Raw genomic sequence first — 56,941 nt, forward strand, 5'->3', positions numbered from 1 at the left:
ACGAAGGGCACGGCCGGGGGCATGCCGGAAAAGTAGATATTCACCACGCCGCTGACCGTGTCGGTGACGGCCTGGCTGCCGCCCTTGTACGGGACGGCCATGATCTTGATGCCGGCGTCCTTGGCCAGCAGGGCGCCCGCGATATCGGCCGGGCTGCCGGTGCCGGCCGTCGCATAGGTGACGGTGCCGGGCTTGTCCTTGGCGAGCTTCACCAGGCCATCGATGTCCTTCACCGGAACGGACGGGTTGGACACCAGAAGCAAGGGCGTGGATCCGGCAAGCGCGATGGGCGAGAAATCGCGCGTGACGTTGTAGTTGACCCCTTTCTGGATCACGGGGTTGATCACCATTTCGGACGTATAGGCCAGGAGCAGCGTGTAGCCGTCGGCCGCGGCGTTCGCGACGTAATTGGCGCCTATGGATCCCGCCGCGCCGGCCTTGTTCTCGACGATGACGGCGTGCTTGAGATCCTGCGACAGCTGCTTGGCGACGAAACGCGCGATGACGTCGCCTGTGCCGCCTGGCCCGTAGGGGACGATGATGCGGATCGGCTGATCGGGATAGGCGTTGCTGGCCTGCGCGGGTACGGCGGTGCCGATACCGAGGGCAAGCACGGAGATGGTGGCGATCAAGGCGCGGCGGCGTTCTGTTCGGAAAGACGGCTGCATGGTGATTCCCCGGGTTCTGGTGTTATGAGAAGATGATTATCCTTTTATCCATCTGCCTACTGTCATAACGATTTGGTTATGAAACAGCCTGATTTTGCCAAGCTGCGCGTTCGTGATCTCGAATTGCTGCGTGAAATCGCCACGGTGCGGTCCCTGACGGCCATCGCGGATTCCCGTGGCCTGACGCAACCGGCGCTGAGCCGCGCCCTGCACGATATCGAGGCCGCACTGGGCACGCAGGTATTCTCCCGCGACCGCGCCGCGCGCCTGGAACCCACGCCCTTGGGCCACCTGATCCTGTCCCGAGTGGAATTGATGCTTGCCGAAGCGGACGGCCTGCGCGGCGAACTGCTCGCCTTCGAGGAAGGCAGGGGCACTCATCTACGCCTGGGTGTCATCCCCTTCGTATCCAACCAATTGATGCGCGAGATCCTCAGGGAATTGACGACGGGTCCCTATGCGATGTCCATCAGCACGTATGAGGCGTCCACCGATCAACTGGTGTCCGCGCTGCGTCGCCAGGAACTGGACGCCGTTCTGGGCCGCATCACGGTCGATGGCGCCACGAGCGAGTTGCATCAGGAAAAGCTGTTCACGCAAAGCGCCTCGGTGCTCGTCAACGCCAGCAGCGCACTGGCGCGGAGCAAGGCATTGAAGCTGGAGGACCTGCATCGATATGAATGGGTGCTGCCGCCGCAGGCCAGTCCCACGCGCCTGGCCTTCGCGCAGCTCTTCGTGGCAAGGGGGGCGACGCCGCCGTCCGCGCGGATCGAGACCACCTCGGCCCGGTTGATCCATACGGCGATCAGCGGCGACATAGCGGTCCTGGGCCTGCTGCCCCTGGATATCGCGATGGAGCTGGAAACCTGGGGTGGGGTCAAGGCAGTGGATCTGCCGGCGCCCTTCAAGATGCCGCCGGTCGGATTGATCACGCTGGCGAAGCGGCAGCGCCTGCCCGCCGGCCGTATCCTGCGCGACGTGGTGCGCGGGGTACTGGCGCGATCGGTGGCCTATCGTTGAGGCGTTCCTTGCATGGCGGAGTGGTCCGCTGACTCGTCGCCGATGCTGACGCTCTCCAGGAAAGCCTTTTCGAACAGCGCGAGCGACGGATCCCGGCTCGATGCCTTGCGCCGTATCAGGCATACCTGCATGGGGACGACGTCCAGCGGCACGTCCAGTATGCGTACCAGCCCCAGCTCCTGATGCATGGCGGCCGCGCGGCGCGGCGCGACGGTGAACAGATTCGATTGCGCGACGATGGCCAGGTTCTGGATGTAGGTCGATGTCTCGACGACCGGCTCGGGCGGTTGCACGCCGTGCCGCAAAAAGGCTTCCGCCAGGGCGCCGCGTACGGCGGAATCGGGCCGCTGCATGACCCATTCGCATCGCGCCAGGTCCTGGTAACTGATGCCGCGCCGGCTGGCCGCGGCGTTCTGCGGCCCGACCACGATGCAGATTTCCTCGCGGTAAAGGTTGACGAAGGACAACTGGCTGGAGGCCTGCGCCAGCGCGCTGCTGGCGTTGGGCAGCCGCCCGATCACGCAATCCAGTTCGCCAGCGATCAGCATGTCCAGCAACTGACGCGCGGTGCTTTCCTGCGTGCGGATGGCGCAGCCGCCCGCCTGGCGGAAGATGTCTATCGCCCTGGGCAGGTAGGCGATGAAGGCCTGTGGGACGACGCCTACGCGCAGCAGGGCGGACCGGCCCGCCGCCACGCGGCCGATGACGGCGGACAGTTCGTCGAATTCGTTCAGGATGGTGCGCACCCGGCCCAGCAAGGCCTGCGTCTGCCCGGTCGGCGTCACGCCCTGGCGGCTGCGAACGAAGAGCGGAACGCCGACCAGCGCTTCCAGGTCGTTGAGCATGGCTGTCGCGGCGGGCTGGCTGATGTTCAACTGCCTGGCCGCCTTGTGGATGGTGCCTTGCTCGATCAGTGATTCGATCAGCAGGAGGTGGCGGAACTTAAGGTGCGACAGCGCCATGGGCGAGTGCGGCATATACGGCCCCGTTAAGTGTTCTTGGTGCTTTTGGGGCCCTTGGTGCGTCGGCGTTCTTCGTGCCCTCGGTGATAAGCAAAACATATCACGAAATCGGATATTTCGATTATGTCCTTTCACCCCCGGCTGGCTAGACTGCCTTTCAGCATCAGAGGCGCCTGTCAGGCCCATTCAAGCAAGGGGATTAGCGTGAAGACACAGCGTTGGAAGTTTCGATCGGTGGTGATCGCGGGAGCGACGTCGGCCTGCATCTCCGCCATGGGGACCGCCCAGGCCGCCTGGCCGGCGGATCAACCTATCCGCATCATCGTTCCGCAAGCGGCGGGCGGCACCAACGACACCGCCGCGCGCCTGGTGGCCGTCGAACTGGGCAAGGCGCTGAATCAGAGCGTCGTGGTGGAAAACCGTCCCGGCGCATCGGGCGCGATAGGCATGCAGGCGGCCGTGCAGTCCAGGCCCGATGGCTACACGCTGGCCATCGCGTCCGACACCGCGACCATCCTGAACGCCGTGCGCAGCGACATGCCATGGCAGTTCAAGCGCGACCTGACCGGCGTATCGATGATCGCCGACCAGCCCATCGTCGTCGCGGCATCCGCGCGCAGTCCGTACAAATCGCTGGCCAACCTGCTGGAAGCCGCCAAGGAGAAACCCGGCTCCATCGCCTTTGGCACATCCGGCCTGGGCACCTCGCAACAGGTCGCCGGCGAGTGGCTGGCGCGCGAGGCCGGCGTGCAGATGACGCACGTGCCGTACAAGGGCGGCGGCCAGGCGATTACCGATCTGGTGGGCAACCAGGTGCCCGCCGCCGTGTTGGGGCTGGCGCCGGTCATCGGGCAATACCGGTCAGGCAATGTGCGCATCCTGGCGCTGACCTCCGAGAACCGCAATGCCGAATTGCCGGACGTGCCCACGTTGCGCGAGCTCGGCTACAAGGACATCGTCCTGACGCAATGGGTGGGCCTGGTCGCGCCCAAGCGCACGCCGCCCGAGATCGTGCAGCGCCTGTCCGGCGAAGTGGCCAGGATCCTGGCCCAGCCCGAGATCGTCCGCAAGTTGAAGGAAAGCGGCCTGGATGTGCGGCCCATGCCGGCGGCGCAGTTCGATGTTTTCCTGGCGCGCACCGTCGACCAGTGGCAGCACCTGATATCCACGCTGTCGCTGCGGCTGGAATGAGGCGGGCGGTGAAGCCAACACCGATCAGCAAACATCGACACAGCAAACATCGACGCGGCAAACATCAGCCAGGCAAGCAGCAGCCGGCACATCATCGAGGCAGCACACACGTGAAGCAGACACAGCAAGGCACGCAACGACCCAACATCATCCTGATCCTGGCCGACAACCTGGGCTGGGGCGAATTGGGCTGCTACGGCGGGGGTGCGCTGCGCGGGGCGCCCACGCCGCGTATCGATGAACTGGCGACGCAAGGCACCCGCTTCCTGAACTTCAACGTCGAGAGCGATTGCGTGCCGACGCGGTCCGCGCTGATGACGGGGCGCCATCCGATCCGCACGGGCGCGCTGCAGTCGGTGCCGGCCGGCCTGCCGCAGGGCATCATCCCCTGGGAACGCACGATGGCCGAAGTCATGTCCGACGCCGGTTATGCAACCGCGATGTACGGCAAGTGGCATCTGGGCGACAAGGAAGGCCGCTATCCCAAGGACAAGGGCTTCGACGAGTGGTACGGCATACCGCGCACCACGAACGAAAGCATGTTCATGGAGGCCGTCGGCTTCGATCCCGCCGTGGTCGAGCTTCCCTGCGTCATGGAAGGCCGCAAAGGGCAGCCCGCGGAAAAGCGCGAGGTCTACGACCTGGAAATGCGCCGGCGCATCGATGAGGAACTGACACGCCGCAGCTGCGAGTTCATCGCCCGCAACGCTGGCACGCAGCCGTATTTTCTGTACGTCCCGCTGACGCAGCTGCATTTCCCGACCATTCCGCATCGCGATTTCGAAGGACGCACGAAAAAGGGCGAGTTCGCCGATTCGCTGGTGGAAATGGATGCTCGCGTGGGGCAGATCATGGACCAGGTGAAGGCAACCGGGACCGAGGAAGACACCGTCTTCATCTTCGCCAGCGACAACGGCCCGGAGTACCGGCGGCCCTGGCGCGGCAGCGCCGGCATGTGGACCGGCACCTATCACACGGCGATGGAAGGCGCGCTGCGCGTGCCGCTGATCGTGCGTTGGCCCGGCAAGGTGCCGGAGGGTCGCGTGACCAATGAAATGGTGCACGTGGTCGACCTGTTCCCGACGCTGGCGCGCATCGCCGGCGCGGAAGTGCCGGCGGATCGCGTGCTGGACGGGGTGGACCAGCTGGATTTCCTGTTGGGCGAAAAGGAGCAGTCCAACCGCGAGGGTTTCGTCTACTACATCAAGACCGAAATGCGCGCCGCCAAGTGGCGCGATTGGAAAATGCACTTCGTCTGGGAAGTCGAGCCCAACGCCGGGCCCAACCACCTGGAGACGCCTTACGTCTTCAACATCGTGCAGGACCCCAAGGAAGAGAGCGACGTCAATACGACGCAGGGCTGGGTGCGCGGGCCCATACGCCGGATGATCCTGGCGTTCCAGCAATCGCTGTCCGCCAATCCGCCGATTCCGCCGGGCGCGCCCGACGATTTCGTGCCGCCGCCCCTGCGTGGCGAAGGCCTCGGCTGATCATGCCGCCGGCACCCGGGCGCATGTCGGCGTCGTTGCCGGTCGAGTCGCCTGCCGTGGCGCCCAGCATCGACCTGGCGGCGGAGCTACGCGCCGACGCGGATCTGCTGGACGCGATCTCCACGGGCTATGTCGCATGCGGCACGCAGCCCGGTGACGCGGACGCGGTGAGCCGGATCCTGCGCACGATGAACGAGAAGGGCATCGCGATCGGCGCCAATCCCTCCTATCCCGGCGGGCCCGGTGGCGGGCAGCGGCCCGCGGACCTGGATGATGTGGTGCTGCGAGACATCATCCTGGGGCAGATCGCGCATATCGCCGTCCTGGCCTTGCGGGCGGGGGCGCGATTGTCGACGGTAAGGTGCCAGGGCACGCTGGGCTGGGATATGGCGTACGACGAGCGCACCGCGCAAGTGGTGGCGAGGACGGTGCATCAGTTCGATCCGGCCCTGTCGCTGGTATGTACGGCCGCAAGCCCGGGGGCGAGGGTGGCGTGGGATTGCGGGGTGACGGTGGTGCAGGAAGTCTGCCTGGACCGTGCGTACGACAGCGAGGGCCGCCTGATCGAGCCCGAGACCACGGGTGCGGCCGTGAGGAGTCCGGCGGACGCCGTGGCGAGGTGGCTCGCGGGGATGCGGGATGGCCGTCTGGATACGATGGGCGGCGGCCATGTGCGCGTACGCGCCGACAGTTACTGCCTGAACGGCGATACGCCGAATGCGGTGGCGATTGCACGCGAACTGTGCCAGTCGATGCGGGCCCACGGCGTCGCCGTGCGCCCGCCGCGACGCGCCCTGCCTACGCGACCTGCCGCATCGCCAGCCGGCGCCGCGCGGCCAGGGCCATCATGGCGATGACCAGCGGCGGGAAGGCGATCCAGCACACCATGTCCCAGCCGTAGTTGGCCAGCACGCCACCCGACGAGAACGAGCCCAGGACCATGGTGCCGAACACCAGGAAATCGTTGAAGGCCTGGACCTTGTTGCGCTCTTCCGGCCGATGGCACTCCAGCACCAGCGCGGAAGCGCCCACGAAACCGAAGTTCCAGCCCAGCCCGAGCAGGATCAGCGACGTCCAGAAATGGCCCACCGTCAGTCCCGCCAGCCCGGCCACGGCGGCTGCCCCCGTCAGGATCAGGCCGGCCATCACCACGCGGCCGGCGCCGAAGCGGCCGATCAGCCGGCCGGTGAAGAAGCTGGGGCCGTACATGGCGATCACGTGCCATTGCAGGCCCAGGTTGGAGGCCTCCTGCGGCAGGCCGCATAGCCGCATGGCCAGCGGCGCGGAGGTCATCAGGAAATTCATCAGGGTGTAGCTGATGACGCCGCAGACGACCGCGACGATGAAAGCCGGCTGGCGGACGATCTGCCCCAGGGGCCGGCCGGCGGCGTTTTCCGCGGCGGTGGGAATCGGCAGCTTGACGCCCATCAGGATGGCCGCGCTCAGCAGTGCGACCGCGGCCTGGGCGAGATAGGTGGCCGCGAACATGTGCGGCGGCCAGATGTACATGGTGTAGGTGACCAGCTGCGGTCCCAGCACGCCGGCCAGGACCCCGGCCGCCATGACGGTGGACAGCGCTCGCGCGCGCTGCGGCGCGGGCACGCAATCAGCGGCGGCAAAGCGGAAAGTCAGCACCACCGCCGCGTACGCGCCACCGAACAGCATGGCGAAGCAGAAGAGCCAGAAACTGCCCAGCGTAATGGCCAGGGAGCTGAGCAAGCCCACCAGCACGCCGCAGCCCGTGCCGGCCTGGAACGCGGCACGTCGCCCGTAGCGCTGGGCGATCGCGCCCGCCGGCAGCGTGGACAGCGCCATCCCGACCACGAAGATGGAAATCGGCATGGTGGCCAGCGATTTTTCCGGCGCGAGCGTGTTGCCGATGATCGCGGCCGTCGCATACACGACGGTGGTATTGGCGCCGGCCAGCGCCTGCGCGACGGCGAGCCGCGCCAGATTGCCTTGGAATAATGTGCTGCGCAAAACGGTTGTCCCCATCCCTGGCTTCAGGCGGGACGATACCTTATTTCTGTTTCTTATATCGTTATGACCCTGGTCGATTTGGGGCCGCTGCCGCGTCGCTGGCGGTAGTCCCGGCCGTGTCCACATCGCCGCCGCCGACGGACTTGTACACCGCGATCAGCCGCATGAAGAGCTGGTGATTGCTATCGGACAGGTCGCGCCGCGACTGTATCCACGTGCGTTCGGCATCCAGTTCGACCAGGAAGTCGGTCAGGCCGCGGGCGTAGCGCGCACGCGCCAGGTCATAGGCTTCGCGGCTGGCGGCTTCTTTGGCGCGCAGGCTGGCGTTGCGGCCACGTTCGGCGTCGTAGCCGGTCAAGGCGTCGTCGATCTCGCGCCATGCCTTCAGGACAGTCTGCTGGTAGTCCACGGCGGCTTCCTGCTGGGCCAGTTGGCGCAGTACCACCGTCGCGCGGCGGCGGCCCTGGTCGAAGATCGGCAGCGACAGCGACGGGCCTACGCTCCAGGCGCGCGTGCCCCATTCGCCGAAGCGACTGCCTTCATAGGACTCGTAGCCAAAGCTCGCGCCCAGGGTGATGCGCGGATAGAGATCGGCCACGGCGACGCCGATGTCCGCGGTGGCGCCATGCAGCCGGGCTTCCGCGGCGCGTATGTCGGGGCGTCGCAGGGCGACCTGGGAGGGCAGGCCCAGCGACAGGTCGGGCAAGCGCGCGGGCAGGGCCGCCAACGGTGTGGCAGGGCGGGCGGACAGGGTCTGCGTGAGGTCGCCGGGGCGCGCATCCACCAGCAGGCCGATCTGGTTCATCAGCGAGGCTGCCTGCGCGTTCAGCGGCGGCATGCGTGCTTCCAGGTCGGCGAGCAGGCCGCGTTGGCGGCTGACGTCCAATTCGTCGATCAGGCCGCCGCGTGCGCGTGCCTGCAGCAGCGACAGGCTGTCGCGGGCGGCCGCCACGTCCTGGTTCAACAGATCGAGCTGCTGCTGCGTCAGCCGCAGTTCGAAGTAGTCGCGCGCCAGTTCGCTGGCGACGGCCAGGCGCACGTCATCCAGCAGCGCGGCCGCGTTGTTCACGTTGGCGTCGGCCGATTCGATGGAGCGTCCCACGCGGCCCCACAGATCCAGTTCCCAGGATGCGTCGAAGCCGCCCTGGTAAAGGGTGAAGGGCGAACTCAGCATGGATACCAGTTCTTCGCGGTTGGCGGGCGCGACGGCGTTGGCCAGCCGCGTGCCGGCGGAATACTCGCTCTGGCGCTGGCGCGTGGCGGCGCCGGTGGCGTCCAGGGTGGGCCCGCGCTGCGCGGCGACGGTGACCCGCCGCATGCGGCTTTGCGCGAAGCGCAGGGCGGCGGTGCGCAGGTCCGGGCTGGCTTGCGCGGCACGCGCTTGCAGCGCGTCCAGCGTCGCGTCGTTGAACAGGGTCCACCACTGCGCGGACAGCGGCGCCGTGCCGGCGGTCGCGCCTGCCGAGGTCGTCGTACCCGACGCGGCGCCGATGGCGCTGGCGGGCGCGGTGGCATCCACCGCGCCATTCGCACCGGCGGGGCGTTGCCCGCTGCGCCAATCCTGCCAGGACGCGGGCGCCGCGGCGGTCGGCGGCGAGTAGTCGGGCCCGACCGCGCAGCCCGCCAACAGGGCGGCGGTGCAGGCGGATGCAAGCAGCAGACGCATCGGATACGAGGGCATTGGAGATAAGGTGGAATAGGCAGGCATGGCGCGGCTCTTCATGCAAGGCGGTGGCGGAACAGCCAGGCCGCCAGCGGCAAGGTGACGGCGGAGATACCGACGAAAGGCAACAGATCGTGCCAGACGTCGGCCAGGCCGGCGCCCTCCAGGTACACGCTGCGCACCAGGTCCACCGCGAAGCGCAGGGGATTGGCGTACGTGGCGATCTGCAGCGCTTCCGGCATGTTGCGCACCGGCGTGGTCAGGCCGGACAACAGCACCAGCGGCATCAGCAGGACGAAGTTGTAGAGCATGGCCTGCTGCATCGTCGTGGACACCGCCGAGATCGACAGGCCGACACCGACGATGGCGATGGTGAACATCACCGTGCCTCCTAGCAGCACGGCCACGCTGCCCGCCATGGGAATGTGGAACCAGAAAAGCGCGATCGCCAGCACGATGGACGACTGCAATACGCCGATGGCGATGGAGGGCAGTGCCTTGCCGAACATGATGGTGATGGGCCGGTAAGGCGTGACCAGCAACTGGTCGAACGTGCCCTGTTCACGCTCGCGGGCCACCGACAGCGCGGCCAAGGTCATCGTCTGCAACATGCTTAGCGAGGCGATCAGCCCCGGCATGATGCTCCAGCGGGTTTCAAGATTGGGGTTGTACCAGGCACGCATGTCCACATCGACCGGCGGGGGCGCTGCGCCCGGGCGGCTGGCGTTGTAGGCGGTAACGATATCGCGGATCTGGCCGGCCGCCGTGCCGGCCGTGGTCGAGTTGCGGCCATCCAGGATGACCTGCAAGGGCGCCTGTCCGCCGGCGGCCAGCGTGCGTTCGAAGTCGTCGCCGAAATGCAGCACCAGCAAAGCGTCGCCGGCGTCGATCACCGGCGCGATCTCATCGGCCGAACGCAAGGTCGCGACGCGTTCGAAGACGCCGGTGCCGTCCAGCCGCGCCAGCAGTTCCGTCGAGGCCTGGCCGCGCGACTGGTCCAGCACGGCATAGGGAACGTGGGTCAGGTCGAACGTGGCGGCGTACCCGAACAGCAGGCTTTGCAGGATCACCGGCACGATCAGGACCACCCGGCTGGCGGGATCCTTCAGGATCGCCAGGAACTCCTTCAGGCATAGATTTCCCAGCGGACGAAGATAAGCGATCAAGGCATTCATGATGTCGGCCTGTTTGTTCCGCGGTTCTGTTTCATCGGTCCAGCGTCTTGCGGGTCAGGTGGCCCACCCATATCAGCAGCGCCGCCGCGTAGGCGGCCAGGATGGCGCAATCCTTCAGGATCAGCGGCCAGTAATCGCCCGCCAGGAACACCGTCTTGACCAGCTCCATGAAATACGTGGCCGGCAGCGCATGGCCGACGATGTTCACGATGGCGGGCACGTTGCGCAGGTCGAAGACGAAGCCCGACAGCATCGTTGCCGGCATGAAGCTGGCGAGGATGGCGATCTGGCTGGCCAGGAACTGATTGCGGGTGACCGCCGAGATCAGGAGCCCGATGCCCAGCGACACCAGCATGTAGAGCGTCGATCCCGCCAGCAGCGCGGCCATGGAGCCTTGCAAGGGCACCTGGAACAGGAACAGCGCCGCCACCAGGCACAGGGCCAGTCCCGCCATGCCGACGCAGAAGTAGGGAATGATCTTGGCAAGCAGCACTTCCACCGGGCGCACCGGGGTAACGAACAGCGCTTCCAGCGTGCCGCGCTCCCATTCGCGTGCCATGACCAGCGCGGTCAGGAAGGTGCCGATCAAGGTCATGATCAGCACGACCAGGCCCGGGACCAGATACCACGTGCTGTCGTTGGCGGCGTTGAACCACATGCGATCCACCACCGTGACGCTGCCGTTGCCCGACATGGACAGGCTTGCGCCGCGGTCCGCCTGCTTCTGCAGCCAGATGGCGACGGCGCCTTGCAGGTAGCCGCCTACCACCAGCGCGCGCGTGGGATCGCTGCCCGATACCAGCGTCTGCACCGTTGCATTGCCCGCGGCATAGCGGCGCGCGAAATCGCTGGGGATGCGCAGGATGGCGTCGGTTTCGTCGGCAGCCAGGGCGCGTTCGGCGTCATGCCATGAACCCGCGGGCAGGCGGGTCAGGTAAGGCGATAGCGCAATGCTGGCGGCCAGGTCATGCGCCTGTGGCGACGTGTCTTCCATCACGACCATGACGCGGGCATGCTTCACGTCCAGCGACAGGCCGTAGCCGAAGATCAGGATCAGGACGATGGGCAGCACCAGGCCGATCAGCATATTGGCGCGGTCGCGGAACAGCTGGCGCACCTCCTTGCGCGTCAGCGAGGCCAGGCGCCGCCAGAATCCGCCGCCCGTGCGCGTGGCTGGCGTGCTGTTCATGCGCGGGCCTCCGCCGGCGCGCCATTGCGCCCGCGTTCGACGATGCCGATGAAGGCATCTTCCATGGTCATCGTATGTTCCGTCGTGGCGCCCGCCTGGGCGCGGACTTCGTCGGGCGTGCCCAGCGCCAGCAGCTTGCCGGCATCCTGGATCACGATGCGGTCGCAGTATTCGGCTTCTTCCATGAAGTGCGTGGTGATGACGATCGTCGTGCCCGTCTGTGCCAGCGCGGTGATGCGGCGCCAGAACGCGCGGCGTGCCAGCGGATCGGCGCCGCTGGTGGGTTCGTCCAGGAACAGGATGTCGGGCTCATGCAGCAGGCCTACCGCCATGGCGAGCCGTTGCTTGATGCCCCCAGCCAATTGTCCGGCGGGCTGGTCCAGATGCTGGCGCAAGGCGAACTGCTCCGTGACCGCGGCGATACGTTCGCGCAGCCGCGCGCCATGCAGGCCATAGGCGCCGCCGAAAAAGCGCAGGTTTTCCGCGGCGGACAGGTCGCCGTACAGCGCGAAGGCCTGCGATACGTAGCCGATCCGCGACCGCGCCTGCGCCCGCGCCGTGCGCAGGTCCATGCCGGCCACGCGCGCCGTGCCGCCGCTGGCCGGCAACAGCCCGCACAGCATGCGGAAGGTCGTGGTCTTGCCCGCGCCGTTCGGGCCGAGCAGGCCGAAGATCTCGCCGCGCGCGACGTTGAACGTGGTGCGGTCCACCGCGGTGAAATCGCCGAACTTGCGGATCAGGTCATGGACTTCGATCGCTGGCTCGCCGGGATGCGCCGGCGCGTCCGTGACGCCGGCGGTCGGCGTCACCGAGCCGTCGGAAGAGGCGGCCGCGCTGGCCATGTCTCCGGCGTCGCCGGCCTCCTCGACGCGCGCGCGCAGCAGCACCATGAAGCCATCTTCCAGCCGGGCCGGCACGGCCCGCGCATCCGCGGCCTGGTCTCCCAGCGCGTCGATATCGCCGCCAGGGCGCAGGATGAACCGCACCTCTCCACCACGCGGGACGGCATCGACCACCTGGTCGTGACGGTCCAGCAACCGGGCCTGGCGCGCGCGCGGCGCTTCGCCGGGCGGCGCCGGCACGACGAAGCACAAGCCTTCCGCGCGCGCGGCGATGGCGGCGGGCGCGCCGCCCGCGAGCAGGCCGCCCTCATGCAGCACATGCACGCAGGCGCAGCGCTCCGCTTCGTCCATGTACGCCGTGGCGACCAGGACGGTCAGGGATTCGTCGCGCACCATCCGGTCGATGATCTCCCACAGCTCGCGCCGGGACAGCGGGTCGACGCCCACCGTGGGCTCGTCCAGCAGCAGCAGGTCGGGCGAACGCACCAGCGTGCAGGCCAACCCCAGCTTCTGCTTCATGCCGCCCGACAGCTTGCCGGCCAGGCGCCCGGTGAAGCGCGCCAGGTCCGTCATCTCGAGCAGGCGGGCGTAGCGTTCGCGCCGCGCGTCGGCCGGCACGCCATGCAGGTCGGCGTACAGGTCCAGGTTTTCCTGGACGCTGAGGTCCGTGTACAGCCCGAAACGCTGTGGCATGTAGCTGATGCGCTCCTGCACGGCCTGCGCATCGCGCGCGACGTCGTATCCGAGCACCTGTAGTTGCCCTGCGTCAGGACGCATGAGGCCGGCGACCAGCCGCAGGAAGGTGGTCTTTCCCGCGCCGTCCGGGCCGACCAGGGCGGTGACGGTGCCGCGCGCCACGTGCAGCGTGACGCCGTCCAGCGCCCGCACGTGCCGACCCGCCGTTTTCACGGCGAAGCCTTTGCCGATGTCCCGCGCGTCGATGGCCAGGCCGTCGCCGTCCATCAGCGCGCGGCTCCCGCCGTGCCGGGGTCCAGGGCGATGGCCACGGTGGCCGGCATGCCCAGGCGCAGGCGATCTTCGGGGTCTTCGACCAGCACGCGGATTTCGTACACCAGGCTGGTGCGCAGGGTTTCGGTCTGCACGTTCTTCGGCGTGAACTCCGCCACCGAAGAGATATAGCCGACCTTGCCGGCCACGGCCTGTCCGGGATAGCTGTCGGTGTAGACCTGCGCCGCCATGCCCATCTTCACGCGGCCCAGGTCCGTTTCGTTGACGTAGGCGCGTATCCATTTGGGATCGTAGACGGCCAGCGTGTAGACCGGCCGTTGGGGGGACGCCATGTCGCCGGGCTCCAGCAGCCGGGCGCGGACCACCGCGTCGCGCGGCGCTTTCAGTTCGGCCAGGTCCAGGCGATGTTGCAGCAGATCCGCCTGGGCCCGGGCGGCCTGCAGGGCGGCTTCGGCTTCGGCGATATCTTCCTTGCGCGGGCCGACCTTGGCCAGGCGCAGGCTCTGCTGGCGGTTGTCCAGCTGTGCCTGGGCCACCCGCAGGCGCGAGGCGGCATTGTCCAGGTCGTCGCGGCTGACGCCGCGGCCACCAGTGTCGCCGGCCACGCCCTGCAGGCGCTTCAACTGCCGGGCGGCAAGGTCGGCGTCGGCCTGGGCGGCGATGACTTGCGCCTGGGCCTGCTGGACTTCCTCCGGCCGCGAACCGTTCCGCAAGCGCAGCAGCGATTGCTCGCGCATCGCCACGTCGGCGCGCGCCTGCGCCAGCTCCAGCGCCAGCGTTCGGGTATCCAGCCGCGCCACGACCTGCCCGGCGCGGACGCGGTCGCCTTCGTCCACCTTCATCTCGGCGATGCGGTCGCTGCCATCGAAGGCCAGGGCGATCTGGCGGATATCGACGTTGCCGTAGAGCGTCAGGCGGTTCGGATCGGTGGGGTTGCGATTCAACGCCCAGTAGACGGCGGCGGCGGCCGCCAGCAGTACAACGACGACCAGGATGGCTGTTTTTTTCTTCATGATCGGTGGGTCGTATCCCTGGCTTGATATCTAAGTCAAATTTGGATTTGAGTTAAACTATACCTACATTTTTGCCGCATTGCACAGCGCGCGTATTGCGCTGGGTCATGCATACGAGCCTCTCCATGCCGCCCAAAAGCCCTCCCACCGCGACGCCGTCGCCCGCGCGTCCACGCGCCGACGGCGAGGCCACTCGCGTGAACATCCTCGAGGCGGCCGGCCAGCTGTTCGCCGAGCGGGGCTACGCCGACACCACCAGCAAGGCCATCTGCGCCCGGGCAAAAACCAACATTGCGGCGGTCAATTACTACTTCGGCAGCCGCGACGGGCTGTATCTCGCGCTGTTGCGCGAGGTGCATAGGCGTGTGATGAGCATGGATTTCCTGCGCGGCCTGGCCGACAGCGAGCTTTCCGCCGAGGAAAAACTGGGCGTATTCCTCGATGGCCTGGTCAGCGCCATCGTCGATGCAAGCAGTTGGCATACCCGGCTGTGGGCGCGCGAAATCGTGTCGCCTTCGCCCCTGCTGGCGCAAGTCATGCGCGAAGAAGCGATGCCCAAGTTCCAGGTGTTGAGCGGCATCGTGGCCGAGATCACCGGCTTGCCGCTCGACACGCCGGCGTTGACCTGTTGCGTGCTCAGCGTGGTGGCGCCTTGCCTGATGCTGCTGGTGCTGGCCCCGGGCGTGGAATCGCCGATGCAGGCCCTGTTCGACTGCCCGGCGGCGGAACTCGCGGCGCAGATGAAGGTGCTGGCATTGCAGGGGCTGCGCGCGGTGGCCTAAGGTCGCTTTGATACCATTGCCGTTTGTAGAACCCGCCAACACAGGACGCCGGGGAACGACGATCTCCCGGCCGCAGAATACCCATGAAGAAGTGGACCAAACGCATATCGATAGGCGTGGCGGCCGTGCTCGCCCTGGCCGTCGCGGCGGCCGCGGTCTTTCTGTTGACCTTCGATCCCAACGCCTACAAGGACCGCCTGCAGGCCTGGGTGCAGGAGCGTTATCACCGCACGCTGACCATAGAGGGGGACATCGATGCCACGCTGTTCCCGCGCCTGGGGCTGACGCTTCAGGGCGTCACGCTATCGGAGCCCAATAGCAGCGATACGTTCGCGTCGATGGAAACGGCGCGCATGTCCGTGGCGATATGGCCGCTGCTGTCGCGCCATATTATCCTGGACCACGCGAGCTTCAGTGGCGTGAAGGCACGCGTGGTGCGGGACAAGCAGGGCAGGCTGAATTTCCAGGATCTGCTGGGCGAACCCAGGCAGCCGCGTCAGGCGACGCCCGAGCCGGCGGACCAGGACCGCTCGTCCGGTCCCGCGCCCACCATCGATATCGCCGGACTGGATATCAAGGATGGCGAAATCCAGTTGCAGGACGACGCCCACGGACGCGCGCTGGTCATTTCGCAGCTGAACGCGCGGACGGGCCGCATGCGCATCGACGAACCCTTCGACGCCAGCGTGTCGGCGCACGTCCAGGGCGCCAATCCGAGGGTCGACACGGACATCGCGGGCAAGGCCGTCGTGCGCCTGGATCCCGAAGCCCAGCGCTACGAAGTGCGCGGGCTGGACCTGAAGGTGTCCGGCCAATTGCCTGACGCCAACGCCCGCAACCTGACCGCGCGCGGCAACCTGAACTATGACGGCAAGAGCGGGGTGCTGGACGCCAACGCGATCGAGCTGGTGTTCCAGGGCGATATCGCCAATGTGGAAGGCGGGACGGCCAGCGCCGACGCCAGCCTGGCGGCGGAACGCCTGCGCGCCGATCCGGCCAGTGGCGCCATCCTGGCGTCCAAGGTGGCGGTCCGCGCCAAGGGCACGCTGCCGCGCGGCCCGTTCGAATTCGCCGCCGATGCGCCGGCCCTGGATGTTTCGCCCACGGCGGCTTCCGGTGATGCCATCAGCGCGCGCGTGCGGATCGCCGGTCCGGATAGCGTGGATGCGCGGCTGGCCATCGACGGGATCAGCGGCAACAGCAGCAATCTTTCCGTCGCGCAGGCGAAGGTCGCTGCCGATATCAAGCAGGGGGGCCGCGGCTGGAACGTCAGCGCCGCGTCGCCCGTGACGCTGGACCTGCGCCAGCGCGCCGGCGCCATGCCGACGATGGCGGGCGAATTGGTCGTCACCGCGCCGGGCCTGCCGGGCGGCGCCATGCGCGTGCCGTATACGGGCGCGCTGCGGGCCGACCTGACGAAGAAGTCGGCGGAGGTTGCGCTGGATGCGCAGGTGGAGGGCGGCAAGCTGACCTTGACGGCGGATGCCACGCAGCTGGGCGCCAAGCCGGCGGTCCGTTTCGCATTGAATGCCGATACGCTGGATCTGGACAAGCTGTTGCCGGACGCGGCGGCCCGGCCATCGACGACGCCGGCCACTTCCGGGCCGGGAACCGCGCCCGCCGCGCCCGCTGCTCCGAACGCCGCGCCTGCGGCGGCCGCCCAGCCGGCCGCCGGTGCGGCAGGCCCGGCGCCCGCCACGGCCGGCGCTTCGGCCGGCGCCGCGCCGCCGGCGACGGCGGGTGTTGCCGCCGGAGCGCCCCCGTCCGCGCCGGCATCCGGCGCCGCGTCCGCGGCCGTACCCGCGCAAACCGCGGCGGCCCAGCCGGGCGCCATCGACCTGTCTGCCCTGATCGGGCCGACCGCGCAGGGCACCGTCAAGGCGGGCCGCCTCGTCGCGCAGGGGGTCACCATGCAGAACCTCGCGGCCAGCGTCAAACTGGCGCAGGGCAAGCTGGACGTCACTCCGCTCACGGCCAATCTCTACAACGGCAAGCTGGCCGGCAGCCTGGCCCTGGACGCGACGCGCGACAACGCGCTCACCACGCGCTTCACGCTGGATGGCGTGGCCATGGGCCCGTTGCTGACCGACCTGACCAAGCGATCCTCGCTGACCGGCGTGGGCAGCGTATCGGCGAACCTGAGCACCCATGGCGCCCGGTCCACGGCCATGCGCGACAACCTGGCGGGCACCCTCCAGTTGCGGTTGCGCGAAGGCGCCATCAAGGGCTTCGACGTGGCCCGCTCCTTGCGCGAGCTGAAGCAGTTGATACTCGGCGGCAAGGGCGCTGCGTCCGACGACGTCGCGGCCGATACGTCGCGCGAAACCACCTTCACCCGCATGGATGCCGACCTGGCGATTGCGGCGGGCGTGGCCACCATCAAGAAGCTGGACGTCGCGTCGCCGGTGATACGCTTGAGCGAAGGTTCACCGGCCATCATCGACCTGCCCAAGGGCACACTGGATGTCGTCGCGAACGTGCGGCTGGCCGATCCGCCGCCCGTGGATATGCGCGAGTTGCGCGGCGTGGCGGTGCCGGTGCATGTGGCCGGCCCGTACGACCAGTTGCGGTATCGGGTGGACTGGCGATCCGTGGCGGGCGACGCCGTCACGCGGACGCTGGAGCGCGCGCTGGGCGGCAAGGGCGCCGATCAGCAGGACAACGAATCGCGCCGGGATCGCTTGCGCGACCTAGGCAAGATGCTTAAGGGGATAACCGGGAAATGAGCACTCGATACCATCCCGTCGCGCACTGCGGCGGCCTGGACGATCCACGCGCCGCCGACTACGACCGCCGCTGGCTGGCGGTGAACTCCGGCGGACAATGGATCACGCGCGACGCCTGTCCGAAGCTGGCGGACATTTCGGTCGAACTGCGTTTCGGCTACCTGGTGCTGCGCGCGCCCGGCATGTTGCGCATCGATATCCCGCTGGATGTCATCGAGGACGACGACAGCGTGCGTACCGCCGTGCTGGTCGGCCAGCAGGCCGTCGACGTCGTCGACGAAGGCGAACTCGCGGCAGCATGGATATCCAATTACACGGGAATTCCATGCCGCTTGATGAAGGTGCATCCGGACATGGGGCCCGTCGACTGGCCGGAGTAAGCGCTTCGGCCTTTTCCTTTCACCCTTTGCGCATGCCGCTCATGAAGGCATGCGCGACCAGGCCGGCCGCCAGCCCCCAGAAGGCCGACCCCACGCCCCAGAACGTCATGCCGGAGGCGGTGGCCAGCAGCGTGATCAGCGCGGCTTCGCGGCCGGGCTCGTCGCGCATGGCGGCCGCCATGCCACCCATGATGGGCGCCAGCAGGGCCAGCCCCGCCAGGGCGGCGATCAAGGTCGGTGGCAAGGCCTGGAAAAACACGGCGACCGCGCCGGCCGCCACGCTCAATACGACATAGGCCACGCCATAGGCGACGGCGGCGACATAGCGCCGCGCCGGATCGGGATGCGCTTCGCGCCCCGCGCAGATGGCCGCGATGATGGCCGCCAGCGTTACGCTGTGCGCGCCGAACGGCGCCGCGACCAGTCCCACGGCACCGCTGACGGCAATGACGCGCGAAGCCGGGACGTCGCGGTAGCCCGCGGCCTGCAACACCGCCAACCCGGGCAGGTTCTGCGACGCCATGCCGACCACGAACAAGGGCACGGCCAGGCTGATGACCGCGCGCCCCGTGAAGACGGGCGTGGTCCAGACGAACTCGGTCATGTGCCATTCCGCACCGCCGAAACTCAGCAGCCCTTGTGCGGCGGCGGCCGCGAGTCCTGTCGCCAGCACGGCCAGGATGGCGTAGCGGGGCGCGCAGCGTTTGAAGATCAGGTAAACCAGCGCCATCGGCAGCACCAGCGCGGCCTGCCGGCCCATGGCGCCGAAGACGCCGATGCCGAAATTCAGCAGCACGCCGGCCAGCATGGCGGAAGCGATCTGCGGCGGGATACGGCGCGCGATCGGATCGACCCAGCCGAGCAGGCCGCACACGAGGGCCAGGGCGGCGGCCACGACGAAGGCGCCGACGGCTTCGGCAAATGGCACGCCGGCCAGCGCGGTGATCAGCAGCGCCGCGCCGGGCGTGGACCATGCCAGCACGATGGGCAGGCGCGTGCGCATGCTTAGCCACACGCCGCCCAGGCCCAGGGCCAGGCAGATCGATCCCAGCCAGGATCCGATGCGCGCGGCGTCCAGGCCGACGGTGTGGCCGGCCTGCACCATCAGCACGGCGGTGCCGCCGAAACTGACGACGACGGCGACCAGGCCGGCGACGATGGCGGAAAGGGAAAGATCGCCGCGCAGCGCGCCGGCGCGAGGGGCTGAGTCGGTTTGTACCTGCGTTTCCTGCATATGGGCTATGTGATCAGGTGCGGCCGGCCAGGTGCGGGCGGTGAGGTGCGGGCGGTGAGGTGCGGACGGTGAGGTCAGCCAGTCAGTTGCAGCCGGCCAGGCGCGGCCGGCTAGGCGTGGCCGGTCAGGCGCCGGTATTTCGCCATCAGCGCTTCCTGGCCTTCCTGCCACTGCGGGTGGATCTCTATGCATTCCACCGGACAGACCACCTTGCACTGCGGCTCGTCATGATGCCCCACGCATTCCGTGCACTTGTCGGGATCGATGACGTAATAGTCATCGCCCATCGAAATGGCTTCGTTGGGACACTGCGGCTCGCATACGTCGCAGTTGATGCATTCTTCAGTGATCGTCAGAGCCATGGTGGACAGCGGCTTCGAAAGCCGCTCGGGCTGCGCGCAGCGCGCGCGAATAGGCCTATTGTAGTGCCGGCCGCCACCATGCCCGCGCCAGCCGGCGCGCGGCTCATCGAGGCCAGCTCTGCTCGCGGTGCACCTTGGCTTTTTCCTGCAGCCAACGCTCGACCGAAGGGAAGACGAATTTGCTGACGTCCCCGCCCAGTTGAGCGATCTCGCGCACGATGGTGCCGGAAATGAACTGGTATTGGTCGGACGGCGTCATGAACAGCGTTTCGACGTCCGGCAGCAGGTGACGATTCATGCCCGCCATCTGGAATTCATATTCGAAGTCGGACACGGCGCGCAGGCCGCGCACGATCACGCGGCCATTCTGTTCGCGCACGAAATCCTTCAGCAGGCCGCCGAAGCTCTCGACGCGCACATTGGGGTAGTGGCCGAGGACTTCGCGCGCGATCGCGACGCGTTCTTCGATATTGAAAAAGGGCTTCTTGTTGCGGCTATGGGCAACGCCGACCACGACCTCGTCGAACAGCGCGGCGGCGCGCCGTACGAGGTCCTCGTGACCGCGGGTGAGCGGGTCGAATGTGCCGGGGTAAACAGCGATGATCATGCGTCCTCCCTTGATTTATGGGTATGTCGCCTCTCCGAACCGACGATTATTGATCTATTTCTGCATTGCAGCAAACCGTAGTAGCGCATAGTGGACAGCACCGGCACGGTCCTTACGCAACATTTCGAATTGTGGAGCGGCCAGCACGTCCTGCGGCAGCTCGGCTTCGCTTTCGACGTACACCAGCGCATCTTCGGCCAGGACGCCCGGCAGCAGGGGCGCGACCCGTTCCAGCCAGCCCTGGTTGAATGGCGGATCCAGCAGCACCAGGTCGTAGCGCGACGCGTCCATGCGACGCAGGACTTCCATGGCATCGCCCGCGTGGATGCGTATCTGGCTGGCGCCCAGCTTGTCGCGGACGGCGCGCAGGGCGGCCAGGGCGGCCTTGTCGCGTTCCACCATCTGCACGTGCGCCACGCCGCGCGAAGCGGCCTCGAAGCCCAGCGCGCCACTGCCGGCGAACAGATCCAGCACGCTTTTGCCGGCGAAGTCGCCATCCCAGAAATAGTGCAGCCAGTTGAACAGCGTTTCGCGGACCCGGTCCGGTGTCGGCCGCAGCCCGGCCGTATCGATCACTGCAATCGGCGTGCGCCGGTATTGGCCGCCGACGATGCGAATATACTTGGTCGTCATGCTGAATTTCTTCAAGAAAAAATCCCCCGCGCCCGCCCCTGAGCCCGCGCAGGCTCCCCAGCCTGCCGAGCCGGCCGGCCGCGACTCCCAGGATCACGTCCCGCCCGCCACGGCGCCCGAAGCCGCGCCGCGGCTTCCGGATGAGCACGCCCCGTGGCCGGCGGCCAGGGTGGAACCCGCCATCGACCTGGGCGGCACGTCCGCGCGGGTTCCGGGCGCCGGTACCGCGGGCGTATCCGCCGCGCCGGCGCCTGCCGTGGCGACGCCCGGACCAGGGACGTCCAGCGTAGCCGCGCCGACACCGCTGGCGGTGCCGGCGGCGCCCCCGGACCTGCCTTCCGCCGCGACGCCGGCTCAGACCACGTCCGCCGCGGCTCCGGTCGAGCAGGCCGGCAAAAAATCCTGGCTGCAGCGCCTCAAGCAGGGCCTGTCGCGTACCGGCCAGAGCATCGGCGGCCTGTTCGTCGGCGTCAAGGTCGACGAAAACCTGTTCGAGGAACTGGAAACGGCGCTCATTATGGCCGATGCCGGCGTTGAAGCCACCGAGACGCTGTTGAACGCGCTGCGCGCCCGCGTCAAGAAAGAGCGCATCGAAGACGCCGCCCGAGTGCGCGAAGTACTGCGCCAGATCCTGGCCGACCATCTGCGGCCGCTGGAACGCCGGTTCGAGCTGGGCCGGGCGGCCCCGCTGGTGATCATGATCGCCGGCGTGAACGGCGCCGGCAAGACGACCTCCATCGGCAAACTGGCCAACACCTTCCAGCAGCAGGGCGCCAGCGTGCTGCTGGCCGCTGGGGATACCTTCCGCGCCGCCGCCCGCCAGCAATTGATGGAATGGGGCGCCCGCAACAATGTCACGGTGATCGCCCAGGAAGGCGGCGACCCCGCCGCGGTGGCATTCGATGCCGTCAACGCCGGCCGCGCCCGGGGCGTGGGGGTGGTGATGGTCGATACCGCCGGGCGCCTGCCGACGCAGTTGCACCTGATGGAAGAACTCAAGAAGATCCGCCGTGTCGTCGGCAAGGCCGATCCCGCGGCGCCCCATGAAGTGCTGCTGGTGGTCGACGGCAATACGGGCCAGAACGCCCTGGCGCAGATACGGGCCTTCGATGCGGCGATCAATCTGACCGGCCTGGTGGTGACCAAGCTGGACGGCACGGCCAAGGGCGGCACGCTGGCCGCGGTGGCCGCCGGCAGCCAGGGGGTACGCCCGGTTCCGGTCTACTGGATAGGGGTGGGCGAAGGCCTGGAAGACCTCCAGCCCTTCGTCGCCGACGAGTTCGCCGCCGCCTTGCTGGGCATGTCGAACTGAACTGATCCGAACCGAACCGCCGCCGACGCGCGGCGGTTCCCGCTTATCGCCAGAATCGCTTCGCCGCGCCCAGCTTGGCGAAAGCCCGCTGGGCCTCGCCGGTCAGCTTTTCCTGCCTGGCGCTGATCCAGCCCAGGGCGAACCACGCCTGCGGATGGCGGCTGCTCCACTGGCGATACAGATCATGCGCGACCGACAGATCGTTCATCTCGCCCAACACGTCCTGCACCGCCGCCAGGCGGCGCCGGTAGTCGCGCATCCGGTTCGCCGGCAGCAGGGATTCCGCGAAGCTCAGGCCGTAGCGCAGGCGCTTGGCGCGTTTGCGCAGATCGTGGCGCGTCGGGATATCCAGTTCGGCGAACCGCTGGCCTTCCGCCAGCACCTGCTTGTGCCATTTGCGTAGCCGGCGCCCCAACAGGGTAGGCAGGTCACGCGGTTCGCGCGGGGTCAGCGGGATGATGGTGGGATGGATGATCTCCGGGTCGTGCGCGGGCGTACCGGCGTAAACGCCATTGCCGCCGGCCCTGTCGACGTCCTGGGCGCCGGCATCTGCCGCATCGATGGCGCCGCCCCCGCTGTCCTTGCCTGCCGCGCTGGCCGCACCGTCCTCGGCGGCGGCGAGCAGGCCACCGGGCAATCTGAGGCTCTTGTGCGCGTTCCCGCCCGGGGCGGCACCACCCGCCATCGCGGTTTCCAATGTTTCCGGCGCGGGGCGCACGTCCAGCGTCCACTCCAGCATGTCCAGCAGCCAGCCCTGGAAGGCCTTGCCGGCGGCGGTGTCGCGCGCCGCCACCGGGGCCGTATCGGACCCCGGTATCGGAAAGGTGGGCATGCCGGCTTTCACCAGCGCCGGGATGATGGACTCCTGCAGCACGTCCTGGTCGCGATTGGCGCCGAAGGCCGCGAAGTATTCCCGCAGGGCGTTTTGCGCGTCATCCGACGGCAATTCGGCCCAGCCGCGGAAAAGGCGCCAGGCCGATCGCAGGCGGCGTATGCCCACCCGAAGCTGGTGCACGTGTTCCGGCTGGCCGGCGCCATAGACGTCCAGCGTATCGACTTCGGCCAGCATCGCGGCGTTGCGCATGATCTGGTTCAGGCATTCGCTCGCGACCGCCGCCAGGCCCTGCGGGGGCGTCATGCCCGGCGACAGGTGGATGGGCTTGGTGGCGCGCGGCCCCCAGAATTCCGCGATCGCCGCCTTGCGCGCGTCTTCCGTCAGGCCTGGCCGAGCCAGCGTATGTGCCAACTGCGCCAGGCTGTCGCCGCGTTCCGACTTGCTGCGGGGATCCAGTACCAGGCCATGGCGAGGCAGCCAGGTGCGCGCCGTGGCGAAGATGGCGGCAGGACGGCCCGACATCAGTTCGAATTCGACTTCGGAGATGGGCAGCTCGAACTCGCCCGCGCGCAGCACGCCCTGGTCGTAGGCGATCTCCACCGTGCCCTGCCGCGTGCGCGTCTTGCGGACCAGGCGGATGACGTCCGTCTCGTAGCGGAGTTCCAGTTCGCCCTTCAGCGCGGCCAGCGCGTCATGGACTTCGGTGCCGGCATAGACGGACAGGTCCAGGATGGGCCCGGGGCGGGGATGATTCATCTCCACGCGCGTGATCGCGTTGGCCCCGGGGGTTTTCAAGGTCTGCACCCAGTTGCGACCCTCGCGCCGCAGGCGGATGGCGATCCGGGCCCGCGCCAGTTCGCGTTCCGGGGTGTCGAAATACATCGCATGCAGGGGTACGCGTTCCGCGCCCGCCTGCCTGAGTTCTCGTTCGACGTTAGCCCGGGCCGCCGCAGGCACGTGCAGCTTCAGTTCCTGTTCCGACATGACGTTCCGCAAAACAAAGTGACCCGCGATAGTACCCATCCGTTGATTGGATAGTGATGACGTGTCATAAATTCGTCATTCGCACGCGGTTGACGGGGAGTTCGGGGTGCGCATGCCGTCTGCGCTCCGCCGCGGAGCGGTAAAATCGGTTTTTTCCGCCCGCCTGTCGCCGTCATGTCCGCCCAGCTTACTCCCGCCGCGTCCGCCGCCGAAGCCGAATCCTTCGGCATCGCCTCGGTCGCCGAAATCATCGCCGAGCTGCGCGCCGGGCGCATCGTCATTCTGGTCGACGAAGAAGACCGGGAAAACGAAGGCGACCTGGTCATGGCGGCGGAATTCGTCACGCCGGAGGCCATCAACTTCATGGTCACCCACGGCCGCGGCCTGGTCTGCCTGACGCTGACGGAAGAACGCTGTCGCCAGCTGGACCTGCCGCTGATGGCCACCCGCAACGGCACTCGCTTTGGCACCAATTTCACCGTGTCGATCGAGGCCGCGGAAGGCGTGGAAACCGGCATTTCGGCCGCCGACCGCGCCCGCACCATACGCGTGGCCGTGGCGCGCGACGCCAAGCCGGCCGATCTGGTGCAGCCTGGCCATATCTTCCCCGTACGCGCCGTGCCTGGCGGCGTCCTGGTCCGGGCCGGCCATACCGAAGCCGGCTGCGACCTGACCGCCATGGCGGGCCTGACCCCGGCCGCCGTCATCTGCGAAATCCTGAAGCCGGACGGCACGATGGCGCGCCTGCCCGACCTGGTGGCGTTCGCCCAGGCGCACGACCTGAAGATAGGCACCATCGCCGACCTGATCCAGTACCGCAGCGAGCACGAATCCATCATCCAGCGGCTGGGCGAGCGCCCGATGCGTACGCCGTGGGGCACCTTCCGCTCGGTTGCGTATCGCGACACCGCCACGCAATCCATCCACCTGGCCCTGGTGCACGGCGACATCGACCCGCAGCGCGAAACCCTGGTGCGGGTGCACGAACCCGCGTCGCTGCTGGATGTCCTGGACATGGGCGCCAGCCAGCACAGCTGGGGCGTGGCGCAGGCCCTGCAGACCATCGCCACCGCGCCGGCCGGCGTGGTGGTGCTGATGAATTGCCAGGCGGGCGGCGAACACCTGTCCGACCAGATCGCCGCCTGGGGCGAGCCCGCCAGTGGCGCCAGGGACGAATCCCGCGCCGACCGCGTGGGGCTGCGCACCTATGGCATCGGCGCCCAGATCCTGCGCGACCTGAACGTCGGCCAGATGAAATTGCTGGCGCGGCCGCGCCGGATGCCCAGCATGGCGGGCTTCGCCCTGTCGATTACAGGTTACGATTGCGACCCTCCCGCGTCCCCGGTACGCTAGGCGCACAGGCTTTACTCGCGGGTGCCGCCTTCCGGCACCCGCCGCTTCCATCTTTTGCGACCACCGCCGCAACCCTATAAGGCAGTCATCGATGAATCCCTACACCTTATCCCCCGACATGAACGGCGAGGGGCTGCACATCGGCATCGTCCGCGCCCGGTTCAACGAGGAGATCGGCCAGGCCGAACAGGAAGCTTGCCTGGAAGAACTGGCCAAGCTGGGTGTCGACGAACGCGACGTCATGCTGGTTTCCGTGCCGGGTGCGCTGGAACTGGGCGTCACGCTGGCGCGCATGGCCGAAACCTATGAATTCGACGCCCTGATCGCACTGGGCGCGGTGATCCGTGGGGAAACCTACCATTTCGAGGTCGTCAGCAACGAAATGGCCGCCGCGATCACCCGTATTTCCGTGGAAACCGGCATCCCCATCGCCAACGGCGTGTTGACGGTCGATACCGACGAACAGGCCGAAGCCCGCGCGCCTGGCAAGGGCCGCGACTGCGCCCAGGTCGCCGTCGAGATGGCCAACCTGATCGCCGCCCTCGAACCCGAAGAAGACGACGAGGACGAGGAAGAAGAGGACGAAGATTTCGACGAAGAAGAAGACGATGACAACCGCCGCTGATCAAGCCGCCCAGGTACGCGCCAACGCGCGCAGCGCGCGTCGCCGCGCCCGCGAATTCGCCCTGCAGGGCGTCTATGCCTGGCTGCTGCGCGGCGGCGAAGGCACCCAGGACGCCGGCGAAATCGACGCCCATCTGCGCGATGCCGAGGATTTTTCCGAAGCCGATGCGCAGTGGTTCAAAACCCTGCTGCACGGTGTGCTGCGTGAAGCGCCCGACCTGCGCGAGCGCTTCACGCCCTTCATCGACAGGCCGCTGAACGAGCTGTCGCCGGTCGAACACGGCATACTGTTGATCGGCAGCTACGAGCTGGTGCACCACGTCGAAGTCCCGTACAAGGTCGCCATCAACGAGGCCGTCGAACTGGCCAAGTCCTTTGGCGGTACCGACGGCTTCAAGTTCGTGAACGGCGTGCTGGACAAGCTGGCGGCGGACGTACGGGCCAAGGAAGTCGCGGCGGCCGCGCGCCGCTGATCCCGACGGAACCAGCTCGCGCGGCGTCGATCCATTGCAAGGAATCCGCGTGGCTTCCGAGTTCGACCTGATAGACCGGTACTTCAAGCGCGCCGCCCCGCCTGGCATGCTGGGCGTCGGCGACGATTGCGCGCTGTTCGGCGTGCCGGCCGGCATGCAGGTGGCGACCAGTACCGACCTGTTGATCGAAGGCCGGCATTTCTTTCCGGACGTCGATCCACGCGCCCTCGGGCACAAGGCGCTGGCGGTGAACGTATCGGACCTTGCCGCGATGGGCGCACGGCCCATCGGCTGCCTGCTGGGGCTGGCGCTGCCGGAAGCCAGGGAGCCCTGGCTGGCGGCCTTCGCCCAGGGCTTCCATGCCATGGCCGACCAGGCAGGCTGCCCGCTGATAGGCGGCGACACGACGGGCAATCCCGGCGCGCTCGCCATCAGCGTGACGGTGTTTGGCGCGGTCCGGCCGGAAGCCGCCTTGCGCCGCGACGGTGCGCGGGTGGGTGACGATATCTGGGTGTCGGGCACCTTGGGCGATGCCGATATCGCCTATCGGCTGCTGGGCGGCCACATGCCCGCCGACGAGGCGCTGCTGGCGCGCACGCGCACGGCGCTGGAATGGCCGCAGCCACGTTACACCCTGGGTCCGGCCCTGGCCGGCGTCGCCCACGCGGCCATCGACATCTCCGACGGGCTGCTGCAGGACCTGGGCCACATCCTGAAGGCCAGCGGCGTCGGCGCCCGGTTGGCGCTGGATGCCATGCCGGTTTCCACCGCGCTGGCGGATCTGCCGCCCGCCCGCGTGCGGCACGCCGTGCTGGCCGGTGGCGACGTTTATGAATTGTGCTTTACGGCCCCTCCCGACCGCGCCGACGCCGTCCGCCGCATCGGCGCCGAATGCGGGGTGGCGGTGAGCCGCATCGGCGTCGTCGATGCCGGCGGCCAGCTCGTGGTGCTGGATGCGGACGGCACCCCGTTGCGCGACCTTCCCCGCGGTTTCGATCACTTCCGTTCCTCATGAATCACACTACGCCGGATCCAGATCCCGTTTCCATGCGGGCACGCGCCCGCGTCGCTTTCCCGTCCTTTTCGTGGATATCGAAGACCCCAAGCCGCTTCGTCGCCTTCGGCCTGGGCTCGGGCCTGATCCGGCCGGCCTCGGGTACCTGGGGCACCCTGCTGGCCTGGATCCTGTGGCTGCCCGCGGCGCACTGGCTCGGCGACCTGGCGTTGGGCCTGCTAATTGCTCTGGCGATCGTCTATGGATGCTGGGCTTGTCATCGTGCGGGCCAGGAACTCGGCGAACCCGATCATGTCGGTATGGTCTGGGACGAAATGGCCGCCTTCTGGCTGGTGTTGTGGCTGGTGCCGAGCGGGTGGGTGGCGCAACTTTGCGCCTTTGTCCTGTTCCGTGTTTTCGACATCGTCAAGCCGCCGCCCATCCGCTATTTTGATGCGCGCATGAAGAACGGTATTGGTGTGATGTGGGATGACTTGCTGGCGGCGGCTTATGCGCTGCTGGTCATGGCAATTGCAGTGCGTATGGGAGCATTTCAATGACGACGTTCGACAGCAATACGATCAACCTGGCCGCCGCGCTGGGGCGGGAACTGAAGCGCCGCAACTGGATGATGGGTACGGCCGAATCCTGCACCGGCGGGCTGGTCGCCGGCGCCATCACGGCGGTCGCGGGCTCCAGCGCCTGGTTCGACCGAGGCTTCGTCACCTACAGCAACGAAGCCAAGGTCGTCGACCTGCAGGTATCGCCGGATACGCTGAACCTGTATGGCGCCGTCAGCGAACCCGTGGCCCAGGAAATGGCCAACGGCGTATTGCTGGAATCCCTGGGCGCGCACGTGGCGGTGTCCACCACGGGCATCGCCGGGCCGGAAGGCGGAACGCCCGGCAAGCCCGTGGGCATGGTGTGCTTCGGTTTCGCGGTGCGCGTGGGCAGCGGCATCACCACCCGCGCCGCCACGCACGTATTCACCGGCGACCGCGCGCAGATCCGCGAGCAGGCGGTGGCGTTCGCCCTGCTGGGCCTGCTCGAAACCATAGGCGCCAGGGTCGAGGAACCGGCACCCACGCTGGTCTGATCGCTGCTGCCCTATCGCGGCCCTGTCGCGTCCTGATGGCGGCCCGGCATCGCATGACGATGCCGGGCCGTTGTCATGTCCGATCGAAAAGGACCGCCGACGTCAGCGCACCGCGTTGATGGCGTCGCGCAGGTCCTTGGCGGCCGCGCCCGCGGCTTCACGCCAATCCTTGCCGCCCGACGCGTACAGGATGGCGCGGGACGAACTGATCAACATGCCTGTCCCGTGCGCATCGCGCGCATTGGTCACGGTGGCCGTCACGTCGCCGCCCTGCGCGCCTATGCCCGGTATCAGCAGCGGGACGGCATCGCCCACGCGCTGGCGCACCGAGGCAAGCTCGTTGGGATAGGTGGCGCCCACCACCAGGCCGCATTGGCCGTGGCTGTTCCATTTATCCGCGACCAGGCCGGCCACGTGCAGGTATAGCGGTTCGCCTTCTTCCGTTTTCAGGAACTGCAGGTCCGAGCCGCCGGGGTTGGAGGTGCGGCACAGGACGAACACGCCGCGATCGGTCCAGCGCAGATAGGGTTCGACCGAATCCAGGCCCATGTACGGGCTGACGGTCACGCAATGCGCGTTGTAGCGCTCGAAGGCCTCGCGTGCGTACTGTTCCGCGGTGGAGCCGATATCGCCGCGCTTGGCGTCGAGCACGATGGCATGGTCCGGATGCCGTTCGCGGATGTGCGCGCACAGCGCCTCCAACTGGTCTTCCGCCCGCGCCGCGGCGAAGTAGGCGATCTGCGGTTTGAAGCTGCAGGCGTAGGGTGCCGTCGCGTCCACGATGTCGCGGCAGAAACGGAAGATGGCGTCCGGCTCCCCGTCCAGTTCATGGGGCAGCCTTTGCACGTCTGGATCCAGGCCGACCGTCAGCAGCGAGCCGGAGGACTCCCAGGCGGCGTCGAGTTTTTCTTTGAAATTCATCGTCAGTGGAATGTTGCGCGTCGGTGAACCGCGCCAGTGTACCGCCTGCCTAGACCGCCCCAGTCACGGGGGATGGTCGCCATCAGGCGTGCCACCTGTCGAGGCAGTCGTTGCGCGGGCGCCGCAAGGACGTAACCAGGTTACATGCGACACGTTGGCCTTTCCCAGTGGCATTGAGGTGGCGAGCTGCAACATAAATTGCCACGCCAAGATAATAATTGTTGTTCGAGACAAACTCGGAAATAATTTGCGCGCTCTTCCGTACCGATTTCATAACCCTGGGAAAAGTGCGATGTGTCTGAGTCTGGCCAATGCCGTTTTGGTGAAGTCCGTTGTCCGCGACGTTCCGGATAAGGTCCGGGCGTTGCCTCCCTACCGGCTCAGGGCATCTGTGCTCGCGCTCGCGATGGCGATGTCCGCGACGGCCTGGGCGGGTAACGGCGGCGCCGGAAGCGCCGTGGTTGTCGCCAGCCAGCCCTACGCGGGCGCCGGCGGGACCAACGGTGACGCGGCCCAGGCCAACGGACAGGCCGCGTCCGTCGTCAATGGGACAGGCAGGAAGGGCGGCGGGGGTGGCGCGACCGACATCACGACAGGTTACGGCGGCAGCGGCGGCCTCGCGGTGATCAACAATGATCCCACCGTCTTCGCGCCGGGCGCGACGGGAAGCGCGGGCGCGGCAGGTGTGTCCACGGTGTCAGGGTCGGTCTCCGGGGCGAGGGGCGCCAATGCCGCGGCGCTCCCCAGCGGCTTGAACAACGGCGCGGGGGGCGGGGGCGGCGGGGTAGGCGTCACCACGAGTGTCGACCTGGTCGTCGGCGCGGGCGCTTCGGTGACCGGCGGCGCGGGGGGCGACAGCTCGCAGAGCGGGAACTCGTCCGGTGGCGGTGGCGGCGGTGGTGCCGGCTTGTTTTCGTCCGCCAATGCGGTTGTGGAGTCGGGCGCGACGATCACGGGTGGCCACGGCGGCACCACGCGGCTGTTCGGCGGCGGTGGTGGCGGGGGCGTGGCGGCCGTGCTGGGCGGCGCGGGCACCCTGGTCAATGCGGGCGTGCTGACGGGGGGCACGGGGGGCAATGCCGCGAGCACCAGCGGGTCGGCCGGGCAAGGCGGTTCCGGCGGGGAAGGGGTATGGATATCCAACGGCGGCACGCTGGTCAACGCCGCCCAGGGCGTGATCGCCGGCGGCGCGGCGGCCGCGATCACGACCAGCAACGTCGCCTTGCCCAAACCGATCGGCGGCGCGGGGGTCGTGGGAAACAATGCCACGGTGGTCAACGCGGGGACGATCACCGCGGGGACCGGCGCCGATGCCGTGCGATTCGTCGGCGGCGTGAATTCGCTGGAGCTGCAAGCGGGTTCCACGATCACCGGCAATGTGGTGGCGTTCAGCAACGCCGATAGCCTCAGGCTGGGCGGCGATACCGACGCCGCCTTCGACGTATCGGCGATCGGTACGATCGCGCAGTACCGGGGCTTCGGCCAATTCGAAAAGACCGGCGCCAGCGACTGGACCCTGACCGGCACGTCGACGTCGGCCATGTCTTGGACGGTGCGGCAGGGCACGCTGGGCGTCGACGGCGCCGTCTCGAATTCGGCGTTCACGGTGAATCGTGGCGCCACGCTGGCTGTCAGCGGCAGCCTGGCCAATTCGTCCATGTCCGTGAGCGGCGCCTCCGTCGAGGTGGCGGCGGGCGGCAGCGTGAACGACTCCCGCTTGACGCTGGCGAGCGGCAGCACCTTGGCGGTGGCCGGGACCGTCGACGGTGCCGCGATCGGCGCCGCCAGCAGTGCGATCGATGTCCTGGCCGGCGGCACGGTGGCGAATTCATCGCTGACCGTGGACGCCGCCAGCACGCTCCTGGTCGCCGGGACGCTGGCGAACTCTCCAGTGGCGCTGAATGGCGGCGCGTTGACGGTCGCCGGGACGCTGGCGAACTCCCCGGTGGCACTGAATGGCGGCGTGGCGACAGTTGCCGGAACACTGGCGAACTCTCCGATGCGCCTGGATGGTGGCACGGCGACAATCAACGGATCGGCGTATGCATCGTCCTTCACGGTCGGCAATGGCGGCGTACTGACCGTCAACGGCGATGCCGGGACTTCCGCGGTGACGGTCGACAAGGGTACGCTGCGTGGCGCCGGCACCGTCGGGGCGACCACCTTGCGCGCCGGCGCGGTGGTGGCGCCGGGCAACAGCATCGGCACGCTGACCGTCAACGGGCCCTACGTGCAGCAGGCCGGCGCGACCTACCAGGCTGAAGTCGATCCGACCTTGCCGGTTTCCGACCGCATCGCGGTGAACGGTACGGCCACGATCCAGAATGGCGCGGTGCTCAACGTGACCAAAACCAGCCCCGCGCCTTATGTGGTGGGTACGCGCTACACGGTCCTGACCGCGACCGATGGCGTGAACGGCGCATTCACCGTGACGGGCGATACCGGATTGAGCGCCTTCCTGGCCTTGAACGGCACTTACGACCCGCGCAACGCCTACCTGGAAGTGAAGCAGACACGCCCGATCGGCGACGTTGCGACCACCCCCAACCAGGCCGCGACCGCGTCCGGGCTGGACTCCCTGGGCCCCGGCGCGCCGGCGGCGGTGCCGGTGGTCAACCAGCAGACCGACGCGGCCGCGCGCACCGCGCTGGATCAACTGTCCGGTGAGATCCATGCCTCGGTGCAGTCGGCGATGCTCGAAAGCAGCCATTTCACGCGTGATGCGGTCAACGAACGGCTGGGCGATGCGTTTACCTGCACCGCCGATCCCGCGGCGGACCCGCGTGCCGTCGCGCCAGCGCGGGCGTCGGGCGCGACGGCCTGCGGCGGCTCGCGGCCGATGGGATGGGCGCGCTTCTACGGCAATTGGGGTCATGCGGACGGCGACAGCGATGCCGCCCGATTGAATCGTTCCGTGGGCGGCTTCTTCATCGGCGCCGACATGCCCGTGGCGGGGAACTGGCGGGCCGGCGTGCTGGCCGGCTACAGCCACGGCTCGTATCGCGTGAACGGCAGCACCGCGACCGCCGACAGCGACGACTACCACCTGGGTGTGTACGGCGGCACGCAATGGGGCGCGCTGGGACTGCGCACCGGCGCGACGTATACCTGGCATGACATCAGCGCCGACCGCCGGCTGGCGGTGCCAGGGTTTTCCGACCGCCTCAGCTCGAATTACAACGCCGGCACCGCGCAGGTCTTCGGCGAACTGGGCTACAAGGTGCCGCTGGGCAGTCGCGCCGACGTCGAGCCCTTCCTGAACCTGGCCTACGTCAATCAGCATGCCGAAGCCTTCGACGAGCGCGGCGGCGCGGACGCGCTGCACGTCGCCAGCCAGGATATGAACACCGGCCTGAGCACGCTGGGCTTGCGTGGGACCACCCGCTTCAGCTTCAACGGCACGGAGTTCCTGTTGAAGGGCATGGTGGGCTGGCGTTACGCGGTGGGCGATATCCGGCCGGTAGCGACCGAATCGTTCCAGGGCGGCGCGTCGTTCGACATTTCCGGGGTGCCGATCGCGCGCAGCCAGGCGGTGGTCGATGTGGGTGTGGGCGTGCACATCACGCGCAATGCGACGATCAGCGTTTCATACAACGGGCAGTATTCGTCCCGCAATACCGATCAGGGCGTGCTGGGCGCGCTCAACGTCGCGTTCTGACAGGCGCGCCGGCCGCGTCCTTCACAACAGGAAGCGGCCGATCGCCACGGCGGCCCAGATCGCCACGGTGAAGATCAGGCAGAGCAGCACCGCGGCGCTGCCCAGGTCCTTGGCGCGTCCCAGCAGCGGGTGCATTTCCACCGAAAGCGCATCGGCCAGGGCCTCGATGGCGGAATTCAGCAGTTCGGTCACCAGCACCATCGTGACCGACATGATAAGAATGAAGACTTCCAGCACGGACCGGCCCAGCCAGAAGGCGGCCGGGATCAGCAGGATGGCCAGGGCGAGTTCCTGGCGGAAGGCCGCTTCGTAACGGATGGCCGCGCGCAGCCCCTGCATGGAATAGCGCAGCGCGTTGAAGATGCGGCGCATGCCGCCGGTGCTTTTATATGGCGAGTGCTGCGGTGTAGGCGTCATGGCGGATAGGTTGGACCGGCGGAAGGGCGACCGCCGCAATGATAAGCAGAAACCCTAATTGTTTCATCATGCCGTGACGCGCAGTATGCGGTCAATTGGTAAGGCCACTTGACCGATCAACCGCATGCCGTTCCACGCCATTGAACCCCGGCGACTGTACCGCCAGATCGCGGACCAGTTGCGGGCCCTGATAGAGCGGGGCGAATTTCCCGTGGGCACCCGCCTGCCCCCGGAACGGGATCTGGCGCTGAAGATGGGTGTTTCGCGGCCCTCGGTGCGCGAAGCCCTGATCGCCCTGGAGGTCGAAGGCCTGGTCGAAGTGCGGATGGGGTCGGGCATCTACGTCCGGGCGCGCGGCGACGGCGCGGCGGCCGGCAGCGTGGTGGCGGAAAGTCCGCTGGACACCATCCTGGCGCGGCAGTTGATCGAAGGCGAGCTGGCGGCGCAGGCCGCCCGCGTGATGAAGGCGCCGGATATCGCCGGCCTGCGCCAGGCGCTGGACGTCATGCGCGAGGAAGCCGGTTCCGGCAACATCCCCGCGCGCGGCGACCGCCTGTTCCATGTGCGCATCGCGGCCGCCACCGAGAACTCGGTGCTGTTGCGGCTGGTGGGCGAGCTTTACGACGAACGCCACAATCCGCTGGCGGTGCAGCTGGGCAGTCATTTCGAGAACGCGGAAAGCTGGGAAGCGGCCATCGCCGAACACGAACGGGTGGTCGACGCGATCGCGGCCGGCGACGCCGCGGCGGCGCGGGCGGCCATGCGCGACCACATGGCCAGGTCGCACGACCGGTTCACCGCGCAGTGGTCGGCAACGGATGGTACGACAGGCAAATCGAAGGCGGTATCCAGAACCATGGGCGCAGCCACGTAGCCATCGCCTCGGGAGGAGACACATGATGGTCGCAAGCCAGGAGCCGCCGGACCGGCAGCCAGGAAAGCGGCAAGGAAGGCTGCAGGGAAGGCAGCCAGGAGTGTCGGCATGAGCATCGCCTGCCGCATCCACGGCGCCCGCGACCTGCGGCTGGAGCCGGACGATCCCGCGCCGCTGGCGCCCCATGACGTCGAGCTGCGCCTGGGCGCGGCCGGCATCTGCGGTTCCGACCTGCATTACTTCCTGCATGGCCGGGTCGGCGCCTTCGTCATCCGCGAGCCGCTGATCCCTGGCCACGAGGCTTCCGGCGTCGTCACGCGTGTCGGCGACGCGGTGACCCGCGTCGCGCCGGGCATGAAGGTCGCCATCAATCCTTCGCATCCCTGCGGGCGCTGCGACTACTGCCGCGCCGGCCGCGACAACCTGTGCAGCAACATGCGTTTCCTGGGCAGCGCCAGCGTCTATCCCCACGTGCAGGGCATGTTCCGCGAGCGTTTCGTGATGGGTGAGCGGCAACTGACGCCGGTGCCGGAAGACATTACGCTGGGTGAGCTGGCCTGTGCCGAGCCGCTGTCCATCGGTCTGCACGGCGTGCGCCGCGCGGGTGAAATGATGGGCCGCACGGTGCTCGTGACCGGCGGCGGCACCATAGGCTGCATGACGGTGATCGCCGCGCGCCTGGCGGGCGCGGCCCGCATCATCGTCTGCGACATCGCCGATCGTCCGCTGGAGATGGCCCGCGCCGTGGGCGCCGACGCCGCCGTGCGCAGCGATACGGCCCACGCGAGCGAACTGGCGGACGTGGCCGACATCGCCATCGAGGCAGCCGGCAGTCCCGCGGCCCTGGCGACCTGCCTGGCCGCTACGCGGCGCGGCGGGCGCATCGTGCAGGTGGGCACGCTGCCGGCCGAAGGCCTGCATTTCCCGGCGAACAGCATCATGGCCCGCGAACTCGACTACGTCGGCGCTTTCCGCGCCGGTCCTGAATTCGATTGGGCCGTTGCCTATCTGCGCGCGCGCAAGGTCGACGTCCGGCCCTTGATGAGCGCGCAACTGCCGCTGGACCAGGCCGTCGCGGCCTTCGAACTGGCGGCCGACCGAACCCGCAGTACCAAGGTGCAACTCGTATGTGAATGATGTTCCATTGAACCGACAGGCAGCGCCGCAGAGCGCATCGACGTCCTGCAAGAAAGAGGAGACACGACATGAAGCAAGGCCAGGCAGCCAGACTACTGTTCGCCGCGCTGGCGCTCGCCGTATCGGCGGGCGCGACCGCGCAGACCAAGCTGAAATGGGCGCACGTCTACGAGACGTCGGAACCTTTCCATACGGAATCGGTGTGGGCCGCCCAGGAGATCGAGAAGCGCACCAACGGCCGCTATCACATCGATGTCTACCCGGCGTCGCAACTGGGCAAGGAAAACGATATCAACCAGGGCCTGACGCTGGGCACGGTGGACATGATCATCTCCGGCTCCAGCTTCGCCGCCAAGGCGTTCCCGCGCATCGGCGTCACCTACTATCCCTATACCTTCCGCGACCCGCAGCATCTGCTGGCCTATACCAAGAGCGATATCTACAAGGAACTGGTGGAAGGCTACGAGAAGAAGAGCAATAACCACATCGTCGCCACCACCTACTACGGCACGCGGCAAACCACGTCCAACCGGCGCATCCAGAAGTGCTCCGACATGCAGGGCCTGAAGATGCGCGTGCCCGACGTGCCGGCCTACCTGGCGATGCCGCGCGCCTGCGGCGCCAATACGTCGCCGATCGCATTCGCCGAGGTCTACCTGGCCTTGCAGAACGGCACCGTCGAGGCCCAGGAAAATCCGCTGACCACGATCGAGGCCAAGAAGTTCTACGAAGTGCAGAAGTACATCGCGCTGACCGGCCACATCGTCGACCACCTGAACACGATCATCTCCGGCCAGTTGTGGAAGAAGCTGTCTCCCGAGGATCGCCAGATCTTCTCGGACGTGGCGCAGCAGGCTGCCGAACGCGCGTCCAAGCAGATCATCGCGCGCGAACAGCAGCTGGTGGATGAATTCAAGAAAAAAGGCATCACAGTGGACACGGTTAACGTGGCCGACTTCCGCCAGACGGTGCTGGACAAGGTGCCGTTCAAGCAATACGGCTATGAAAAGGCCGACTGGGAAAAAATACAGGCCGTGAAGTAAGCGGAGGAAGCGCCATGGCTACCGATGCACACGTTTCACCCGTCGGCGTAGCGCCGCAACAGGCGGCGCAGCACGCGTCGTCCGTGGAATCCATCGTCTCCAGTTTCGAGGAAGCCGATCACCAGGATGCCGACCTCTCGGGCCATACCTTCGAGGACTGGCTGTGCCTGGCGATTTTCTGGCTCATGGCGTTGCTGGTGTTCCTGCAGTTTTTCACGCGTTACGTGCTGAACGATTCCTTCGCCTGGACCGAAGAGCTTGCCACCTACTGCCTGATCGGGGTGGTGTTCATCGGCGCGGCGATGTGCGTGCGTACCTGCCGCCACATCCAGGTCGATCTGCTGTACCGCTTCCTGCCGCATGCATTGGGCAGGGTGCTGTCCACGCTGATCGACGTGGTGCGCACGGCATTCTTCGCTTATGTCTGCTGGCTGGTCTGGCGTTATATCCAGCTGGTCGGCGACGAGCCGATGACCACCATCGAATGGAACAAGTCATACGTCTACTGGCTGGCCCTGCTCGGTTTCGCGCTGATGGCCGTCCGGTCTCTGCAAGTCACGATCGTTAACTGGCGGCAAGGCTATTCCAATCTGGAACGGCCCGACGCCTACGACAAACTCGACTGAGCCGCTGGCGCGAACAAGGGGCTGGACAATGTGGATATTGATCTGTGCTTTCCTGCTGATGATGATCGTCGGCATGCCCGTGGCGGTGTCCATGGCGGGCGCTTCCCTGCTTTACCTGCTCGTCTCCGGCGACGTGCCGGACGTGGTGGTGGCGCAGCGCATGATCGCCGGCGTGGAATCCTTTCCGCTGCTGGCGGTGCCTTTTTTCATCCTGGCCGGCAACCTGATGAACATCGCCGGCATCACGGGGCGTATCTATAACTTCGCGGTGGCGCTGGTGGGCTGGATGCGCGGCGGCCTGGGGCATGTGAACATCATCGGCTCGGTGATCTTCGCGGGCATGTCGGGCACCGCCATCGCCGACGCAGCCGGACTGGGCACCATCGAGATCAAGGCCATGAAGGATCATGGCTACAAGACGGAGTTCGCGGTCGGCGTGACGGCCGCGTCGGCCACGCTGGGACCGATCATTCCGCCGTCGCTGCCCTTCGTCATCTACGGCATGATGGCGAACGTATCGATCGGCTCGCTCTTCCTGGCCGGCGTGGTGCCGGGTGCGGTGCTGACGGTATTGATGATGTTCACCGTCGCCTACTACGCGCGCAGGAACGGCTGGGGCGGCGACGTCGGTTTCGACCTGCGCCGGTTGGGCGGGGCCGCGCTGGAAGTGGTGATCGTGCTGGCGTTCCCGTTCGCCATCTGGCTGATGACCCGGTACGGCGTGTCGACGAACTGGGCCGCCATCATCGCCTTCGTGGTGCTGCTGGCGCTGGACTGGCGCTTCAATTTTTCCGCCGTCATGGCGCTGATGGCGCCCGTCATCCTGATCGGCGGCATGACGCTGGGCTGGTTCACACCCACCGAAGCGGCGGTGGCCGCCGTGGTATGGGCCCTGTTCCTGGGCCTGGTGCGCTATCGCAGCATGACGCTGCGGCTGTTGGCCAAGGCTACCTTCGAGACCATCGAGACGACGGCATCGGTGCTGTTCATCGTGACCGCGGCTTCGGTATTCGCCTGGCTGCTGACCACGACGCAGGCGGCGCAGGCGCTGACCGACGCCATACTCAGCGTGACGCAGAGCAAGTGGGTCTTCCTGATGCTGGCCAATGTGCTGATCCTGGTGGTGGGTTGCTTCATCGATACCATCGCGGCGATCACCATCCTGGTCCCCATCCTGCTGCCGATCGTGCTGAAGCTGGGCATCGACCCGATACATTTCGGCCTCATCATGACCTTGAACCTGATGATCGGCCTGCTGCACCCGCCCTTGGGCATGGTGCTGTTCGTGCTGGCGCGCGTGGCGCGGCTGTCCGTGGAACGGACCACCATGGCGATCCTGCCCTGGCTGGTGCCGCTGTTCCTGGCGCTGATCGCCATTACCTACGTGCCGCAGATTACTTTGTGGTTGCCGCATGCATTGGGCATGGGCAACTGATTCCACTGGAGGCGGTAGCAACATCATGGGTCAGCGATTGGCGGGCAAGTCGGCGTTCGTGACGGCGGCGGGGCAGGGCATAGGCAGGGCAACGGCGGAAGCCTTCCTGCGCGAGGGCGCGCGCGTGATCGCGGCCGATATCAACCCGACGGGATTGAGCGCGCTGGCGGAGCTGCCCAACTGCACCGTGCTGGAATTGGACGTGACCGATGCGCGGGCGGTCGAGCGCGCGGTGGCTGACGCCGGCCACGTGGATATCCTGTTCAATGGCGCGGGCTATGTCCATGCCGGCGGCATCCTCGAAGCGAAGGACGAAGACCTGAGCTTTGCCTTCGAGCTGAATGTGCGGGCGATGGTGCGCCTGATCCAGGGGTTCCTGCCGGGCATGGTCGCCAAAGGCTCGGGCTCCATCATCAATATGGCGTCGGTGGCCGGCAGCGTGAAGGCCGTACCCAATCGCTTCGTCTACAGCACCACCAAGGCAGCGGTGGTGGGACTGACCAAGTCCGTCGCCCTGGACTTCGTCGGCAAGGGTGTGCGCTGCAACGCGATCTGCCCCGGTACGGTGGAGTCGCCGTCCTTGCGCGACCGGATCGCCGCGCAGGCCCGCCAGAACGGCCAGTCGCCGCAGGAAGTCGAAGCCGCCTTCGTCGCGCGCCAGCCGATGGGCCGCCTGGGCCGCGCCGAGGAAATCGCCGCGCTCGCCGTCTATCTGGCCAGCGACGAGTCCGCCTTCACGACCGGCACGACGCAGATTGTGGACGGGGGCTGGAGTAATTGACCCCCCCCGAAGCGCTGCGCGCTTCCCCCCCAGGGGGGCGACGCTGGCGGACCGGGGGACCCGGATCCGCGGCGTCCTGGGTCGCGGCGGCGTCGGGGTTCTTGGTGGGGTTTGCGGCGCGGGGTGGGGGTGGTGGGAGTATCGTTTCGTGCGACGATTGGGGGGGGCCTGGGTCTTGGCCGTTGCCTTGGGCTTGGGTTGTCACTGAATTCATACTTGAGGGAATGCGATGAAGTTGCTTCGTTATGGCGCCAAGGGCGCTGAAAAGCCCGCCATGCTGGACCGCGATGGGAAGGTGCGGGACCTGTCCGGTGTGGTGCCGGACATCACCGCGGATCTGCTGACGCCGCAGGGCCTGGCGCCGCTGGCCAAGGTGGATCCGGCCAGCCTGCCGCTGGTGGCCGAGCCGGGGCGGATCGCGCCGCCGTGGCGTGGCATGGGCAAGTTCGTGTGCATCGGGCTGAACTACGCCGACCATGCGGCCGAGTCGGGCTTGCCGATTCCGGCCGAGCCGGTGGTGTTCATGAAGCCGACCAGTTGCGTCATCGGGCCGAATGATCCGGTGGTGTTGCCGCAGGATTCGGTCAAGGGCGACTGGGAAGTGGAGCTGGGCGTGGTCATCGGCGCACGGGCGCGCTATGTGTCGGAGGCCGACGCGCTCAAGCACGTGGCCGGCTATTGCATCGTCAACGATGTCTCGGAACGCGAATACCAGATCGAGCGCGGCGGCACCTGGGACAAGGGCAAGGGCTGCGATACCTTTGGGCCGGTCGGTCCCTGGCTGGTCACGCCTGACGAAATCGGCGATCCGCAGAACCTGGCGATGTGGCTGGACGTGAACGGCAAGCGCATGCAGACCGGCAGCACGCGCACCATGATCTTCAACGTGGCGCAAGTGGTCAGCTATGTCAGCCGCTTCATGACGCTGTATCCCGGCGACCTGATCAGCACCGGCACGCCGCCGGGCGTCGGCCTGGGCATGAAGCCGCCGGTGTACCTGAAGGCCGGCGACAGGATGCGCCTGGGCATCGATGGATTGGGCGAGCAGCAGCAGCCCGTGCATGCCTGGAATCCGGAGCTTATCGACGGCTGATGTGCCTGCGCCGCGGCGTCACGCGGCGCACATCGATACGGCGGACGCGCTGCGGGGCGCGGGTCCGGCGCGCCGCAGGCGGAAAGTCGCGTGGCGGGGAGAGCATGAACATGAGTGCAAGCGAAAATCCTGTCATCCGCATCCATGCGGCCGACAACGTCGTCATCGCGCGGCGGCAACTCCTGGGCGGGACGCGCCTGCCCACGGAGGACGTCACTGTCGTCGGCCTGATCCCGCCAGGCCACAAGATCGCCGTGCGGGATATCCCCGCCGGCGCCGCAGTGCGGCGCTATAACCAGGTCATCGGCGTTGCGCGGCAGGACATCAAGGCCGGCCAGCACGTGCATACGCACAACCTGGAATTCAGCGATTTCCAGCGCGATTATGCCGCCGGCCGCGACGCCCATCCCACCGCCTACGTCGAAGCGCCCGCGACCTTCGACGGCATCGTGCGCGCGGACGGCCGCGTGGCCACCCGCAATTACATCGGCGTACTGACGTCGGTGAATTGTTCCGCCACTGTCGCGCGGGCCATCGCCGACCATTTCCGCCGCGACATCAATCCGCGCGCGCTGGCCGAGTATCCCAACGTGGATGGCGTGGTGGCGCTGACGCATGGCGCGGGCTGTGCCACCAGCAGCGAAGGCGAACCCCTCAAGGTCCTGCGCCGCACGCTGGGCGGCTATGCGCGCCATCCCAATTTCGCCGGGCTGATGCTGGTCGGCCTGGGCTGCGAAACCAACCAGATCGGCGGCCTGATGGAGCAGGAGGGCCTGCAAGCCGGCCGGCAGCTGCAGACCTTCAACATCCAGGACACCGGCGGCACGCGCAAGACCGTGGCGCGCGGCATCGAGCTGGTGGAATGGATGCTGGAGGACGCCAACCGCGTCCAGCGTACGCCCGTATCCGCCAGCCACATTACCGTGGGGCTGCAATGCGGCGGCTCGGACGGCTATTCCGGCATCAGCGCCAACCCGGCGCTGGGCGCCGCGGTGGATATGCTGGTGCGGCACGGCGGCACCGCCATCCTGTCGGAAACCCCGGAAATCTATGGCGGCGAGCACCTGCTGACGCGCCGCGCCGTGTCGCCGGCCGTGGCGGAAAAGCTCGTCGCCCGGCTGCGATGGTGGGAAGACTATTGCAGGCGCAACGACGCCGAGATGGATAACAATCCTTCGGCGGGCAACAAGGCCGGCGGTTTGACGACCATACTGGAAAAGTCGCTGGGCGCCATCGCCAAGAGCGGCACGACCAACCTGGTCGACGTGTACGAGTACGCGCAGGCCGTCACCGCGCGCGGCCTGGTTTTCATGGATACGCCGGGCTACGACCCGGTGTCCGCCACCGGCCAGGTCGCCGGCGGCGCGAACCTGATCTGCTTCACCACCGGGCGGGGTTCCGCCTATGGCTGCGCCCCCGCGCCATCCCTGAAGCTGTCCACCAATACCGCGCTGTGGGAGCGGCAGGAGGACGACATCGACATCGATTGCGGCGCCATCGTCGAAGGCCGGGTCACGGTACAGGAGATGGGCGAACGCATTTTCCGCCTGATGCTGGATACGGCATCGGGCCGCGTGACCAAGAGCGAAGCGCACGGCTACGGGCAGAACGAGTTCGTGCCCTGGCAACTGGGCGCGGTGATGTGATCATGATGGATGTGGAGACACCATGCGTTATTGCGATGCCGATGCGTTGATCGAATGGGGTGCGGCCTGCCTGCGCGCGCACGATGTGCCGCCGGAAGATGCGCTGCTGGTCACGCGCAGCCTGGTGCAGACCAGCCTGTGGGGAATCGATTCGCACGGGATCGCGCGGTTGCCGCATTACCTGAACCGGCTCGCGCATGGGTCCATCCTGGCGCGGCCCGATATTGCGGTACGGCGCACCGGACCCGCCACCGCCCATGTGGACGGCGGCCAGGGATTGGGCATCGTCGTGTCCCATCGGGCCAACAAGGTCGCGATGGAAATCGCCGCGGAAAGCGGCGTCGGGGCGGTCGGGGTTTCCGATTCGTCGCACTGCGGGGCGATCGGGCTGTATACGCGCGTCGCGGCGCGGGCAGGGATGGTGGGCATCGGCTTCACGCATTCCGACGCCATCGCCGCGCCCTTCGGCGGGCATGTGCCGTTTCTGGGCACGAACCCGATCTCGATCGCCTTCCCGCGCGCGGGCGGCGAACCGGTCTGCCTGGATATGGCGACCACGTCCATCCCCTGGAATCGGGTGATGAACGCGCGGCGTGAAGGCGCCGACCTGCCGCCGGGCGTGGCGGTGGACGCGCATGGCGCCGATGCGCAGGATGCCACTGCCGCGAAAGCGCTGCGGCCCTTGGGCGGGCCATCTTATGGGCACAAGGGGTACGCGTTGGCGCTGATGATCGACCTGCTGTGCGGGCCCTTGAATGGAAACCCGTTCGGGCCGCATATCTCGCCGATGTACGACAAGCTGGACATGCCGCGGCGCCTGGGGGCTTTCTTCATCGTCGTCGATCCGGCGCGGTTTCCCGGCGGCCCGGCGCTGGCCGCGACCGTCGAGCAGATGGCGCGCGAGCTGGCGCAGCAGCCCGGCTCGCCGCGCATGCCGGGCGACCCGGAGCTCGACGCGGCGGCGCGGCGCGGGGCCGAGGGGATCCCCATCGAGCCGGGCTTGTGGAATGAAATCAGCGCCTGGGGCGAACGGTTGAGGGTCGCCCTGCCGGCCGTGCGGGATGGGCGCTGAGCAGGCGTCGAGCGGTCGCTCGGCAAACGCCGAGTCGGTGCTGGCGCGGCGCCGCTGGCCGTCACCGAGCGCTTACTGCACGGAAGCGCCCCACGCGAAAGGCTTGCCTTCCCATACCGTGAAGCCGCTCAGCCGCTTGCCGACGCCCCAGGGCTGGTTGCCGTTGGACAGCAGGATCAGCGGCGCCTGCGCCATCATCATGGCATGGAGCTTGTCGAAGATCGCCTGACGCTTCGCGGTATCCAGTTCCGAGAAGCTCTCGTCGATCAGTGCCAGGGCCTGCGGATCGTCCCAGACCTTGCGCGATTGCTTGTCCTTGTCGCCGGAGAACTGTTCGTAGCTCAGCGCCGGATCCAGCCGCGACGAATAGCTGAACGAGCTGATCTGGTAGTTGCCCTTGTTGTACCGGTCCAGCTGCGTCGCCCACTCCAGCACCTCGATCTGCGCATTGATGCCCACGGCCTGCATCATGGCCTGCGCCATCACTGCCACCTGATAGCTGGGAACGTGCGCCCGCTTGTTGGCGTAGATGACGATCTTCTCGCCCTTGTAGCCGGCTTCCTTCAGCAGCTTCTGCGCCAGCGCGGGATCGTAGTGATAGCTTTGCTGCTGTGCCTTGTCGTAGAAGGCGGAGTCGCGCGCCACCGCGGATGCGTTGGGCGTACCCAGACCTTCCGTCGCGGCCTGGACGATCTGCGGGATGTCCAGGGAGGCCGCGATGGCCAGGCGCAGCTTGGGGTTCTTCAACGCCGGATCGCGCGTCTGGAACAGCATCGTGTGCTTGGCCGAATCGGAGGCGACCAGGATGCGGACCGCCTTCTGCGACTTCAGCTCGGGCACGTCGGTATAGGGGATCTGGCCGGCATCGATCGCCCCTGATATCAGCCCCGCCTTGACGGTGGATGCGTCGGGCACGACCAGGAACTTCACTTCGTCCACCAGCGGCTTCTTGTTGCCGAGATAACCGTCGCCCTTGTCGCCCGGGGGCGACACGTAGTCTTTGAACGCCTTGAGCACGATGTATTCGCCGCGTTTCCACTCGCCGAACATGAAGGGCCCGGTGCCGACGGGCTTGTCCCAGCTGCCGTCCGCCTTGACGGAGGCCTTGTTCAGGATCGCTGTCATGCCGCAATCCGTGCGCGCCAGCGTGTCCAGGAACACCGCGGACTTGTGGTTGAGCTTCATCACGAAGGTCCTGGCGTCGGGCGCGGAGACCTCTTCCACCTTGAGCCCGTTGCGGCCGTCGAATTCGGTGCGGCAGCGCCAGTCGGTGGCGGGGTCCATGTAGCGCTTCCAGCTCCACATGACGTCGGCCGACGTCATGGGCTCGCCGTTGTGGAATTTGACGCCGTCACGCAGCGTGAAGGTGTAGGTCAGCCCATCGGCGGAGACATCGATGGATTTGGCCAGCAGCGGTCCCACCGTACCGTTGGCCCGATAGCCCGCCAGGCCCTCCACCATGTTCAGCACGACGCCGTCGGTGGTGTCGTCGCGATTGACGCCGGGATTGCTCGACCGGATGTCCGCCGGTTCGGAAATTACGTAGGAGGATGCCTGCGCGGACGCCGCGGCGGCCAGCAGCGCCAGGGCGATGGTGACGCGGAATGTTGGGACGGACTTCACGAACGCTTCTCCTCAGGCCGGTCGCGGGCTTCGCTTTCCCGACGAAGCCCGGGGGCGCACAGAAATGACAATATTGGCGCCAAATTTGGGCATTATGGAGACGTGGCCGGCGATCCGTAACCCAGGGCTTTCCCCAGGGCACCTCCCGGGGCTCCCCCGGGGGCTCGTCCCGGGGTTCCACCCGGGACGAGCGCCGGGGTCAGGGCATGGTCTGCATGACGTGTTCGCGGATGATTTTCTGCAGGCGCTTGACGTCGCGGGCTTGCAGCGCGGCGACGATATCGAAGTGTTCGCGCACCGATTTTTCGATACGGGCGCGCGTCATCCATTGCGTGGCCGGCGCGGCGACGGCGCGGCTGCGCATGTCGTGGATCAGCGACACCAGTTCGCGGTTGGCGCACAGGTCGTACAGCATTTCGTGGAACTGCAGGTTCACTTCGTACTGCTGCAGCAGCGTGCCGGTCAGCACCAGCTGTTCGAAACGTTCCGCCAGGGCGCGCAGCTGCGCGACCTTGGCGTCGGTCACCTGGGGCATCAGGTCGGCGGCGGCGCCGACTTCCAGCAGGGCGCGGATATCGCGGACGTGGTTCTGCCGCTGCTCGTCGATCGCATGGACGTGATAGCCCCGGTTGGGAACGTGTTCGATGACGCGCTTCTGGGTCAGGTGGTCCAGCGCGCGCCGGACGTCCAGGCGCTTGGCGCCATAGCGTTCCTGCAGATCGATCTGCTTGAGCCAGGCGCCGGTGCCGAACACGCCGGACTGGATGTCACGGGCAAGTTGATCGGCCAGCGTAGCCGGTGCGGTAGAGGCCGCCGTCTTCGGCATGATTTCATTCCGTTATGGGTTTATGCGGATTTTATGAAATTTGCCTCGCACTTTGCAGCGGCCGGCAGGATCACGCCGCCGCGGTGGCCGTCGTCGGTTCGGCGAAGCGCCATTTCAGCCTCACCCCGCCGGCGTCCGTGGAGACCAGCATGGGTATCGCGGCCAGCAGCCGCCGCGTGTAATCCTGCTGGGGCGCATCGAAGATCTGGTCGCGCGTGCCCTGTTCGACGATGGCGCCGTCCTGCATCACGATGACACGGTCGGCGACCTGCTCCACCACGCCAAGGTCATGGCTGATGAACAGGCAGCTGAAGCCATGCCTGCGCTGCAGGTCGGCGAACAGGTCCAGGATCTGCGCGCGCACGGTCACGTCCAGCGCCGAGACCGGCTCGTCGGCGATGACGAAGGACGGGCGCCGCACCACGGCGCGCGCGATCGCGACGCGTTGGCGCTGGCCGCCGGACAGCTCGTGCGGATAGCGGGCGCCGTGTTCGGCGGACAGGCCGACTTCGTCCAGCGCCTCGGCGACGCGGCGGGCCTTGTCGGCGGCGCCCAGCCCCGGGACCAGGCGCAGGGCTTCGCCGACCAGCTGGGCGATCGTCATGCGGGGATCCAGCGACGAGTAGGGGTCCTGGAACACCATCTGGCAGTTCAGGCGGTAATCGTTCCAGGCGGCGTCGCCGCGTTTCAGCGGCCGGCCCCGGAACAGGATCTGGCCTTCCGTCGGCGCGACCAGGCCGGCGATGGCGCGGCCCAGGGTGGTCTTGCCCGATCCCGAGCCGCCGACCACGGCCACGACCTCGCGCGGGTGCACGGCCAGCGACACGCCGTCCAGGGCCCGCTTGGCGGCGGTGCGCGACAACATGCGCTGGCGGCCGGCGTAGTCGACGACGAGCTGCCGGACTTCCACCACAGGCGCCTCGCGCGACGGCAGGCGCGCGGGCATCCTGCGCGGCATGGCCTGCAGCAACTTGCGGGTATACGGGTGCTGCGGCTGCGCCAGCAGGTCCGCGGTGCGGCCGCTTTCCACGACTTCGCCCTGCGACATCACGACCACGCGTTCCGTGTAGCGCGCGACCATGGGCAGGTCGTGGCTGATCATCAGCACGGCAGTGCCGTGTTCACGCGTCAGGCCCACCATCAGTTCGAGCACGTCGCGCTGCACGACCGCGTCCAGCGCGGTGGTGGGTTCGTCGGCCACCAGCAGCGCGGGCTCCAGCAGCATCACCGACGCGAGCATCATGCGCTGGCGCATGCCGCCGGAAAACTCGTGCGGCCAGGCCTTCAGGGCACCTTCGGGGTCGCGCAGGCCGACGCGGCCCAGCATGTCCAGGATGCGCTTGCGACGCGCCGCCGCGCCCAGGTCGCGGCGATGCAGGGCCAGGCCTTCTTCCAGCTGCCGGCCTATCGTCATCGACGGGTTCAGGGACGTCATAGGTTCCTGGAACACCATGCCTATCCGCGCGCCGCGCAGGCGGCGCAGCACCGACGGCGCTGCCTGCGTGATGTCGGTGCCTTCGACCAGGATGCGCCCGCCCACGCGCACCAGTGGCGGCGGCGTCAGGCCCAGGATGGCGCGGGCGGCCTGCGTCTTGCCGCTGCCGGATTCGCCGACGATGCCGACCATTTCACCGGGCGCGATTTCGAAGGACACGTTGCGCACGATCTCGCGGCCGCCATGTCCCACCGCCAGGGTCAAGCCCTGCACGCTGACCAGCGCCTGCCCCGCGCCTCCCATGTCCGTTGCGCCGCGCGGGTTCATTGCATTCCCCGCATGCGCGGATCCAGGCGGTCGCGCACGGCGTCGCCCAGCAGGTTGATGCCCAGCAGGGTGATGGCGATGCACAGGCCGGGAAGAATGGACAGATACGGCGCCTGCGACAGGAAGGGCCGGGCCGCGGACAGCATGTTGCCCCAGGTGGGGGCGGGCGGCGGCACGCCCAGGCCCAGGAAGGACAGGGCGCTTTCGGCCAGCACGACCCAGCCGAACATCGACGTCGCCAGCACCGTCAGCGGCGCCCCGCAGTTGGGCAGGACATGGCGCGCCATGGTGTAGAGCTCGGAATTGCCCAGCACGCGCGACGCTTCGATGAATTCCCGTTCGCGCAGCGACAGCACCGTGCCGCGCACGATACGCGTGACCGACGGCGTGTAGGCCAGTCCCAGCGCCAGGATGATGCCGTATTTGTTGGCGCCTACCACAGCCAGCAGGCCCAGCGCCAGCAGCAGGCCGGGAAAGGCCAGCAGCGCGTTGTTGAAGGCCATGACGATGCGGTCGGTCCAGCCGCGCACGAAGCCGGTCAGCAGCCCCACGCAGGTGCCGGCGATGAGCGCGAAGGCCACCGTCAGCAGGCTGATCCACACGCTGGCGGCGGCCCCGGCCATCAGCCGGGACAGCTCGTCGCGGCCGAACTCGTCGGTGCCCAGCAGATAGGCACCGCCTGGCGCATGCAGGCGCGCGACGAAGTTGATCTTGAGCGGATCGTAGGGCGTCCACGCCACGCCCGCGATGGCGGCAACGACGACGATGCCCACCAGGACGCCGCCGACCAGCGCATTGGCTGCCACGCGTTTTTTCATTCGACGGTCACCCTGGGATCGAAGTAGGGATAGCACAGGTCGACGACCAGGTTGACGACCACGTAGATCACCGCCACGAAGAGCAGGCAGCCCTGGATCACCGGGTAGTCGCGACCGAAGATGGAGTCGACCAGCAGCCGGCCGAGCCCCGGGATGGTGAACACGGTTTCCACCACCGCGATGCCGCCCAGCAGATTGCCCAGCACCAGCCCGATCAGCGTCCAGGTCGGGCCGAAGGCGTTCTTGAAGGCATGCCGCATCAATACCGTGCGCTCCGACAGGCCCTTGGCGCGCGCATGGGTGATGTAGTCCAGCCGCAGCACTTCCAGCGTGCTGGCGCGCGCCATGCGCATGATGACGCCTATCTCATGCAGGAACAGCGTCAGCACCGGCAGGATCAGGTACAGCAAGCCCGCCTTCCAGTCGCTGGACACCGACACGTAGCCCACCACCGGCAGCCATTGCAGCTTGACGCCGAACAGCAGCAGCAACAGCAGGCCGCCCCAGAAAGTGGGGATCGACACCAGCAGGGTCGCGCCGCCCACCAGCATGACGTCGGGCAGCGCGTTCTGCTTCCACGCCGCGATCATGCCGGCCGGCACCGCGACCGCGGTGGCGAACAGCACCGCCGCCAGCACGACCTGCGCGCTGACCACGAAGCGGTCCCAGACCAGGCCCAGCACCTGCTGGCCGGTGGTGATGGATACGCCAAGGTCGCCATGCAGCATGTTGCGGAACCAGATGCCGAACTGCACCGGCCAGGTCTGGTCCAGTCCCAGCCGCGCGCGCAGGTCGGCCAGGCTGGCGGGATCCGCCAGGTCACCCAGCATCAGCTGCGCCGGGTCGCCGGGGATCAGCCGGATCATCACGAACACCGCCACCGCCACGATCAGCAGCGTGGGCAGGGTCATCAGGATACGGGTCAGCGCGAAGCGCAGCATGGCTACCGTCCTTGGCCGCCGGGCCTATACGCCACGATCCGGGCCACGATCCGGGCCGCGGTCCTGCCGCAGCACCTTGGCGAAGAAGTCCTGCACGATGCCCACCACCTTCAGGCCGTCATGCGGCACGTTGTCGACCACGTCCATGTCCACCGTCACGCCGGCCGCCTCGAAAGAGCGGCGCAGCGTGGCCAGCCGTTCGGGGCGCGTGCGGCCGGCGTCGTTGCAGCCGGGCATGTAGTACTTGCCGCCGGGCTGGTGCGTGATCTCCCAGGTTTCCATGTCGGCCTTGCCGACCACCATGTGCACCGCGACGCGCCGCAAGGCGTCCAGGTCCAGGCTCTTGCCGAAGCGGGCCGCCATGTCGCGCGTGCCCACCCACCAATCCTTGTCGGCATCCAGCAGCGTGACCGACCCGGGCGCGCCGATGGACACCGCGCGCAGCCGTTCCGGGTGCAGCAGGGCGAAGCGGTTGACGAACTGGCCGCCGCCGGAATACCCGAACAGCATGAAGCGGCTGAAATCGCAGCCGTACTTTTCCGCGACTTCGTCCACCATGTCCAGCAGGACGTCGTCGTAGCGGATGTCGCCTTCGCGCAGATGCTTGAAGCCATCGCGATTGCCGTCGCCCAGCACGCCCGCCGGGAACAGGGGGCACAACACGATGCAGTCGTTCCAGCGGGCGAACTCGGCGAAGGAATCCCGGTATTCCACGAAGGCGCGGCCCGTGCCGTGCACGATGACGACCAGCTGCATGGGGCGGGTGGCCTGCGCCAGGTGCGGCGGCACGTAGGTGCAATAGGAAAACCGCGGGTCGCCGCGCGACGCGTAGATGATGCCGGGGCCCAGGTCGTAGAGGGCACGCGCCAGGCTGGCGCTATCGGAAGGCGAGGAATCTTGGGGCATGGGGTGCTCTGGAAGAAATGCGTGGGCTGCCGTGCGGCCAGTCGATCGATCTCGCGGCGACAGCGTGCGACTAAATTGGCGCCAATATTATTAACCGCCGTAAGGGACCGCAAGACGGGTAATCCCGTACCGGCGCGCAGGACGCGGTCGATGGCGGGCCGTATCATCGGCGGTGATGCGCGGCGGGAACATCGATTGCTGGGCATCGTCCCGCGCGGGCATTGCGGGTTTAAATCCAGTCCTTCCACGTTGCATACGCCGAGTTCGCCCATGTCCTACTTCTCTCGAGTCCGAGCCACGCCATCCGCCCTTTTGCGGCTGCTGATCGCGTCGGGCAAGCAATGGTCCGAGCATCGTGCGTCCAGCAAGGGCGCGGCGCTGGCGCTGTACACGATCTTCTCGCTGGCGCCCATGCTGATCCTGGTGATCGCCGTGGCGGGCGCGTTTTTCGGCGAACAGGCGGTGCGATCCGAGCTGGTCGGGCAATTGCGCGACCTGATGGGCGACCGCGGCGCGGAAGTCATCCAGATCGTCCTGGCCAGCGCGCACGAGTCCAACAGCGGCCTGGCCGCGACCATCATGTCCATCGCGGTGTTGATCTTCAGCGCGACGACCGCCTTTGCCGAGCTCAAGGAAAGCCTGGACGAACTGTGGGACGTGCGCGGCAAGGGCCGCAGCGGCGTGCACGGCATGGTGCGCAGCCGCTTGCTGTCCTTCGGCCTGGTGCTGGTGCTGGCGCTGTTCCTGCTGATATCGCTGACCGTGAACGCGGGCCTGAGCGCGGCGCACAGTTACTACGGCGCCCTGTGGACGAACTCGGCGTTCGCGATGGTGGCCGAGGTCCTGTCGTGGATATTTTCCTTCGCGGTCGTGGCGGCGCTGTTCGCGGTGATCTACAAGCTGCTCCCCAACGCCGTCATTCCCTGGGGGCACGTGCTGCCGGGGGCGATCGTGACGGCGGCGTTGTTCCTGCTGGGGAAATGGGGCATCGGCCTGTATCTGGGGCGGGGCGCGGTGGCGTCGGCCTACGGGGCGGCCGGCTCGGTCGTGGCCTTGTTGCTGTGGATCTATTATTCCGCGCAGATTTTCTTTTTCGGCGCCATTTTCACGCGGCAGTACGCGCTGTACATGGGCCGTCCCGACGAACCGGCGCCTTCGGCCTGATCGCCCGCGCCGGCCACGGTTGAATCGCCTGTCGTTCCGCAAAAGCGGAAGGGGGCACATGTCGGGGTTTCCGGGCTAATCTGTCCATCCGTCTTAGCTGGAGCCATCGATCGATGGATACGGAATCGCCTGCCGGGCCCCGCCGTTCGCCATTTTCCCAGGTCCTGTTCCATGTGCAGGATCCCTTGCGCCGCATGGTGTTCGCCTTGCGCAACCTGGGGTCGCCGTATCAGCGTTACCGCCATGCCCGCGCGCTGCACGGCATACGGGTCGCGCTGGCCATGCTGACGACGGTGCTGCTGTCGCGTCTGCTGGACCTGCCGCACGGCGTATGGGCCAGCGTGTCGCTGCTGGCGGTCATCGGCGGCATCCAGCATCACGGCAACATCCGCAAAAAAGCCATGGAGCGCGGCCTGGGGACCCTACTGGGCGCGCTGGCGGGATTGCTGCTGATCTTCGCCGAGGAGTTCGGCGCACCGCCCGTCGTAACCATCATCGCCATGTGCGCCATCGGCGGGCTCTGCGCCTACTATGCGATCGGGCGCGGGGGCTATATCGCCTTGCTGACCGCGATCACGATGGTCATCGTCGGCGGGCAGGGTGGCGATTCCATGGCGACGGGCCTGTGGCGCACGCTGCAGGTATGTATCGGCATCGCCGTGGCGCTCGCCTTTTCCTTCGCCTTGCCCCTGAACGCCAGTTATTCCTGGCGCTACAGCCTGGCGCTGAACCTGCGCCGCGCGCAGCAGCAGATCCGGCGATTGCAGACGGACCAGCCGTTCACGCCCGAAGCGCGCAGCGCGATGTTCTCGGAACTGAGCAAACGATCCATCGCCTTGCGGGGCCTGATGCCTTCGGCGGCGAAAGAGATGAAGCTGAGCGGCGCGCAGATAGAACGCATCCAGCAGCATCAACGCGCGATCGTGGCGGCGCTGGAGATGATATCCAACGCGCGCCTGCATGCGTCCGCGCAGGATCAGCTGAACCTGTCGCGGGCGTTTCGCGGCAGCCAGGGGCAGTCGCTGCGGCGCGGCTTGCTGACGATCGCCCGCGCGCTGCGCAAGGGCGATACGTCGGTGCTGGGTGCGGCTGCCGCCGCCGCGGGCGAAGATGGGGTCGCCGATCCGACCACCGATGCGGCCACCGATCCGGCCGCCGGCTGGGTGGCGACGCTGCAAGGTCCCGACTGGGTGATGCGCGAAATGGCGGCGCAGATCGCGCAGTTGCGCAAGGCCGTCATCGCGCTGCCCCGGCAGCGCAATTGACGTCTAGTCCTTGGAGACCTCCCACGCCCGCGCCCGCTTCAGCGCCCAGGGCGTATATCCCTTCACGTTGTCGCGGAAAGCGCCGACGTCCAGGCCGTTGAACAGGGGCATCATCGGCGCATCGGCCAGGAACAGCTTGTGCAGTTCGTCGAACTGCGCCTGGCGCTGGGCCGTATCGGTGATCTGGGACGACGAGTCGATCAGGGCCAGCGCCTTGGGATCATCCCACACCTTGCGCGGCTGCTTGTCCTTGTTGCCCGCCATCATTTCATAATTCAGGCTGGGATCCAGGCGAGCGGAATACGGGAAGACCATCATCTGGTATTTGCCGCTGTTGTAGCGATCCAGCTGCGACGCCCATTCCTGCACCTCCAGCCTGGCGTTGATGCCGACCGCCTGCAGCATGGCCTGGATGATCACGCCGGACGAGTAGGTTTCGGGATAGCGCTTGGTCGCCATCATGACCAGTTCCTGCCCCTTGTAGCCCGATTCCTGCACCAGCTTCTGCGCCAGCGCGGGATCGTACTTCCAGGCCTGCTGCTGGGTCTTGTCGTAGTACGAAGATATCAGCGGCACCATGGACGTACTGGGCTGCATCAAGCCATCGCCCACCGCGGCGACCAGTTGCCCGGCATCGATCGCGTGCACGATCGCCTGCCGCAGCTTGACGTTGGACAAGAGCGGGTCGCGAGTCTGCATCAGCAGCGCCGTCAGGCTCATCACCGGCGAGGTCGCCACCTTCACGCCCTTGACAGCCTGCACGGTCTTCACGTCCGAATACGACAGGTCCTGGATGATGTCGACGTCGCCGCGCTGCAGGCCGGCCTTGGCCGTTGCGTCGTCCGGCACGATCATGAAGCGGACTTCATCCACGAGCGGCCGCTTCGAGCCGGTAAAGCCGTCGGGCTTGCCGTCCTGGTTGGCGTAGTGCGGATTCTTCACCAGGCTGATGTATTGCCCGCGCTTCCACTCATTCAGCATGAACGGGCCCGTGCCTATGGGCTTGTTCCACGAGCCGTCCGGATTCAGGGAATCGCGGTGCACCACGCCGCTGCCCGCGCAATCGGGGCGCGCCAGCGAACCCAGGAACAGGCCGTAAGGCTTCTCCAGGTGATACACCACGGTATGCGGATCGGGGGCGTCGACCGCGGTCACCTTGGCAGCCCCGCTGCCGTCGAAATCGCCATGGCAGCGCCATGCCGTCTTCGGATTCATGAAGTAATTCCAGCTCCACACCACGTCCTGCGCGGTCAGCGGCGCGCCGTTCTGGAAGGTGACGCCATCGCGCAGCGTGAAGGTGTATGTCTTGCCGTCGTCGCTGATCGCATACGACCTGGCCAGCAGGGGTTTGATCTCCGCGTGTTCGCCGAAGGCGACCAGGCCTTCGACGATATGCATCACCACCATGTCGCTGTTGCCGTCCCGGTTCACACCGGGTTCCGTGGAGCGGATGTCCGCCGTCATGGCGACGCGCAAAGGCGTGCCGCCCGCGGCATAGGCCGGGCCCGCGATGCCGGCCGTGCCCGCGATGGCCAGCGCCGTCGATGCCAGCATGGCGGCGGCGGGGCGGCGGAGTGTGAGCGTTATCTTCATGCCGCGCTCCTTCCCGTCAACGGGGGGCATAGGTGATGACTTCGGGCTCCGCGCTCAGGCTGTAGCGCGTATAGACCTGGTTCAGCGCGGGCAGCGGCACGACGTCCATTTCGCCGACGGCCGGTTCCATCACGACCATCGCGACCGACGCCGACAGGTTGTCGTGGCTGCCCGGGCGCGGCGGGCGGCATACCGAGTAAGGCGCGCCGAAGTTGTCGAAGAAGGCGGCGCGCAGGTCGTCGCGCGTCAGCGCGTCGCGCCTGTTCAGCAGCCGCCGCACGCGCCAATCGCGGTATTGGCTTTCCGGGGTGCTGGCGCGGCCGGTATCGCGCAGCTTGCACAGCGCGACTTCGCTGACCCAGTGATTGGCGTGCACGATCAGGTCGTCGGTGCCGGGGTAGATGGGGAAGGCTTCGTCCGTCGTGCACTCGAAATCGATGCCGAAGCCTTCCGCCATGCCCAGCATGATGTTGTTGGAACAAGACTTGGGCGTGGTCGCCACCGCTTTCACCGCCAGCGCGAAATGCTGCTGTTCCAGCACCTTGCGGCGGATCAGCGACAGGGGCACGCCCAACTGCTTGAAATCGCGATCCGATTCCAGGTAGTTGGCGGTGATGGAAATCCCCGTGCTGTTCAATCCGCTGCGCGCCAGGCCGCCGGCTTCGACGAAGGTGAGCATGTCGGGACCGTCTTCCTGCCGGATGCGCAGCACGATGGACGTCTCGGCGCATTCGGCGCGCCAGTCCCAGTTCTGGCCGTGCAGCAGGTTGCCGGTGGCGGAACGCTCCGGCAGCACCAGCGCGCCGGTGCAGCCGTCGCCGGGCTCGAGTTCGGCGGCCTTTTTCTTTTCCGCGCGCGCCTTGGCGACGACCTCGGTGCGTGCGTTGATCATCACGATGTCTTCCAGTGGCACGCCGGCGCCGTCGGCGATGCCGCGCATTTCTTCGATGTAGTGCGGGCCGTAGGCCTCGATTTCCTTGGCGAAGGATTCGATCAGCTGCGTGCGTGCCGGGCCGTCGTAGCCCAGGGTCACCAGGGTCTGGCCATACATGGCCGCGCTTTTTCGAACCCGGTCCACGGCCGCGCGCCCGTACTGCACGCCTCGTTCATAGGGTTTCCCGGCTACCGAGATGAAGGGGAACTGCTGCGGTGTGGTGGGCATGGCGTACCTGGCGTGGGCAGGAAGAGTCCGGCAGGAGGCGGCGCCGGACTGGCGCATGCGCTGCGGGGCAGGGGAGCGAAAAAGTTTATCTTAAATTGGCGCCAAAAATATCAGGGATTGTCCCAGCCCGACCCCGACCCTAATCCCGATCCTGTGCCCGGTGATCCGGGTTCTGCGTCCGGCGATCCGACCCAACGTGCGGGCGGCATAAAAAAAAGGCCAGGTCCGAAGACCTGGCCTTTCTACTTGCGATGATGGCTTGCGGCCGGCCCGCCCCGATGATCCGGGCCGGGCCTGCGAGCAGGACTTGCTTAGAAGTCCATGCCGCCCATGCCGCCCATGCCACCAGGCATGCCAGCCGGCGCGGCGGGCTTGTCTTCCACCAGCTCGACCACGGCGGCCTCGGCCGTCAGCAGCAGGCTGGCGACGGACGCGGCGTTCTGCAGGGCGGTGCGGGTGACCTTGGTCGGATCCAGCACGCCTTGCTCGACCAGATCGGCGTACTCGCCGGTCGCGGCGTTGTAGCCGTAGTTGCCCTTGCCACCCAGCACGGCGTTGACGACCACGCTGGACTCTTCACCGGCGTTGGCGACGATCGTGCGCAGCGGCTCTTCGACGGCGCGCAGGATCAGCTTGATGCCGGCGTTCTGGTCAGGCGTATCGCCCTTCAGCTGGGCAATGGCTTGCTTGGCACGCAGCAGCGCGACGCCGCCACCAGCCACCACGCCTTCTTCCACCGCGGCACGCGTCGCGTGCAGGGCGTCTTCGACGCGGGCCTTCTTTTCCTTCATTTCGACTTCGGTCGCGGCACCGACGCGGATCACGGCAACACCGCCGGCCAGCTTGGCCACGCGCTCTTGCAGCTTTTCACGGTCGTAGTCGGACGTCGCTTCTTCGATCTGGACGCGGATCTGCTTGACGCGGGCTTCGATCGACTTGCTGTCGCCAGCGCCGTCGATGATGGTGGTGTTTTCCTTGCCCACTTCGATGCGCTTGGCCTGGCCCAGGTCCTGCAACGAGGCCTTTTCCAGCGACATGCCGGTTTCTTCGGAGATGACCACGCCGCCCGTCAGGATGGCGATGTCTTCCAGCATGGCCTTGCGGCGGTCGCCGAAGCCAGGCGCCTTGACGGCGGTGGTCTTCAGGATGCCACGGATGTTGTTCACGACCAGGGTGGCCAGCGCTTCGCCTTCGACGTCTTCAGCGATGATCAGCAGCGGACGGCTCGACTTGGCGACTTGTTCCAGCACGGGCAGCAGGTCGCGGATGTTGCTGATCTTCTTGTCGAAGATCAGGACGAACGGGTCGTCCAGCGCGGCGACTTGCTTGTCGGGGTTGTTGATGAAGTAGGGCGACAGGTAGCCGCGATCGAATTGCATGCCTTCGACCACGTCCAGCTCGTTTTCCAGCGACTTGCCGTCTTCGACGGTGATGACGCCTTCCTTGCCGACCTTGTCCATCGCGTCGGCGATGATCTGGCCGATCGACGAATCGCTGTTGGCGGAGATCGAGCCGACCTGGGCGATTTCCTTGCTGGTGGTGACGGGCTTGCTCAGCTTCTTCAGCTCTTCGACGGCGGCGGCGACGGCCTTGTCGATGCCGCGCTTCAGGTCGATGGGGT

Annotated in this window: 50 protein-coding genes (2 of these 50 running past the window's edge); 26 read left to right on the forward strand and 24 right to left on the reverse strand. The window is 67.3% G+C overall.

Annotated elements, in window-relative coordinates; genetic code table 11:
• On the reverse strand, nt 1–668 hold the 5' portion of the coding sequence (locus tag CAL12_RS02855; RefSeq protein WP_086063097.1) for a Bug family tripartite tricarboxylate transporter substrate binding protein. Its footprint begins 334 nt before the window's first position; only the first 668 of its 1,002 coding nucleotides appear in the window; the start codon lies at nt 666–668; its stop codon lies beyond the left edge, outside the window.
• A 78-nt stretch (nt 669–746) separates the two neighbouring features.
• Between CAL12_RS02855 and CAL12_RS02860 the strand changes: the two genes are divergently transcribed.
• Nucleotides 747–1,688, forward strand: a complete 942-nt coding sequence (locus CAL12_RS02860; protein WP_086063098.1) for a LysR family transcriptional regulator — start codon at nt 747–749, stop codon at nt 1,686–1,688.
• Here CAL12_RS02860 and CAL12_RS02865 read toward each other — a convergent pair.
• Complete coding sequence (locus CAL12_RS02865) at nt 1,679–2,665, reverse strand: LysR family transcriptional regulator (RefSeq protein ID WP_086063099.1); 987 nt, start codon at nt 2,663–2,665, stop codon at nt 1,679–1,681. The two genes, CAL12_RS02860 and CAL12_RS02865, sit on opposite strands and share 10 nt — an antisense overlap.
• Nucleotides 2,666–2,854: 189 nt before the next feature.
• Between CAL12_RS02865 and CAL12_RS02870 the strand changes: the two genes are divergently transcribed.
• The 3 genes from CAL12_RS02870 (at nt 2,855) to CAL12_RS02880 (ending at nt 6,188) form a co-directional block, all read left to right on the forward strand.
• A complete protein-coding gene (locus CAL12_RS02870) occupies nt 2,855–3,841 on the forward strand; it encodes a Bug family tripartite tricarboxylate transporter substrate binding protein (RefSeq protein WP_232464682.1) in 987 nt (328 codons plus the stop codon).
• 110 nt (nt 3,842–3,951) lie between these two features.
• A complete protein-coding gene (locus CAL12_RS02875) occupies nt 3,952–5,331 on the forward strand; it encodes an arylsulfatase (protein ID WP_232464683.1) in 1,380 nt (459 codons plus the stop codon).
• 2 nt (nt 5,332–5,333) lie between these two features.
• Entirely contained in the window at nt 5,334–6,188 is an 855-nt protein-coding gene (locus tag CAL12_RS02880) for a LamB/YcsF family protein (protein ID WP_086063101.1), read from the forward strand.
• On the opposite strand, the gene CAL12_RS02885 is transcribed toward CAL12_RS02880, so the two are convergent.
• The 6 genes from CAL12_RS02885 to CAL12_RS02910 are packed head-to-tail and all read right to left on the reverse strand — an operon-like array spanning nt 6,130 to nt 14,162.
• Nucleotides 6,130–7,326, reverse strand: coding sequence for an MFS transporter (locus tag CAL12_RS02885; protein WP_086063102.1), 1,197 nt, complete (start codon nt 7,324–7,326; stop codon nt 6,130–6,132). The two genes, CAL12_RS02880 and CAL12_RS02885, sit on opposite strands and share 59 nt — an antisense overlap.
• 46 nt (nt 7,327–7,372) lie before the next feature.
• Nucleotides 7,373–9,019: an efflux transporter outer membrane subunit gene (locus tag CAL12_RS02890; protein ID WP_086067645.1), complete on the reverse strand. Its 1,647-nt coding sequence runs from the start codon at nt 9,017–9,019 to the stop codon at nt 7,373–7,375.
• 11 nt (nt 9,020–9,030) lie between these two features.
• Complete coding sequence (locus CAL12_RS02895; RefSeq protein WP_420042783.1) at nt 9,031–10,152, reverse strand: ABC transporter permease; 1,122 nt, start codon at nt 10,150–10,152, stop codon at nt 9,031–9,033.
• A 28-nt stretch (nt 10,153–10,180) separates the two neighbouring features.
• Nucleotides 10,181–11,338, reverse strand: coding sequence for an ABC transporter permease (locus CAL12_RS02900; protein WP_086063104.1), 1,158 nt, complete (start codon nt 11,336–11,338; stop codon nt 10,181–10,183).
• Nucleotides 11,335–13,143 (reverse strand): ATP-binding cassette domain-containing protein, encoded by a 1,809-nt coding sequence (locus tag CAL12_RS02905; protein ID WP_086063105.1) that lies wholly within the window; start codon nt 13,141–13,143, stop codon nt 11,335–11,337. The genes CAL12_RS02900 and CAL12_RS02905 overlap by 4 nt, the downstream gene beginning before the upstream one ends.
• On the reverse strand, nt 13,143–14,162 hold the full coding sequence (locus tag CAL12_RS02910) for an HlyD family efflux transporter periplasmic adaptor subunit (protein WP_086063106.1): 1,020 nt from the start codon (nt 14,160–14,162) through the stop codon (nt 13,143–13,145). The genes CAL12_RS02905 and CAL12_RS02910 overlap by 1 nt, the downstream gene beginning before the upstream one ends.
• Before the next feature lie 125 nt (nt 14,163–14,287).
• Between CAL12_RS02910 and CAL12_RS02915 the strand changes: the two genes are divergently transcribed.
• The 3 genes from CAL12_RS02915 to CAL12_RS02925 all read left to right on the forward strand — a co-directional run bounded on the left by CAL12_RS02915 (nt 14,288) and on the right by CAL12_RS02925 (nt 18,050).
• Nucleotides 14,288–14,944: a TetR/AcrR family transcriptional regulator gene (locus CAL12_RS02915; protein ID WP_086063107.1), complete on the forward strand. Its 657-nt coding sequence runs from the start codon at nt 14,288–14,290 to the stop codon at nt 14,942–14,944.
• A gap of 83 nt (nt 14,945–15,027) precedes the next feature.
• Nucleotides 15,028–17,670 (forward strand): AsmA family protein, encoded by a 2,643-nt coding sequence (locus CAL12_RS02920; protein ID WP_086063108.1) that lies wholly within the window; start codon nt 15,028–15,030, stop codon nt 17,668–17,670.
• A complete protein-coding gene (locus CAL12_RS02925) occupies nt 17,667–18,050 on the forward strand; it encodes an MOSC N-terminal beta barrel domain-containing protein (RefSeq protein WP_086063109.1) in 384 nt (127 codons plus the stop codon). The genes CAL12_RS02920 and CAL12_RS02925 overlap by 4 nt, the downstream gene beginning before the upstream one ends.
• 19 nt (nt 18,051–18,069) lie before the next feature.
• Here CAL12_RS02925 and CAL12_RS02930 read toward each other — a convergent pair whose 3' ends face one another.
• The 4 genes from CAL12_RS02930 to rsmD form a co-directional block, all read right to left on the reverse strand.
• Entirely contained in the window at nt 18,070–19,284 is a 1,215-nt protein-coding gene (locus CAL12_RS02930; RefSeq protein ID WP_086063110.1) for a benzoate/H(+) symporter BenE family transporter, read from the reverse strand.
• A gap of 110 nt (nt 19,285–19,394) precedes the next feature.
• Nucleotides 19,395–19,646 (reverse strand): YfhL family 4Fe-4S dicluster ferredoxin, encoded by a 252-nt coding sequence (locus tag CAL12_RS02935; RefSeq protein ID WP_086063111.1) that lies wholly within the window; start codon nt 19,644–19,646, stop codon nt 19,395–19,397.
• Nucleotides 19,647–19,749: 103 nt separating this feature from the next.
• Complete coding sequence (gene coaD, locus CAL12_RS02940; protein ID WP_086063112.1) at nt 19,750–20,253, reverse strand: pantetheine-phosphate adenylyltransferase; 504 nt, start codon at nt 20,251–20,253, stop codon at nt 19,750–19,752.
• A gap of 54 nt (nt 20,254–20,307) precedes the next feature.
• Entirely contained in the window at nt 20,308–20,886 is a 579-nt protein-coding gene (gene rsmD / locus CAL12_RS02945; RefSeq protein WP_086063113.1) for a 16S rRNA (guanine(966)-N(2))-methyltransferase RsmD, read from the reverse strand.
• Here rsmD and ftsY point away from each other — a divergent pair.
• Nucleotides 20,885–22,198, forward strand: coding sequence for a signal recognition particle-docking protein FtsY (gene ftsY / locus CAL12_RS02950; RefSeq protein WP_086063114.1), 1,314 nt, complete (start codon nt 20,885–20,887; stop codon nt 22,196–22,198). The genes rsmD and ftsY overlap by 2 nt on opposite strands.
• Nucleotides 22,199–22,241: 43 nt before the next feature.
• Here the strand turns inward: ftsY and CAL12_RS02955 are convergent, their stop codons facing one another.
• Nucleotides 22,242–24,017 carry a CYTH and CHAD domain-containing protein gene (locus CAL12_RS02955; RefSeq protein ID WP_086063115.1) on the reverse strand — a complete coding sequence of 592 codons (1,776 nt, stop codon included), beginning with the start codon at nt 24,015–24,017 and terminating at the stop codon, nt 22,242–22,244.
• 174 nt (nt 24,018–24,191) lie between these two features.
• On the opposite strand from CAL12_RS02955, the gene ribBA reads away from it, so the two are divergent.
• The 6 genes from ribBA (at nt 24,192) to CAL12_RS02985 (ending at nt 28,557) form a co-directional block, all read left to right on the forward strand.
• On the forward strand, nt 24,192–25,370 hold the full coding sequence (gene ribBA / locus CAL12_RS02960; RefSeq protein WP_086063116.1) for a bifunctional 3,4-dihydroxy-2-butanone-4-phosphate synthase/GTP cyclohydrolase II: 1,179 nt from the start codon (nt 24,192–24,194) through the stop codon (nt 25,368–25,370).
• A 91-nt stretch (nt 25,371–25,461) separates the two neighbouring features.
• Nucleotides 25,462–25,995 (forward strand): 6,7-dimethyl-8-ribityllumazine synthase, encoded by a 534-nt coding sequence (gene ribH / locus CAL12_RS02965; RefSeq protein WP_086063117.1) that lies wholly within the window; start codon nt 25,462–25,464, stop codon nt 25,993–25,995.
• Nucleotides 25,979–26,467 (forward strand): transcription antitermination factor NusB, encoded by a 489-nt coding sequence (gene nusB, locus CAL12_RS02970; protein ID WP_086063118.1) that lies wholly within the window; start codon nt 25,979–25,981, stop codon nt 26,465–26,467. Before ribH ends, nusB begins: the two co-directional genes overlap by 17 nt.
• Nucleotides 26,468–26,516: 49 nt before the next feature.
• Nucleotides 26,517–27,482 carry a thiamine-phosphate kinase gene (thiL, locus tag CAL12_RS02975; protein ID WP_086063119.1) on the forward strand — a complete coding sequence of 322 codons (966 nt, stop codon included), beginning with the start codon at nt 26,517–26,519 and terminating at the stop codon, nt 27,480–27,482.
• A gap of 32 nt (nt 27,483–27,514) precedes the next feature.
• Nucleotides 27,515–28,021 (forward strand): phosphatidylglycerophosphatase A family protein, encoded by a 507-nt coding sequence (locus CAL12_RS02980; protein ID WP_086063120.1) that lies wholly within the window; start codon nt 27,515–27,517, stop codon nt 28,019–28,021.
• Nucleotides 28,018–28,557: a CinA family protein gene (locus tag CAL12_RS02985; protein WP_086063121.1), complete on the forward strand. Its 540-nt coding sequence runs from the start codon at nt 28,018–28,020 to the stop codon at nt 28,555–28,557. Before CAL12_RS02980 ends, CAL12_RS02985 begins: the two co-directional genes overlap by 4 nt.
• Nucleotides 28,558–28,659: 102 nt before the next feature.
• On the opposite strand, the gene pyrF is transcribed toward CAL12_RS02985, so the two are convergent.
• On the reverse strand, nt 28,660–29,478 hold the full coding sequence (pyrF, locus tag CAL12_RS02990) for an orotidine-5'-phosphate decarboxylase (RefSeq protein ID WP_086063122.1): 819 nt from the start codon (nt 29,476–29,478) through the stop codon (nt 28,660–28,662).
• Between the two features lie 412 nt (nt 29,479–29,890).
• Here pyrF and CAL12_RS02995 point away from each other — a divergent pair, with 412 nt between their 5' ends.
• Nucleotides 29,891–33,136 (forward strand): autotransporter domain-containing protein, encoded by a 3,246-nt coding sequence (locus CAL12_RS02995; RefSeq protein WP_157792870.1) that lies wholly within the window; start codon nt 29,891–29,893, stop codon nt 33,134–33,136.
• 21 nt (nt 33,137–33,157) lie between these two features.
• Here CAL12_RS02995 and CAL12_RS03000 read toward each other — a convergent pair whose 3' ends face one another.
• Nucleotides 33,158–33,553, reverse strand: a complete 396-nt coding sequence (locus CAL12_RS03000) for a diacylglycerol kinase (RefSeq protein ID WP_086067646.1) — start codon at nt 33,551–33,553, stop codon at nt 33,158–33,160.
• Between the two features lie 124 nt (nt 33,554–33,677).
• Between CAL12_RS03000 and CAL12_RS03005 the strand changes: the two genes are divergently transcribed.
• The 9 genes from CAL12_RS03005 to CAL12_RS03045 all read left to right on the forward strand — a co-directional run bounded on the left by CAL12_RS03005 (nt 33,678) and on the right by CAL12_RS03045 (nt 43,260).
• Nucleotides 33,678–34,427 (forward strand): FadR/GntR family transcriptional regulator, encoded by a 750-nt coding sequence (locus tag CAL12_RS03005; RefSeq protein WP_086063124.1) that lies wholly within the window; start codon nt 33,678–33,680, stop codon nt 34,425–34,427.
• 108 nt (nt 34,428–34,535) lie between these two features.
• Nucleotides 34,536–35,564, forward strand: coding sequence for an L-idonate 5-dehydrogenase (locus tag CAL12_RS03010; protein ID WP_086063125.1), 1,029 nt, complete (start codon nt 34,536–34,538; stop codon nt 35,562–35,564).
• A 68-nt stretch (nt 35,565–35,632) separates the two neighbouring features.
• Complete coding sequence (locus CAL12_RS03015) at nt 35,633–36,607, forward strand: sialic acid TRAP transporter substrate-binding protein SiaP (RefSeq protein WP_086063126.1); 975 nt, start codon at nt 35,633–35,635, stop codon at nt 36,605–36,607.
• Between the two features lie 14 nt (nt 36,608–36,621).
• A complete protein-coding gene (locus tag CAL12_RS03020) occupies nt 36,622–37,233 on the forward strand; it encodes a TRAP transporter small permease (RefSeq protein WP_086063127.1) in 612 nt (203 codons plus the stop codon).
• A 28-nt stretch (nt 37,234–37,261) separates the two neighbouring features.
• Nucleotides 37,262–38,668: a TRAP transporter large permease gene (locus CAL12_RS03025; protein WP_086063128.1), complete on the forward strand. Its 1,407-nt coding sequence runs from the start codon at nt 37,262–37,264 to the stop codon at nt 38,666–38,668.
• Nucleotides 38,669–38,693: 25 nt separating this feature from the next.
• Entirely contained in the window at nt 38,694–39,449 is a 756-nt protein-coding gene (locus CAL12_RS03030; protein ID WP_086063129.1) for an SDR family oxidoreductase, read from the forward strand.
• Between the two features lie 229 nt (nt 39,450–39,678).
• Entirely contained in the window at nt 39,679–40,542 is an 864-nt protein-coding gene (locus CAL12_RS03035) for a fumarylacetoacetate hydrolase family protein (protein WP_086063130.1), read from the forward strand.
• 104 nt (nt 40,543–40,646) lie between these two features.
• Nucleotides 40,647–42,188 carry a UxaA family hydrolase gene (locus tag CAL12_RS03040; RefSeq protein ID WP_420042749.1) on the forward strand — a complete coding sequence of 514 codons (1,542 nt, stop codon included), beginning with the start codon at nt 40,647–40,649 and terminating at the stop codon, nt 42,186–42,188.
• Nucleotides 42,189–42,210: 22 nt separating this feature from the next.
• Nucleotides 42,211–43,260 (forward strand): Ldh family oxidoreductase, encoded by a 1,050-nt coding sequence (locus tag CAL12_RS03045; protein WP_086063131.1) that lies wholly within the window; start codon nt 42,211–42,213, stop codon nt 43,258–43,260.
• Nucleotides 43,261–43,332: 72 nt separating this feature from the next.
• Here CAL12_RS03045 and CAL12_RS03050 read toward each other — a convergent pair whose 3' ends face one another.
• The 6 genes from CAL12_RS03050 to CAL12_RS03075 form a co-directional block, all read right to left on the reverse strand.
• On the reverse strand, nt 43,333–44,883 hold the full coding sequence (locus CAL12_RS03050) for an ABC transporter substrate-binding protein (protein ID WP_086063132.1): 1,551 nt from the start codon (nt 44,881–44,883) through the stop codon (nt 43,333–43,335).
• A gap of 199 nt (nt 44,884–45,082) precedes the next feature.
• Entirely contained in the window at nt 45,083–45,709 is a 627-nt protein-coding gene (locus tag CAL12_RS03055; protein ID WP_086063133.1) for a GntR family transcriptional regulator, read from the reverse strand.
• A 70-nt stretch (nt 45,710–45,779) separates the two neighbouring features.
• A complete protein-coding gene (locus CAL12_RS03060) occupies nt 45,780–47,471 on the reverse strand; it encodes an ABC transporter ATP-binding protein (RefSeq protein ID WP_232464686.1) in 1,692 nt (563 codons plus the stop codon).
• The gene (locus CAL12_RS03065) at nt 47,468–48,289 is read right to left on the reverse strand and encodes an ABC transporter permease (RefSeq protein ID WP_086063134.1); all 822 of its coding nucleotides are present in this window, start codon (nt 48,287–48,289) and stop codon (nt 47,468–47,470) included. The genes CAL12_RS03060 and CAL12_RS03065 overlap by 4 nt, the downstream gene beginning before the upstream one ends.
• Nucleotides 48,286–49,230: an ABC transporter permease gene (locus CAL12_RS03070; RefSeq protein WP_086063135.1), complete on the reverse strand. Its 945-nt coding sequence runs from the start codon at nt 49,228–49,230 to the stop codon at nt 48,286–48,288. The genes CAL12_RS03065 and CAL12_RS03070 overlap by 4 nt, the downstream gene beginning before the upstream one ends.
• A 24-nt stretch (nt 49,231–49,254) precedes the next feature.
• Nucleotides 49,255–50,136 (reverse strand): hydrolase, encoded by an 882-nt coding sequence (locus CAL12_RS03075; protein WP_086063136.1) that lies wholly within the window; start codon nt 50,134–50,136, stop codon nt 49,255–49,257.
• Between the two features lie 270 nt (nt 50,137–50,406).
• Between CAL12_RS03075 and CAL12_RS03080 the strand changes: the two genes are divergently transcribed.
• Together CAL12_RS03080 and CAL12_RS03085 are read left to right on the forward strand one after the other, a co-directional pair.
• Entirely contained in the window at nt 50,407–51,300 is an 894-nt protein-coding gene (locus tag CAL12_RS03080; RefSeq protein WP_086063137.1) for a YihY/virulence factor BrkB family protein, read from the forward strand.
• 113 nt (nt 51,301–51,413) lie between these two features.
• Nucleotides 51,414–52,565: an FUSC family protein gene (locus CAL12_RS03085; RefSeq protein WP_086063138.1), complete on the forward strand. Its 1,152-nt coding sequence runs from the start codon at nt 51,414–51,416 to the stop codon at nt 52,563–52,565.
• Between the two features lie 3 nt (nt 52,566–52,568).
• On the opposite strand, the gene CAL12_RS03090 is transcribed toward CAL12_RS03085, so the two are convergent.
• The 3 genes from CAL12_RS03090 to groL form a co-directional block, all read right to left on the reverse strand.
• Nucleotides 52,569–54,158, reverse strand: coding sequence for an ABC transporter substrate-binding protein (locus CAL12_RS03090; RefSeq protein ID WP_232464687.1), 1,590 nt, complete (start codon nt 54,156–54,158; stop codon nt 52,569–52,571).
• Between the two features lie 16 nt (nt 54,159–54,174).
• Nucleotides 54,175–55,320, reverse strand: a complete 1,146-nt coding sequence (locus CAL12_RS03095; RefSeq protein WP_086063139.1) for a C45 family autoproteolytic acyltransferase/hydolase — start codon at nt 55,318–55,320, stop codon at nt 54,175–54,177.
• A gap of 311 nt (nt 55,321–55,631) precedes the next feature.
• Nucleotides 55,632–56,941 carry the 3' portion of a chaperonin GroEL gene (gene groL / locus CAL12_RS03100; protein ID WP_086063140.1) on the reverse strand. The gene runs 334 nt beyond the window's last position, so the window shows 1,310 of its 1,644 coding nt (coding positions 335–1,644); its start codon lies beyond the right edge, outside the window; it ends in the stop codon at nt 55,632–55,634.

Source organism: Bordetella genomosp. 8 (assembly GCF_002119685.1).
GTDB lineage: Bacteria > Pseudomonadota > Gammaproteobacteria > Burkholderiales > Burkholderiaceae_B > Bordetella_C.

Bases quoted from the DNA above. Each gene is read 5' to 3' on its own strand.
- CAL12_RS03055 (WP_086063133.1), bottom strand. From the start codon at position 45,709: ATGCCGAAGACGGCGGCCTCTACCGCACCGGCTACGCTGGCCGATCAA.
- CAL12_RS03045 (WP_086063131.1), top strand. From the start codon at position 42,211: ATGCGTTATTGCGATGCCGATGCGTTGATCGAATGGGGTGCGGCCTGC.
- CAL12_RS03040 (WP_420042749.1), top strand. From the start codon at position 40,647: ATGAACATGAGTGCAAGCGAAAATCCTGTCATCCGCATCCATGCGGCC.
- ribH (WP_086063117.1), top strand. From the start codon at position 25,462: ATGAATCCCTACACCTTATCCCCCGACATGAACGGCGAGGGGCTGCAC.
- CAL12_RS03025 (WP_086063128.1), top strand. From the start codon at position 37,262: ATGTGGATATTGATCTGTGCTTTCCTGCTGATGATGATCGTCGGCATG.
- CAL12_RS02980 (WP_086063120.1), top strand. From the start codon at position 27,515: ATGCGGGCACGCGCCCGCGTCGCTTTCCCGTCCTTTTCGTGGATATCG.
- pyrF (WP_086063122.1), bottom strand. From the start codon at position 29,478: ATGAATTTCAAAGAAAAACTCGACGCCGCCTGGGAGTCCTCCGGCTCG.
- coaD (WP_086063112.1), bottom strand. From the start codon at position 20,253: ATGATCATCGCTGTTTACCCCGGCACATTCGACCCGCTCACCCGCGGT.
- CAL12_RS02955 (WP_086063115.1), bottom strand. From the start codon at position 24,017: ATGTCGGAACAGGAACTGAAGCTGCACGTGCCTGCGGCGGCCCGGGCT.
- CAL12_RS02935 (WP_086063111.1), bottom strand. From the start codon at position 19,646: ATGGCTCTGACGATCACTGAAGAATGCATCAACTGCGACGTATGCGAG.
- CAL12_RS03015 (WP_086063126.1), top strand. From the start codon at position 35,633: ATGAAGCAAGGCCAGGCAGCCAGACTACTGTTCGCCGCGCTGGCGCTC.
- CAL12_RS03030 (WP_086063129.1), top strand. From the start codon at position 38,694: ATGGGTCAGCGATTGGCGGGCAAGTCGGCGTTCGTGACGGCGGCGGGG.
- CAL12_RS02910 (WP_086063106.1), bottom strand. From the start codon at position 14,162: ATGAAGAAAAAAACAGCCATCCTGGTCGTCGTTGTACTGCTGGCGGCC.
- CAL12_RS03080 (WP_086063137.1), top strand. From the start codon at position 50,407: ATGTCCTACTTCTCTCGAGTCCGAGCCACGCCATCCGCCCTTTTGCGG.
- CAL12_RS03000 (WP_086067646.1), bottom strand. From the start codon at position 33,553: ATGACGCCTACACCGCAGCACTCGCCATATAAAAGCACCGGCGGCATG.
- CAL12_RS02885 (WP_086063102.1), bottom strand. From the start codon at position 7,326: ATGGGGACAACCGTTTTGCGCAGCACATTATTCCAAGGCAATCTGGCG.
- CAL12_RS03005 (WP_086063124.1), top strand. From the start codon at position 33,678: ATGCCGTTCCACGCCATTGAACCCCGGCGACTGTACCGCCAGATCGCG.
- CAL12_RS02880 (WP_086063101.1), top strand. From the start codon at position 5,334: ATGCCGCCGGCACCCGGGCGCATGTCGGCGTCGTTGCCGGTCGAGTCG.
- nusB (WP_086063118.1), top strand. From the start codon at position 25,979: ATGACAACCGCCGCTGATCAAGCCGCCCAGGTACGCGCCAACGCGCGC.
- CAL12_RS02865 (WP_086063099.1), bottom strand. From the start codon at position 2,665: ATGCCGCACTCGCCCATGGCGCTGTCGCACCTTAAGTTCCGCCACCTC.
- CAL12_RS02930 (WP_086063110.1), bottom strand. From the start codon at position 19,284: ATGCAGGAAACGCAGGTACAAACCGACTCAGCCCCTCGCGCCGGCGCG.
- CAL12_RS03070 (WP_086063135.1), bottom strand. From the start codon at position 49,230: ATGCTGCGCTTCGCGCTGACCCGTATCCTGATGACCCTGCCCACGCTG.
- CAL12_RS02915 (WP_086063107.1), top strand. From the start codon at position 14,288: ATGCCGCCCAAAAGCCCTCCCACCGCGACGCCGTCGCCCGCGCGTCCA.
- CAL12_RS03060 (WP_232464686.1), bottom strand. From the start codon at position 47,471: ATGAACCCGCGCGGCGCAACGGACATGGGAGGCGCGGGGCAGGCGCTG.
- CAL12_RS03065 (WP_086063134.1), bottom strand. From the start codon at position 48,289: ATGAAAAAACGCGTGGCAGCCAATGCGCTGGTCGGCGGCGTCCTGGTG.
- CAL12_RS03085 (WP_086063138.1), top strand. From the start codon at position 51,414: ATGGATACGGAATCGCCTGCCGGGCCCCGCCGTTCGCCATTTTCCCAG.
- rsmD (WP_086063113.1), bottom strand. From the start codon at position 20,886: ATGACGACCAAGTATATTCGCATCGTCGGCGGCCAATACCGGCGCACG.
- ribBA (WP_086063116.1), top strand. From the start codon at position 24,192: ATGTCCGCCCAGCTTACTCCCGCCGCGTCCGCCGCCGAAGCCGAATCC.
- CAL12_RS02985 (WP_086063121.1), top strand. From the start codon at position 28,018: ATGACGACGTTCGACAGCAATACGATCAACCTGGCCGCCGCGCTGGGG.
- CAL12_RS02900 (WP_086063104.1), bottom strand. From the start codon at position 11,338: ATGAACAGCACGCCAGCCACGCGCACGGGCGGCGGATTCTGGCGGCGC.
- CAL12_RS03095 (WP_086063139.1), bottom strand. From the start codon at position 55,320: ATGCCCACCACACCGCAGCAGTTCCCCTTCATCTCGGTAGCCGGGAAA.
- CAL12_RS02890 (WP_086067645.1), bottom strand. From the start codon at position 9,019: ATGCCTGCCTATTCCACCTTATCTCCAATGCCCTCGTATCCGATGCGT.
- CAL12_RS03035 (WP_086063130.1), top strand. From the start codon at position 39,679: ATGAAGTTGCTTCGTTATGGCGCCAAGGGCGCTGAAAAGCCCGCCATG.
- ftsY (WP_086063114.1), top strand. From the start codon at position 20,885: ATGCTGAATTTCTTCAAGAAAAAATCCCCCGCGCCCGCCCCTGAGCCC.
- CAL12_RS03090 (WP_232464687.1), bottom strand. From the start codon at position 54,158: ATGAAGATAACGCTCACACTCCGCCGCCCCGCCGCCGCCATGCTGGCA.
- CAL12_RS02860 (WP_086063098.1), top strand. From the start codon at position 747: ATGAAACAGCCTGATTTTGCCAAGCTGCGCGTTCGTGATCTCGAATTG.
- CAL12_RS02905 (WP_086063105.1), bottom strand. From the start codon at position 13,143: ATGGACGGCGACGGCCTGGCCATCGACGCGCGGGACATCGGCAAAGGC.
- CAL12_RS03020 (WP_086063127.1), top strand. From the start codon at position 36,622: ATGGCTACCGATGCACACGTTTCACCCGTCGGCGTAGCGCCGCAACAG.
- CAL12_RS02995 (WP_157792870.1), top strand. From the start codon at position 29,891: ATGTCCGCGACGGCCTGGGCGGGTAACGGCGGCGCCGGAAGCGCCGTG.
- CAL12_RS03075 (WP_086063136.1), bottom strand. From the start codon at position 50,136: ATGCCCCAAGATTCCTCGCCTTCCGATAGCGCCAGCCTGGCGCGTGCC.
- CAL12_RS02925 (WP_086063109.1), top strand. From the start codon at position 17,667: ATGAGCACTCGATACCATCCCGTCGCGCACTGCGGCGGCCTGGACGAT.
- CAL12_RS03010 (WP_086063125.1), top strand. From the start codon at position 34,536: ATGAGCATCGCCTGCCGCATCCACGGCGCCCGCGACCTGCGGCTGGAG.
- CAL12_RS02920 (WP_086063108.1), top strand. From the start codon at position 15,028: ATGAAGAAGTGGACCAAACGCATATCGATAGGCGTGGCGGCCGTGCTC.